The organism is Bacillus sp. 05T22 (assembly GCF_056396765.1).
In genome coordinates, this window is record NZ_JBFTMC010000050.1 from 1 (window position 1) to 42,793 (window position 42,793).

Here is a 42,793-nt window from a genome sequence, read left to right on the forward strand (position 1 = left end):
ATTATGAGCATTCACTAAATAGGTTCCAGATACATAGTTCGGTGTTGCAGCAGCAAATGTAACTTGGTATGCATTGCTGGCTTGTCCATTATTTTCATCAACAAAAATAACTTCCTTTACTTCTGGCTCAGAAATAAACCTGATATCATTGCCGTACTTCGTATAAATATATTGTTTCGCTTCTTCTTGTGATAGATTAATAGACTTCTTTAAATCTTCTTGTTTTAAATTTTGCGCGCTATCTCCTGAAACACTTTTAATAACACCCTTTTTATCTACGTGTGCAGTCAATTGATGCCCATATACTTCTTTTCCTTCATATGTTTGTTGCATACGCACAAGTGTAGTTCCATCATAAGAACCACGCTTTTGAAGAACCTTATAATCTACTCCCGTTTCTCCATTAACTTGTTTTGGAGACAAAGCTTGCTCTGTCTTCTCCTTAAGAGCATCTTTTACTACATTTTCTGGTGCCTTTTGTGATGGTCGTGTAAGTTCACCTGTACGAAACGAATCCTCTTGCATTTGAACTTGTAGTTGATCTGTTTCCTCTGCATGACCTAGTCCATATGGTGTTACAGTTGTTAAAGCTATTCCTGTTGTTAATGCAACTGTAGCTAATGTTTTTTTATTTTTCATGTTTTTCACCTCGTATAATTTTCTGAAATATTAAACTTGTAAAAAGTATACTGTCTATTCTTGTCAAAAAAAAGAGAAAATGCCGAATTTATGTAACATTATGCAAAATTACATAATTTAATGTCGATAATCCGTTATTTAAATTCCATTATTCTAGAAAAAATTAATGTTTATAATGAATGAGATATTCTAAAGGAAAACGGTTGAAGAAGGTAATTCTTTTAGTAGCCGGTTACGTGGGCTAAGAATATATATTCGAGAAGAGAGATTATACTTCATACAGTGTTCTTATCTCTTTTTTACTTTATATGATGGCAGAATGGATTGTGGAGGAAACAAATCAGGAATCGTATTTCAACAGAGTTTATACATGAAGAGATCAAAGTTTTTACTCAAGACATACTAAAAACTGCTCCTATTAATAAACATAGGCTGTGGAGAAAGTCTTCTCCACAGCCTATGTTTATTCCTGAACCGCTTAAAAAAATATTCACTATAGGAGATAGCACTCATAGCCGTTAGGTTAAGAAATTCATTATTCTCTAAAACTAAAAAAATACGCTGAATTCTCAAAAGAACTAACTGTAGAGAAAGAAAATTTTCGTTTTTAGGGTATTTAATTTCGTTAGGTTGATGACGATGGGGTGCTACCTCATTACTTGAAAATCCTCTTGAAACATCTATTATTTACTTTCATAAAACTCTTCTTGTATTCCTTGAATTAAAGGTGATGCTTCCCCAGAATAGAAAATTCGCAAATCATGGAGAGATCTTGTACATCCAACATATAATAATTTTGCATCATGCTTTGTACCTTTATAATGTACTTCATCAACATCGACAAGAAGTACCGCATCAAATTCTAATCCTTTTGCTAAATACACAGGTACAACTGAAATACCACCCTCATATTTACTTTGGTTTGCTTCGATGACGTTAGCAGTGATTCCTGTAGCTGTTAACTTTTCATATATATCACGACATTCATCATCTGTTCTTCCTATAACAGCAATCGTCTTCACATTTTCATTCTGCATATGTTGTAGAGTCTTTACAATTGCAGCAAATTGATTGTCCGTAGAAATAACCTTTACTTTCTCACCACTACGGAAAACAGGGGTTGCGAGTCCTACTGGAATTTCAGCATTTTTAATGACTTCATTTGCAAATTCAATAATTTCTTTTGTAGAACGATAACTCCTCGTCAGTTCATAATAACCGGTTTCTTGAAATACTTCTTTAAAGTCATTCCAGTCTTCAATCCCTTGATAATCATATATTGCTTGCGATAAATCACCTAAAATCGTAAACGAGTTACCCATTGTAATTTCTTTTAGTATATAAATTTGGAATGGTGAAAAATCTTGCGCTTCATCTATAACAACATGGTGGAATTTTTGCCCGATTTCGATACCTGCTAATCGATGGTGAATATGAATAAGAGGTGCTAAATCTTCTACATACACTTCTTTTTTACGACAATTTTTTTCTGTTTCCTGAACAAGTTCTTCAGGCAAAACTTCCAATACTTCTTTTTGCTTCATCATCGAACTATAAAATGATAACGGGCTCATTTTAGGCCAAAATTTCATATAGGCATTTAATCTCTTTGTAGCTTCTTTTTTTAATGCTTTTTTCTCATTTGTTCCTTCAAACTTTTTAAGTTCAATCTCAATCCAGCGCTTTATTCGGCCGACTAATCTTTCTCTACGCTTCTTTAATGGATAGTGCTTATATTCCACTTGCATCCATTTTCTAATTTCTTCTACTGTAATAGATGCTTTATCCCATGCCTCAAAATCTTTTGTTGGCAATAAATTCTTTTCAAATTGAACAATATTTTCTTCAATAAATGACTTRAATTYCAKCGTKCCTTTTAATTTACCKAGCATAACCTTTTTWTCATCGCGATTTATCGAAAAAGCTTCTTTCAACTTTTCGTCAGTATCTTTCAATTTCACCGCATCATCTAATGTATTTAGCGCCCAATCTTGAAATGTTGTTTGCCTAATATTTCCTACACCAAGTTCAGGAAGTACACTAGAAATATAATCTAAAAACAAACTGTTTGGAGCGAATACAATCATTCTCTCTGCCTCTAGCTGCTCGCGATATTCATAAATTAAAAAAGCAAGGCGATGTAAAGCGATTGTTGTTTTTCCGCTTCCTGCAACCCCTTGAATTAATAATGGCATATTTTTCTCTGCACGAATAATATCATTTTGTTCAGATTGTATCGTCGAAACGATATCTTTTAATTTATTATCCTTATTTTCACCTAATCGATATAGAAGAAAATCATCTGCAAGAGATACATCTTCACTTCCTTTTACATATGTATCAACAACACGTTCCAGTTCTCTTTTGCGAATAGCAATGTTCCTTTTTAAATACACATCGCCCTCTACTAAGCCATCTGGTGAATGATAAAAAGCCGGTTCTTCACCACCAGTAAATGAATAAAACATACTAGCAACGGGTGCGCGCCAGTCAATAACAATTGGTTTCATCGTTTCTTCATCAGACACACCTACTTTACCAATATAAATCGGGTTTGGTTCTGGCTGTCCATCCTCCTGAAAATCCAATCGCCCAAAGTATGGTTCTTGCACACCAATACGTAGGTTTTGCCGATTTGACTCCCTCATACTTTCAAGAATTTGCTCTTTAAAATCCTCTCCATAATAAACTGGAATTTTTTCCAGTTTATCTAGTTGTTCATCCATTGTAGATAAAGTTTTTTTCATCCGCTGGAATTCTTCTTCAAATATAGTACTCATAATGCTGATTCCCTCCTGTCCGTTCGAATTTTTCAGTCGAGATACAATTGTATAAAAAATACATTTATAAAGTCAATAGTTCGAGCGGGAATTTTCTAAAATATAAGAATACAAGAAGTAATCCCGCCTTTTTTCACTATTCATTATTTAATTTTTTTCTCTTATACGATAAACATTCGTACAAAAATGTTCATTGATAAAATAGATAAAGGCATAAATAAAACCCCTCTAATTTTCCGAATCATTCCACCTACGGCTGATTTCTAAACCATAATCCATATCATAAACTTCTTTTATAGCTTTAACCTTTTCAAGACTCTCTTGGCTAAATACAGGTTTGTTTTCAAAAGCGTGAAGAACTATTCTTTCAAGAAAAACGCCTAGTGAAATATCATGATACTCTGCCATCGCTTTCAAAACTTTTACTATACACGTATATATCAGAAGAATAAAGAGCCTGAATACTTTCAAAATGGAACCATACTTCCCTTATCGATTCAATTTCGATAACTCGCCCAATCACCAGTAATTATTAGTCTCTGTAACATCCCGTCATTTTGTGCAATATAGACATATGCCCCTATACTTCTATCCCCAAAATAGATGGTCTGTGTAATCCGATCATATAAATCTTTTTCTGGATTACCTGTATATTCTTCAAGTTCATCTAACTTTTTTAAAATCTCATCATCTACTTCATACACTTCTCCATGTACTTTATCCTCTTTTGTACAAATCATTGCAGGATAACCTTCATTTGTATCAAATAGTTTCCCATGAGTCCATGCTTCTTCAGCTATACATGTTGCCCCATGTAAATAATGGGCATTTGCTTGTTGTTTTCTTAAAGTGCCATAAACAAAAACATAGTGCATTTCCCTGTCCCCTTAATACTTCTCTATTTTCTTATTTGTAAATAAGCACGAATCATAAAGTAACTCACTTCATCTGGAAGTTGTTCTTTAATAGATTTTAATCCGCCTTCTGCATGTTGTACTGCTGATTCAATAAGAGATTCGTATTCTGGTGGAACGAAACTTGGCCAATCTACTTCCATTCCTTCTTCATAACAACGAATTAAATGATTTTCAACCGTTTGACGTGATAAGCCTCGTTCTTTGGCAATTGTACTTAACTCAGTTCCCTGTTTATACATTTCATACGTTTCTAAGTGAGAATTTGCTGATGCTTTTCCAGATTTCTTACGTTCCGTAACAACTTCTGTTTTCATCGTTTCAGCGTAATCTGGGTTTTGCTCCATAAAATGAATAACTGCTTGTAAGAAGTGAGAACCATACTTCGCAAGTTTATGCTCCCCAATCCCTTTTACTTGTAGTAACTCATTTTCACTTTGTGGCATTTTCGCACACATATCTTTTAACGTTTGATCAGAGAAAATAACAAACGGTGGTACGCCTTCTCCTTGTGCAATTTCTTTCCGCACTTCACGTAATATCTCAAACAGTGGATGGTCCCCTACAATCTGTCTTGTTTCTACTCTTTCTTTCCGTAACACATTTTCATTTCCGAGTAATACTTCTTTCCCTTTGGCTGTCACTTTTAAGGTTGGATACGTCCCGTGTTCCACCGCAATTAATTCTTCTGAAATTAAAAACTCAATAAACTCACTTACTTCTTTTACGCTACGATTCGATAAAAGACCGTAAGTTGGTAATGTATGAAAATTAAATTCAATTACTTTTTTATTTTTTGATCCCGTTAATACTTGTGCAATCATTTGCTTTCCAAATCGCTGGTTTGTTCGAATCATACACGATAAGACCATTTGCGATTCTCTCGTAACGTCGACGCTCTCACGTTCATCCGTACAATTCCCGCAGCGTCCACAATCTTCTTTCGGCTCTTCTCCAAAGTACTCTAGAATAAATGATTGTAAACATTGTTCTGTATGGCAGTAATCGGTCATATGTTGCAGTTTTTCAAGTTCATTTGAGAAACGTGATTCCCCAGTAGATTGATCAATTAAAAAACGCTGCACTTGTACATCCTGAGAAGAATATAACAAAATACATTCACTATCTAATCCATCACGACCAGCACGTCCTGCTTCTTGATAATAACTTTCCATATTTTTCGGGAGTTGATAATGAATCACATAACGAATATTTGATTTATCTATCCCCATACCAAATGCAGATGTCGCTACCATAACACTCACTTCATCACGTAAAAATCGCTCTTGCTGTTCATTTCGATCATGATCATTCATTCCAGCATGATAACGTGCAACTGAAACGCCTGCTTTATATAAATCTTCATACAACTGATCAACAACTTTTCTTGTCGCTGCATAAATAATTCCAGATTCCTTTTTATTTTGACGAATATAATCCGCTAAATATGCATTTCGGTCCTGTCCTTTGATTACCGAGAACGATAAATTTTCCCGTTCAAACGTTGTCATAATTGTATTCTTTTGATCAATTTCTAGCACACGACAAATATCTTCACGCACTTGCGGTGTTGCAGTCGCAGTTAACGCAAGTACAAGTGGTTTTTCTGGAAGATAGTCCAATATACGATGTATATGTAAATAACTTGGACGGAAATCATGTCCCCACTGCGAAATACAGTGAGCTTCGTCAATTGCGATCATCGGTATCTTCATATCAATTAATTGATCTACAAATTCCATTGAATCAAGACGCTCCGGCGCCACATATAACAACTTATAATGACCTTGTTTCGCTAATTGGATTCGTTGATTTGCTTCTGTAATTGAAATAGAACTATTAATATATGTAGCTGAAATCCCGTTTTGTACTAATGTATCTACTTGATCTTTCATAAGTGAGATCAAAGGTGAGATAACTAATGTCGTCCCCTCAAATACTAGTGCTGGAATTTGATAACAAATTGATTTGCCACCGCCTGTTGGCATAATACAAACTGTATCTTTTCCAGCCAATACATTTTTAATTGTTTCATCCTGCCCTCTACGGAATGACGAGTAGCCAAAATAGGAAGCTAAAAGTTCTTGTGCTTTTGTAAACAAAAAAGATTCACCTGCTTTTCTTAGTCTTTCATCTATTAATATTATATCATTAGTTAAAAGTCACTGTACTCTCTACTTCTTTCCATCCCCTCGCATGCTTACGAATAATTATTAAAAACTCATGTAAAGCTGGAGAAAACCATTTATTTTTATGATATACAAGTTGTGTTGCAAACTTTGCTTCATTTAAAATAACAGCTTGTAGTTTCTTGTCTTTCTGCTCTTGCTGGGCCGTAATAATTGGTAGTAAAGAAATCCCTAATCCACACATGACACATTGTTTTATCGCCTCAATACTCCAAAATTCAAATGTACTTTCATGTTGAATGCCTTGCCTTTGTAAATAATGTTCAAAAAATGCTCGGTAACTGCAACCACGTTCCGTATACAAAAACGTTTCCTCTTGAGAAAATTGGACATCTTGCGAATCTGTTTGTGTCACAGTGTAATCTTTTGGAAAAACAAACGCCATTTGCTCCATGACAAGTTGCTCAATATGTAAATCCTCTTCATGACGCTCAGTGTCTAAGAGGAAAGCAATATCTATATTTCCACTCTTTAAATCATTTCTCAATTCCCGACACGTTGAAGCTTTTAATGTAATTTTTACTTTTGGATACTTCTTTTTATATTCATGAAGAATAGATGGCAAGCGGTAAATTGTTAATGATTCTGGGGCACCAATTACAATTTTTCCAGTAATCTCATTATCCACGCTTGGGATTTGTTTTACTTTCTCAGACAAAGCAATCATTTCATTTGCATAAGGAAGTAAATGCTTTCCTACATCTGTTAACACCATTTTTTTCCCTAATCGATTGAATAAAGGCTGTCCCATTTCTTGTTCAATTGCTTGAATATGCCCTGTTACAGTAGATTGTGCATATCCTAAATAGTCGGCTGCCCGTGTATATCCTCCTAACTCAACAATTGTTTTAAATGTTTTTAAATGCCGAATCTCCATCTCAATCTCTCCATTCTAACATCGCAATTTCCGATTAATAACTTCATATATATCTATTTTACTGATAGATAAACTCGAATTACAATAGAAGAAACACAATTTTTCAAAAGGAGATGTATACATATATGAGAAAGAAAAAATTAGGACCAGTACTGCTCAGCGGTTTAATTATTGGTCCAATTTTAGGGTCTGGGATTATTTTACTTCCTCCACTTATCTACAAAACAACTGGAGATTATGCCATTATCGCTTGGCTACTTATTATGGGGATTGGTTTTCTATTTGCTTCCTTATTTGGTAAGTTAAGCATTCTCTTCCCTAATGAATCTGGGGTTGCACATGCGGTAGATCAAGCTTTTGGACCTTCTATGAAGCAATTAACTTCTATTTTCTTTATCATAGCAGGTTGTCTAGGACCTACAGCTGTTCTTATGACAGCCAGTCAATATATAGCGGCTTTATTTTCAAACTTTAAAGTTCCATTAGAGGGAATTGGTTTTCTTTTAATGAGCCTTTGTGTATTGATTTTATTATTAGATATATCATCTATTGGAAAAATATCATTTGTATTTTCAACAGCTGCAACCGTTCTTTTACTGAGCGGTGGAATTCGTTCTATCCCTCATTTTCGATCGGAACAGCTAGTTCAAACATCTTTTTCTTTTGGAGATTTTGGATATAGTATTTTATTGCTCTTTTGGGCTTTAGTAGGTTGGGAGATTATTGGGAATTACAGTATGGATGTCAAAAATCGAAAAAAAACCATCCCACAAGCAATTACGATAAGCACACTTACTGTAACGGTTGTTTGTCTTGTCGTGGCAGGCGCCACACAATGGATTGTAATTCCTAGTTCACATCAAGAAGACTTACGAATAACAGCCATATTAGCTACTTTATTTGGAGAGTTTGCTGTTCCTCTTATCGCCTTTATTACTACTGTTCTTTGCATGAGTACATATTTATTAGTTGTTGGCGGGGTCTCGCGTCTTATCGCTTCTGAAGCAAAATATATAAAGAAATTATATAAACTTTCCTATCGTACGAAATCGAATGTATCAATCTATTCTTTACTTTTATTAATCGGCATACATACCATTGTATTTATCTGTCTTTATAACGATTGCATTACAGTAGAACAAATCGTAGCCATTGCAAATGCTTTCTTTATCTGTAATGCCATTTGTGGAATCTTTGCAGCATATAAATTATTACCAGGTATCTTTAACAAAATTCTTTCTTTAAGTTTGATTGTCTGTTTTCTTATCATTCTCTCTTTCTCTTCCATCTGGATTTTAATAAGTATTGGAATACTAGTTGGTTTCTATGGGTTACAGTACTTCAAAAACAGACCAAATACTTATGAAAAGGAAATTTCAATACGATAATGAAAAGAAAAGATTCTCATTTAAACTATTTCTCACACAAATTACAGATTCATTCCCATAATATACCTGCATCAAATTAAGGGAGGTTTATTTATGAAACGCAACAATAATCTAATTGTTTTTCGCTCTTCAAATAAACAACTCAAGGTTTCTAATCGTGATGCTTGGAAATATGAATCTCTTTATAAATATCGACCTTTATTCTCGCATAGGAAGATTTTAACATCTCTTTTCAATCTCTTTTTCAAGAATACAAAACATTAATATCTTTCATACAAAGTTTCTCAACACATAACCTATGGACTTCATTCATTACAATTGATAACGTTTAATTAATCTGTTGGATTAAAGCCCCTTCTTACGACCTGCTTCTTACTTGCAGGTCTTTTTTATTCCTTCATTACTCTATGAATTGAACACAAGCATAAAAATTCGACATGTATATGGCTACCGTAAATGTCTGCTTGAAATTTTTTCTCAATACACAAAACCCTTTCCATTTGTTACGATAAAAGTACTCCAGATGGGTTATTGCTCATCAACATTATCTAGTTAAAGGGACCTGCTGCGGGAAGTAGGTCTCTTTGACTTTGTCTGAAAGGTTTCTTATAGCCCCCATACTAGACATTCATTTGGACACATTTACCAGGTTTCTTTCCAAGAAATTCATGTTAAGATTACTTTGTCGAGTTCGACATTCTCGACAATACCCTTATGAATCCCTGCAACTTCCCTTGCAGGGATTCATTTCTTTTATATTCACTTTTATTAACATCTACTTCAACTAAATTCCCTATAATTGACTCAAGAATATTTTTTATCTTCTAGAAATCCCTTAATAATATTTACAGTAATCTTTTACCATTTGCCTTACCACTTTACATTTAACATATATCGATATATTTTATTAATATCTTTTTTATTTGTAGGAGGAAACGTATTGATTAATGCACTAGGTCTCGCTTTTATTCTTTCTAATAAACCTGAAAAGAAGAAAAAAGTTTATCTTAATGATAGATTTGCACTAATAGACATTATTGAATCTAAAGATGTATATGATTCTGAAGGTAACCCACTAGTAGAGCTAACATGTAAATATAGTATTTATTTGGATGAAAAATACTATTGTAAATCTCTCGAAGACTACACTGGACAAGTATTTCCTTTCCTAAGTGCAAAAATTGGAAAAGGTCTTGTCAGAAATTTAAATTATTATTTTTCATATGTTGATGTATACGATAAAAAACCACCAGTTAAAGAGATAAGAAACCTTATGAAGCAAGTAATAAACTATAACGTTTAGTATGTTCTAAATGGAAATTCTCTTAAAAATAGAAGCACCCAATTTGGGTGCTTTCCACTTATATTCTTTTGTTTTGGTTGTTGTACTAAAGACTGACAATATCTACATAACATAATTACCTCTCCTACTAACCCATTCCATGTTCAGCTGTATGCACTCGAAAATTAACATCTTTTACAACAACAAAAAATAGATCGCCCATTAACTCCTCATCTAGCTTTTTTCCTTATAGGTCTATATTTCTAACGATACATAACACCCTTATGTACAATATAAAGTGAAACTTTAATCAGTGAGAGCTTACTACCCGTTAATGCGGGATAAATCGAGTTCTTTTAACTTTTACTGAATCTCGTTATGATTTTCAACCGCCCACTTCAACCTCTGCAGCATATATCCAATCCCTTTACAGCCTTCTAACGGATAGGAAATCATTTCTTCCGGATATAACTTTGTCACTACTTTTTTATGCTTCTTGCCTGCAAGCAGGACAATTTCATCAAAGTCTAGCAAGTCTTTATCAATCATCTGTCTTTTTAATTGTTCTATACTAATAATCTCATTACTTTTCGAATTAAAAGCGAGATCATAGTTTTTTTCTACTATATCAGTTGGCAGTAAAAATCCATGTTTAGCTGATAAAATAACCCAGTGTGAAAAAAATTGCGAAGCATATGCTTGGCATGCTTTTCCGAATGGACTAATGTATACATCCTTTGCTTCTGCTGGTCCCTTATCAGGATACTGATCCCAGATTTTCTTTTTTCCACATGGAATGATGCATAGCCTTTTCATTATTACCTTTTTCCCTCTTTTCTCTTTCGATCCTATATATAATTTGTTTTATTTTTTCATTATTACTTTTAAGACATAGTAATTACTAATGAAATCATAGCATTTTTAATTCACAGATAAAAATACCAGGTTTTTCTTTTCTTCCTACCCAAGTTCCATTTTTCCTAAATGAAACATTAAAATAACAGACCTTAATATCCGAAATTTTATGCTCCTAAAAACAAAAAAAGGACAAGCAGACTATATATCTGTTTGTCCTTTCCCTTTCATCCAAAATTTCTCTTATAGAGTTTGGAACGTTTCTGTTAATACAGGAACGATTTGTTTTTTACGAGATACAACACCTTTTAAAGTTGCTGTATTGTTTTCTAATGTTACGTTGTATGCTTTTTCAACAACTTGTGTCGCTTTACCGATAGCAAGACCAACCGAATCGTTAGTTAAGATATCAGTTACAACGAATAAGAATAGGTCTAAACCTTTTTCTTCTACTACTGCAGAGATTACTTTTTCTAATTCCACTTGGTGTACAAGAACGTCGTTTGTATCAACAGCGTTTACTTGTGCGATTTCAACTTTCGCATCGCCCATTTGGAATTCTTTTGCGTCAAGAGAGATTAATTGCTCCATTGTTTTACCGCTTAAATCCGCACCAGCTTTTAACATTTCTAAGCCGTAGCTTTCCGCGTCAACACCAGCGATTTCCGCTAATTCACGTGCTGCAGCTACGTCTTGTTCTGTGCAAGTTGGAGATTTAAATAGTAAAGAATCTGAGATAATTGCAGATAACATTAAACCTGCAACTTCTTTACGAATTGCAACGCCGTTTTCTTTGTACATTTTGTTTAAGATTGTAGCTGTACAACCAACTGGCTCGCAACGGTAGTATAAAGGATCGCTTGTCTCAAAGTTAGCAATACGGTGATGATCGATAACTTCTAACACACGAACAGATTCGATATCGTTAGCACTTTGTTGACGTTCGTTATGGTCAACTAAAATCACGTTGTCCACTTCGTTTGCTACTGTTTCAACAAAACGCGGTCCTTCTACTTTAAAATGATCTAACGCAAATTGAGTTTCACCGCTGATTTCACCTAAACGTACAGGCTCAGCATTCATTCCTAATTCTTTTTTCAGCTCTGCATAAGCAATTGCAGAACAAATTGCATCTGTGTCTGGGTTTTTATGCCCGAAAACTAGTACTTTTTCCATGATTTCCACCTCTTCATGAAAAGGATATCTTAAAGAAGCAAATATGACAATATTTTAAACACATTTTTTATAAATAAAATAAAGGTTCTGCCCTATTTTACACAAAAAAACATCTTACTTCTCCTATATAAGAGGAAAAAAGTTTGAAATGTGGAATAAAATTATTAAAAGGAGGTTTTCCATTATGCCTATTATAAAACTTGAGAATGGTGTAGATTTATACTACGAAGACCAAGGAAAAGGTACTCCTATTCTTTTTATTCACGGTGTCTGGATGAGCAGCCGTTTTTTTCATAAACAAATCCCTTATTTCAGTGAAAAATATCGCGCGATTTCAATTGACTTACGAAGTCACGGGCGCTCTCCCCATATTGAAACTGGACATACAATTACAAACTATGCCCATGATGTGCATGCTTTTATAGAAAGTTTATCTTTAAAAGATGTTATCTTAGTCGGTTGGTCAATGGGAGCATTTGTTGTATGGGAATATATAAAGCAATTTGGAGAACAAAATATTAAAGGTTCTGTTATTGTTGATGAATTAGCATCAGATTTTAAATGGCCCGATTTCCCTATTGGTGCCTTTGATTTCCCAACACTTATTCATTTCATGAAAGAAATTCAAACAAATCAAGCCCAGTTTCTAAAGGGTTTTATCCCTCTCATGTTTAAAAACCCCCTTTCTGCAGAAGATTCAACTTGGATGCTTGAGGAGGTAACAAAGGTTCCAGCATCTATTGCGAGCGCGATTTTATTCGATCAATCTGTTGTTGATTATCGGAAAGAGTTAAATGCAATTACAAAACCAACTTTACTTTGTTTCGGTAGAGAAGAAAAATTAATTCCAGTTGCTGCGGGCGAACATTTACACGCACATATTAATAACTCTCAACTCGTTATTTTCGAAAACAGCTGTCATTGTCCATTTCTAGAAGAAGCTGACCATTTTAACAATGTGCTACATTCTTTTATTCAATCACTGTCGTAACGTATTTTTCAAAGGACCTAGTTTGTCGAAACTTTAAAACTCATTTTTCAATCAAAACAAAAAGGCCATTTAAAACAATGAATGGCCTTTAAAAATCGAATAACTCCTCTATTACTTACATCATGCAACGCCTGATGTAAGTAATACAGTTCTTTCCCTAAAGGAGTTGTTTTAAATAAGATTTCCTTTTTATTATTTGGAATCGTTTCTGTCGTGATTAATTTTTTAGTAACTACTCCCTAACGCAATGAGCTGTTTTTCGCGTTTTGTTAATACACCTTCCTGGAAACAAGCTTGTGTAAATGCATGATATGTTTCTGCGATTTCTGGAATTTGTTTTGAAAAATTTCCAATGCCTTCTTTGTAATGAAGTAATACATCATTTATAAAACCATGTTGTTGATATTCCGTCATGAAAAGATAGAATTTTCAGTTTTCAAATCTTAAAAATATATAAAGCTAAAATTTCACACTATCATCTACTGGTACTTTTCTTCTAGAAATTTCATTTTTACCTTCTTTACACTTTTCTTCCCAAAATACAACACCTTCAATCCCTACTTTTTTAGGGTCAAATATTGGATCTTTCCCTTCTTTTTTCTGCGTTTCATAATCTTTTAATACTTTTAATGCCGTCTTACTTAACAATACAATCGCTACAAGATTCAGCCATGCCATACTACCTATCCCTAAATCTCCAAGATTCCATAAAAGTGAAGCTGATTCCACACTACCGACGTAAACCATAATTAAAAATCCGAATTTCAAAATCGTTTTTAACCATTTAAATTTCAATTTATGATCCAAGTAAGTAAGTGTAGTTTCGGCAATATAGTAATATGCTAGTAGAGTTGTGAATGCAAAGAAAAAGATTGCGATTGAAATAAATAATGGACCAGAACCTGTCATAACAGTTTCAACTGCTTGTTGTGTGTAAATTGGCCCTGCTTCAACATTCCCCATATTTTTCACAATGGCGCTCTTTCCTTCAGGTATGACATTATACATCCCTGTTATTAAAATCATGAGAGCTGTTGCTGTACATATAACAATTGTATCGATGTAAACCGAAAATGCTTGTACTAATCCTTGTTTAGCAGGATGTGATACTTCAGCAGCTGCAGAGCTATACGTTGCTTCTCCAACACCAGCAACATTTGAAAATACAGCTCGTTTCACTCCCCATGCAATGGCTGCCCCAACAATTCCGCCAAACATTTCATCGATTCCAAATGCACTTGAGAAAATAAGTGCGAACATATTAGGGATTTCCGTTATATTAGCAATTAAAACGATACATGTAACAATTACATAACCAATTGCCATAAACGGCACTAGAGTTTGAGAAACAGCAGCAATTCTCTTTACTCCTCCAAAAATAATCGCTGCCAGCAACACAACTAAAAATACACCAGTCATATATTTACTAATACCAGAAGAATTTTCAAATCCAACCGCAATACTACTTGATTGAATCCCTGGCAATAAAACACCGTATGAAATCGTCACRACAACCGCTACAATGACGGCAAACCATTTTATTTTTAAGCCTTTTTCAATAAAATATGGTGTACCACCTCTATATTCATTGCCTACCTTACTTTTATATACTTGAGCAAGCGTTGACTCAACGAATGCACTAGCTGCCCCTAATAGAGCCATCACCCACATCCAAAACACAGCTCCTGGACCACCAAAAGCAATAGCTGTCGCTACACCAGCAATATTTCCAATTCCGACCCGGCCCGATAACGCTAAACAAAATGCTTGAAATGAAGATATCCCGGTCTCTGAGCTCTTTCCTTCAAATAATAGTTTGATCATCTCTTTAAAATACCGAATTTGTAAAAAACGAGTAGCAATTGTGAAATACACGCCTGCTCCTAACGCAAAAATAACTAATCCTATACTCCATACTTGTCCTACTAACCACTCTACTAACTTTTCCATCCCAATCCCCCTCATAATTGTGTGAAAAAGAGTTATTTATTGCGTGCTTAAAAAATAAAACGGACAACCTCACCGTTCATTCAAGTTGTCCGTTCACTCTTCCTATTTGATCATTATTTTATATTAACCCAAACACTCTTTACTTCCGTGTAGTTATCAAGTGCATACGACCCTAATTCGCGCCCAATTCCGGATTGTTTATATCCGCCAAATGGTGCCGCTGCATTTTCTAAATTATAGTCATTAATCCAAACGGTTCCTGCCTTTAATTTATTTGCGACTTGATGTCCAGTTTTAATATTTTGTGTCCATACACCTGCTGCTAATCCGTAAGAAGAGCTATTTGCTCTTTCAATTACTTCCTCAGTCGAATCAAATGGCATAACTACAACGACTGGTCCAAATATTTCTTCCTTTGCGATTGTCATATCATCTGTAACATTTGTAAAAACTGTGGGCTGCACAAAATAACCTTTTTCAAATGCCCGTTCTCCCCCAGCTACAACTGTTGCTCCTTCAGCCATTCCTTGTTCAATATACTTTAGCACACGCTCTTGTTGTTTTTTAGATACGAGCGGGCCCATTTCTGTATCCTTTTCCATACCGGTACCGAGCTTAACTTTATTCGCCATTTCTACAAGTTCATCTACTACTCTTTCATAATGTTTCCGATGAACGAACACACGAGATCCTGCGCTACAGTTTTGACCATGATTATACATAATGCCTTGGAAGGCACCATTAATAGCTTCAGATAAATCGGCATCTTCTAAAATAATATTTGGTGACTTACCTCCAAGTTCTAGCGTTACATGTTTAATTGTTTCAGCAGATTGACGCATAATATATTTCCCTGTAACTGTCGAACCTGTGAAAGCTACTTTATTAATATCATGATGGTTTACGATTGCTGCTCCTGCTTCTTGTCCGAAACCTGGAACAAAGTTTACAACACCGTTTGGAAACCCCACCTCTTTAAAAAGCTTTGCAGCATATAGTAAAGATAACGGTGTTTGCTCTGCTGGTTTTAATACGATGGTACATCCTGTCGCAAGAGCTGCCCCCATTTTCCAAGCAGCCATAACTAACGGATAATTCCACGGAATAATTTGACCAACAACTCCAATCGGCTCATGGCGTGTATAATTTAAATAATCTTTCGAAATAGGAATTGTTTGCCCTACAATTTTTGTAGCCCAACCAGCATAATACCGGTAATTTTCTACTGTCGCTGGAATATCATCTTCAAGTGCAATGTGATATGGCTTCCCATTATCTAAAGCTTCTAGCTGCGCTAATTCTTCTTTATGTTCTTCAATTAAATCAGCTAATTTATATATAAGGTGTGCCCTTTCAGCGGTAGTCATTTCAGACCAAGGTCCCGTTTCAAAAGCTTCTCTTGCAGCTTTCACTGCTACATCAATATCTTCCTCTTGCGCTTCACTCACAACTGCAAGAACATCCTCTGTAGCTGGATTGTACGTTTCAAACGTTTTCCCGCTAATAGAAGGAACAAACTCACCATTAATAAACAATTTAATTTCTTCATTTAAAAACGCTTTCACTTTTGGTTTTAGCTCAATATTTGTCGTTAACATATATTTCTCTCCTCCTTAGTTACAATTTAAATCTAGTTTAAACAGCTGAATTAGCCGTAATTTGTGATAAAATCTGTTGAAGTTTTTGATCTTCTTCCTGTGTCAATCCTAATCTTGGATAACGAGATGGCCCTCCAGTTTGTCCATGTAACTCCATTGCACGTTTAACAATTTGTACGTATTTCCCTGACCCTTCTAGGAATTCACAAAGAGGCAAAATTGTATCATTAATCTTCCATGCATTTTCGAACTCTCCATTTTGAAAATGCTCATACATTTTTGTAACAAGTCCCGGAACGATATTACCCGCCACAGAGACCCATCCAGTTGCACCAACTAAATAWGATTCCATAACTAAATCTTCRGATCCACARAAGACTTGRAAAGCMCYYTCKCCTTGTCTTACTAAATCTCTCGCTTTWCGAATATCTCCGCTAGATTCTTTAATATGTGTAACATTTTCACATTCTTTTCCTATTCGAAGCATAAGCTCTATACTCATATCAACACCAGAGGTAAACGGGTTATTGTATAACATAATTGGTATATTTACAGCATTTGAGATTTCTTTAAAATGAAAGTAGATTTCTTCTTCTTTCGGTTTACAATAATAAGAGTTAATAATTAATGCACAATCTGCGCCATGAGCTTCTGCATGCTTCGTATATTCAATCGTTTCTTTCGTCGTCTCTGCAGCAGTTCCAACAATTACAGGAATGCGTCCATCAACTTCTTTTAATACCGTTTCCACCATCTTAAATCGTTCTTTTTTTGATAAACTAACAAATTCTCCCGTACTTCCATTAATGATGATGCCGGCAACCTTCTGCTCAATAAAATAGTTTACGTTCTGTTTCACTCCGTTCCAATCAATCTCTTGAAATTCATCCATCGGAGTAATTAATACTGGAAATGCTCCTTTTATACTTCTCATCATATTCTCTCCCTTACATTTCATTTATTTTTTTCACATACTGTATATAACCGTTATTTTAATAAAAAGCCTACTGGAAATGGATCAGTAGGGTCTAATACAAATGTTTGCATACCTGTAATAAACCCTCTGCTTGTGAAAGTAAATGTATATCCGTTCTCTTCCTTATTCACTTTTTGCACCTTCACAAAACTATTAAAAATACTCTCATTCATAAAAGGTTCTTCCGTACGTATATCACCTATAGAAAGGCTACTCATATACGAAACACTTGTTGATGCGAATCCAGGCGAACGCACAATATAATCGTCATCCTGAAATGTAATTGTTTTTATACGATTCTCTTTTATGTGGGAAGAATCTACTAAAACGACTCTTTTTATAAGTGGCTGCTTTGGCATGGACTCAAGTATAGCTTTCCCCCAGTTCTTTAATTCAAAAATGTTTTCAATACAAATTTCCGGAGAACATTCCTCTTTCTGAAACACTGCATATACTTGATCAGCTTGTATGAGAGAGTAGTGTATATTTCCAATAGGACTATGTAGTGGTAGATTCTCTTCGATTGAGTAACACACTTTACTTTCTAGCGATACAGAAACGACTTCATCCTTTTCTACATGTGCACGGACTAAAAACACACCGCATAGCGTTTCAATTTTGTATTGATTTGAATCGTTTTGTTTTAAGTGTCCACTTTCGAGTAACATAGTTACTACCGCGACAATTCCGCCGTAATGAAGAGGAATTGCTCCTTTATGATTAAAAAATAATACGGCTGCATCAACTTCACTATGAATAGAAGGAACGACAACACATCCATTTAAACCTATGAACCCACGTGGTTCATTTAATAAAAGCTGCATTTCCTCTGCTAATTCACCAGAAATTTGTTCATTTAGTTGTTCCAAACTATGATAGTATTTACACGGTACGTCTTTAATTACACGAAACGCTTCACCAGCTACGTGTACATCTACTGTCATATACATTTTTCGAATCTTCATTTCACTTCCTCCGTTTCATGTTCCATCGGCGGAATTAGCAAAAATCCTTCTTTCAGTGGATCCTCTTCATTGTAAAAAAATCTATGCATTCCCATTAGCCAAGCTGAACCAGTGATCTTTGTTACTACAGCTTCAATGTTCTCCACATATGTTGTATCTATTACACTTCCTTTAAATAACGAGCCAACAATACTTTCATGCACAAATTCTTCTTGCATTGCAATTTTTTTATTAGCGTATAATACGGCTAGCTTCGCAGATGTTCCCGTACCACACGGAGAACGATCAATTCCTCCCGGCGGAACAACAACGGTATTTTTCACATGTGCCGTTTCATGGGTAGGATCTGTGTAAAATTCAATATGTGTTACCCCTTTTATAAATGAATATTGCGGATGAATAACTTCAAATTTTTCATTAATCGTATTTCTTATTTGGATCGCTTTATCAATTATTGTAGAAGCATTTTCTGGCACTAACTCTAGACCAAGCGCTTCCCCATCGATAATGGCATAAAAGTTTCCGCCATATGCGATATCAACATCTACATTTCCAATCCCTTCAACATGGACAGAAATACTCTTTAGTAAAAAAGCTGGTATATTACAAAAAGATACTTCTTTTGCTTTACCGTCTTGAACAGAAATATCCACTTCAACAAGACCAGCTGGTGTATCCAATTTCAAAGAAGTTATCGGCTCATATACAGGTATTAAACCTGATTCAATTAAAGCCGTACATACACCGATCGTATCGTGACCACACATCGGTAAATATCCACCTGTCTCTATGTAGATGACACCTATATCCGCTTCTGGATGACACGGATCTGTTAATAACGCCCCAGACATCACATCATGACCGCGCGGTTCATTCATTAACAATTTACGGATCCAGTCATACTCTTTCTTCATATGAAGCATTTTTTCTGCCATTTTCTCTCCTACTAACTTTGGAAGTCCGCTAATTAACGTCCTCGTAGGATTTCCACCTGTATGCGTATCAATGGTCGTAAAGACTCTTTGTGACCTCATCCGTTTAACACCCTTTCTGTAAAACGATTCAAACGAAGCGGTTCAATCGGAATTGATGTTTCTCTTTCGTTTAAGAGCTCTTCAATAACTTTCCCTGTAACTGCTGCGAGACTAATTCCATCCCCTTCATGTCCTGCAGCGATATAATAGTTTGGAATATGTTCTACTCGTGAAATGATCGGCAAATGATCTTCTGTCCATGGACGCAGGCCAGCGTAAGAACGAATAACCATCATATCTGCCATTTTGGGATAAAAACGAATCGCTCGATTCGCAATACATTTAATTACTTCGTTGTTTATCCTCGTATGAAATCCTACAAATTCTCTACTACTACCAATTAAAAAATTTTGACTTTCTGTTGGTTCAAACACGAGAGCTACACCATATTTTTCAGTCAAAGCATCGACTTTCCGTTTCCCACCAAACTTAGAAATTAAATAACCAAATTCCATTACTTTGCGAGAGCCTACATGTTGTTGCCTTGAAGCTACGATAATATGCCCTTTTCTTGGCTCAATCGGTATAGATAGGTCCAACATTTCTCCAATTTTAGGGGCCCATACTCCCGCTGCGTTCACAATTTGCTTTGCAGTAAACGTTCCATTTGTCGTTTCTACAATAAAGGAACCATCTATGGCTTTCCTCATTTCTTTTACTTCTGTATGCTTAAAAGATTTCGCCCCAAATTTTTCCGCTTCTGCAAGAAGTGAAAAAGCAAGGAGATACGGATTTACAGTCGAATCTGTTGCACATTCTAAACCACCTAATAAATCATCAGCGAAAAACGGTGATTCTTCTCTTATGTCTTGTCTATCAAGCATCCGAAACGGTAAGCCAGCTTCTTTTTGACGATTCACCCATTTTTGAGCTGCCTCCATTTCCTCCTCTGACTCACAGACAAGAATACTTCCTGGCGCTCGGTATTCAAACGAATGTTCCAATTCTTCACTTAATTCCGTTACTAATTTTTGACTTACTAGCGACATCTGACTATCAAATCCTGGGTCTTTATCAATGGCTAAAATGTTGCCGTCACACCGTGAAGACGTGCCACTGACAAATTCCCCCTTGTCAATGATTGTTACGTCTCTTCCATATTTTGAAGTGTAATAAGCAATAGAACAGCCAATAATTCCACCGCCTAGTATTAAAACGTCACAGTGTCTCATGCAGCCCCTCCTTTCTTTCAAATCTCTCATCCTCTATTTATGCAATTGGTATGCCAACTCAAAATATATTTATTTTCATATGTAAGAAAAATAGATGTAAAAATATTTTGAATTTAACAGAAATAAGTGTATTATTTTTTTATCAGTGTCTAAAATTTTTCACACTACAGGAGGATAATATGGCATTTTCATTCCCATCAATAAAAGAACTTATAAAATATTTTTCAACAAATCATACATTCGACATAAGTCACATCAAACAAAAAAATGGCGAATTTTATTACCTTACTGCACATACGAAAGAATTACTTTGTGCAACTTTATATGAAGAAGACTCCTTTTCTAATTTAATCAAAGCATTTTCTAATCATTTTGCAGTCGTTATTCTCAATAAAACACAAGATCCAACACACTGTATAACTGTTACCCAAATGGTCCCTTTTCTCTATAATTCTTACAATCAATTACAGGCATTTTACAATACCGTTCTTCAAACGACAGATTCTTCAGTTACTGTTATCGACGATAATGAACGTGTTCGTACATGGACAGATGGAGCCGAAAAAATATTTTCAGTAAAACATGGAGACATTATCGGACAATCTATTACTCATTTTTTTGATTATAAAGATCTAGAAATTTTACAATCATTACATAAAGGAAAACGTATAGTAGCTCAGTATCATCAACCTCGCTCCGATCTATTTGTATTAATTAATTCAAATCCTGTTTATTGCGACAACAAAATTATCGGTGCAGTCGTTTCTGAAACGGATGTTACAAATCAGGTTGTACTAAATGAAAAGTTATTTAATATGTCACATGAAGTGCACCGCTTAGAACAAGAAGTAGCAAAATATAAAGACACATCCGATCCCTTTCATTCCATGAAAGGAAAGAGTGCTGTCATACAGAGAACGATCCAATTGGCTAGGAAAGTTTGCTCTGTTAAATCGACCGTTTTAATACTAGGAGAAAGCGGTGTCGGAAAAGAAGTATTTGCGAAAGCGATTCATGAAGCAAGTGAGAAAGAAAATGCCCCTTTCATTTCGATTAACTGTGGTGCAATTCCAGAAGCATTATTTGAAAGTGAATTATTCGGCTATGAGCGCGGAGCTTTTTCTGGAGCGAATAGTAAAGGAAAGAAAGGCAAAATAGAACTTGCACAAGGTGGCACTTTATTTCTCGATGAAATAGGCGAAATGCCACTCGATATGCAAGTTAAGCTTTTGCGTGTACTGCAGGAACGAAAATATTATCGTGTCGGTGGAGAAAAAGAAATTAATATTGATTTTCGTGTTATTGCAGCTACAAATCGCGATTTACAAGAAGAGATGGAAAAAGGAACATTTCGTGAAGATTTATATTATCGCTTAAATGTAGTTAGCTTACACATTCCACCATTACGTGAAAGACGAGAAGACATTATAGAATTAACCTATTCTTTTTTAAACGACTTTTCAATAAATTACAAAAGGCCAATTCATGATTTCCCCCCAGAAATTATGCACGAACTCCTTCATTACGATTGGCCGGGGAATATTCGCGAGCTGCGCAACGTTATAGAAAGACTCGTCGTATTTGCAACGGACGGCATTATAAAGCAAGAATATTTACCCTTTCATACAAACAATACTCCAGAGGAAATAGTATCTCATTATCCATTAGTCAGTAACAACAACACGATTTTTTCCTTACAAGAAGAGATGGATCAACACGAGAAAAAAGTGATCGAAAGAGCTTTACGAATTTTAAATGGTAATAAATTAGAATGTGCGAAACAACTTGGTGTAACAAGAGCTACTTTATACAACCGCTTAAAAAGACTCGGGTTACAATAAAACCTCCCCTCCTCTATATTGGCATACCTTTTGCATTATAATTTTTGTAAACCGAACTAGAGGAGGAATATACATGTCTAATAAAGAGAATTTAATTATTTGTCGTTGTGAAGAAGTTACATACGGACAACTTCAATCGACAATTGCTACATATAATTGCTCGGCTCGGGAGCTAAAACTAAGAACACGTGCTGGGATGGGCTTTTGCGGGGGGCGTACATGTAGAACGACAATAGATCGAATGATAGAAAGTGCAAATCCTGGAACATCACCTCATGAGATTCCATTAAAATATCAACCACCAATACGCGCAGTAACTTTTGGAGCGGTAGGTGAAAAGCAATGAATAGAATTTTACATCACCCTATTTTAGGAAACTTAGACGATAGGAAACGTATTTCATTTCAATTTAATGGTAAAGAATACGAAGCATATGAAAATGAAACGATTGCTGCTGCCCTTCTTGCAAATGGAATTAGAACGTTACGCGTTCACGAAGATAGTGGTACACCTAGAGGAATTTACTGCAACATTGGACATTGTTCTGAATGCCGCGTAACAGTTAATAATCAAATGAACGTCCGGGCGTGCTTAACTGTTGTAGAAAACGAAATGGTTGTTGAAAGTGGTAAACAGCATCCAAATATTATTAGAAAGATGGTGGAAAAGCGATGATGGATGTAATTGTAATTGGCGCGGGACCAGCAGGATTAGCTGGTGCAATTGCTTGCGCTAGTTCTGGACTTAACGTACTTGTTATTGATGAATTTATGAAGCCTGGCGGACGATTGTTAGGACAATTACATCAAGAACCAACTGGAGAATGGTGGAACGGAATAAAGGAATCAGAACGCCTTCATCAAAAAGCGAAAGCACTCTCAGTTCATATTCGATGTGGTGTGTCAGTATACAATTTAGAAAAAGACGAAAACATTTGGTATGTACATACAAGCATAGGTACAATTGAAGCCCCCTTTGTACTACTTGCTACCGGGGCTGCTGAATACTCTATCCCACTTCCTGGCTGGACTCTTCCAGGAGTCATGTCAATTGGCGCTGCTCAAGTTATGACAAATGTTCATAGAGTCCAAGTTGGGGAAAAAGGAATTATTATCGGAGCCAATATTTTATCATTTGCAATTTTAAATGAATTACAACTAGCTGGTATTACTGTTGATCATATCGTACTCCCTCAAAAGAGTGACCTTAGCCAAAAAGCTGGTGAACCAGAGGAAGTTTTAAAGTCACTATTAAATGCTGCTCACCTTGCCCCATCAGCTTTACTACGCATCGGAAGTCGCTTTATGAAACATGATTGGATTCGAAAAGCTGGTTTAACCTTTTATCCGAATAACGGTATAAAAATAAATGGTACACCACTCCACCTTTGCAAAGCTGCAATTGAAATTATCGGAACGGATAAAGTGGAGGGCGTTCGTGTTGCTAACATTGATTCGAAAGGAAATATTATAAAAGGATCAGAAGAAATATATGAAGCAGACTTTGTTTGTATCGCAGGAGGATTATATCCACTTGCAGAGCTCGCTGCCGTAGCAGGATGCCCATTCCATTACATTCCTGAACTGGGTGGACATGTCCCATTCCATTCAGAGACAATGGAAACCCCTCTTCACGGATTATTTGTAGCTGGAAATATTACTGGAATTGAAAGTGGAAAAATTGCTATGGCGCAAGGAACTGTTGCCGGTCTTTCAATTGTTAAGCATGCTTGTACAGAATTAAACTCAGTCGGACAACAATTACAGCAAGCTATCCAAAATGTCCAGGCTGTCCGCGAACAAGCTGCAATTCAATTTAACCCAATGGTTACCGCTGGTAGACGTAAAATGAATGAACTTTGGAGTCATTTTTGTTTAAATCAGGATGATCAAAATCCGCCTCAAGAAATTGTATAATTCATTGCCTAGAGAATAGTGCCCAGCTTAGCTGGGCACACAAATGAAGAAGCAAAGGTATTCACCCTCACTTAACTACTAGGTTCATTATTTCATTAAAAATGTGCATACTAAAAGGAGCTGTTGAAATTAATCTCAACAGCTCCTTTTGACTACTCATCCGAGTTATTTAAATTCGCCAATGCGAAAATACCTTCTTCATCATCTAACTCAAGCTGCAATCTTGCCGCAAACGGATTGACATTATATTCCCTATCAAGCCATAAGCGAAGTGCTTCAATTAAGTTTGCTTGAATTAAAATTTGCCTACGACCATTTACTTCTACTTCAGCAGAAAAACCATAGTCATCATCATACATTAGTTCAACTAAAACTGCTTCTGGGCCAACTTGTCGCTTTTCTGCGATATACACACATAGTGCGTTTATCAGCTCTTGTTCAGAAATTTTCATCGTTTCCATACTGCTTCTTCTGCCTGTTTCTTACGTTGATTTTTGAAATATTTAAATGCTCGAATCGCTAACATTACGATACCAGCCATTACTAGCATATTTACCATGAACGCTAATACAGAACCAAGTGCTCCCATGTTTGCAAATAAGCTTCCCATTAGTAGACCACCAAGACCACCTAGTAATAAACCTTTCATAAAGCTCCCTTTATTACTCTTTGGTGCTGTGTTTGATGCTTTTGTTTTTGTATCAGGGTTTGTTTTCTGTGCATTCACATTAGAATCTTTTTTGTTTAAATCAACTTTTGATTTTTGTCCTGAACTTGGTGTAAATGATTTTTGACCTGACTTGTAACTTTTCGCTGCCGCATGATCTACGAAAACAAAGCTGCTAGCCCCAAAAACAACCATTAATGCAGTCATTACTGTAACGATTTTTTTCAACATATTATATCCATTCTCCTTTTACTATAGATATATGTGAAATCTATCTTTCTTTGAAATAAGAATGATAGATTTTTTTTAAAGTTAAACAAAAAGTTCTTATGAACCTATTATATGAACTTTTTCTATAATAAGCAAGTATTATTTATTTAACTTTATTAACAATTTATAAAATGACAGGAAAAATAATAAAAAACAGAATTGACTTTACAAGCAACAAAACATATTATAAGTTCATAAGAACTTTTATAATTTTGGAGGTGAAAAGATGGAAACATTTCATCTCACACGAAACGAAATGGCAATGCTCCTTCTTTCTCTTAGAGGATGGAATGCAAAAAAGCCTCTCGTTATTTTACAAGAAGCTTGGGCAAAGTCACATAAAAAAGATATTGAATGTGGACAAAGTGTTACAGCTTTTATTACAACCGCTCTTTCGCCTATTTTTGAAAAGCTCATTAAAATTGAAGATACAGATATTGGCTTTTCTTTAAATGAGATCGTTGCGCTTGGTAATCAAATTGAAAATACCAGTTTTTCTGTAACAGCTATGCAAAACTGGGTAAAACGAGATATAAAAGAAATGATTGGTTCACCACAAAAAGGAAAAAAATATTCTATCGAACAAGCAGCTTTATTATTCATTGTTGAAGATTTAAAAACAGCACTTGATTTTGAATCCATTCGTAAGCTGTTAAGACTCATCGTAAATGATCCAGCAGATCGAAGTGATGATTTAATCAATCCTGTTCATTTATACGTCGCTTATTCTTCTTTATTTGAGGAATTGAATCAAGGTGGTTGTTTACAATTAAACGCGACTGATACCATTCGTACAATTGAAAATATTGTAAAAGAAAAAGCAGATAAAATCGCAAGTCAGTTTGATCAAATCAACAATGAGCAACGAGAAGCCATTCGCAATGCGATTATTATCGCAACGCTCTCTGTACATACCGCATATGTACAAATGTTAGCGAAACGCTATGTTTCTGCAACATTATTTTTACAAAATTTAGATGTAAAGCCATAAAAAAGAGGAGCGCAAAGCGCTCCTCTTTTTTAGAACTTTTGTATTACAAATAATACACACACTCTCTCCGCAATAAATAAACTACATCTTGAATATACTTTGAAGTCTTTAAAATATCATCAAAATACTAGTTTCTATTCATAAAAATATTAAGATTCTTATTCTCAGTTAAAATTCCAAATACGCATCTTTCTTTATAGGTCACAAAATCTTCTTTCATCTCTCCTTCCCACTTTAAATTTTGAAAGGGAAGAAGAGATAATTGTACTAATTCTTCCCTTTCAACAATTTTCAAAGTAGTAAAATACTGTATTTCATCTAATATTACTTCATTAATTAAGCAAAGAAAATCTCCCACTGTTCGCTCTTCTTCTCTCTTTTTAAAAAAACTTTGTAATACTAGGGCTATGAACTGAAGTTTTTTCTTCTTTTATCTACTAAATATCTACTAAAAAAACGGTTCACTTACAAGATGAGAAATTTCTAATATACTTTTCATTCTATCTCCATCAAACTTTCACACGGCTCTAATTTCTACGCTTTACTATAAGTAATACAAACACAAAGGAGATGGTGAAGCTAAAATAAAATTTCAAAATTGTACGTTATGACCGTTATGCGAATCTCATTTTTCCAGTTATGAAAGAAACACAAATATATGGCAGGAGGTGAGAATGTGAAGAAACAAAAAAAGAAGCGTACAAAATTTCGTTGGCTTATATGGGTAAGTATTATTGCTTTCTCCCTTTTGGCAGTATTTTTAGGAACCCACGGATTGCAGATGGAAAGATGGCATCATGCAAAACGTGAGGCCTTTGCTGAGGAATATAGGGGACAAGCTTCTTACCTTAAAGATGAAAGACATCATCTCAAACAAGAGAATTTGGAAAACGAGAAGCCTTTTCAACATTATGAAAAGCATCATAAAGAAAAATTTGATGGGATTTCCCTTATTCTTTTCACAATTGAGTTAAGCTTCATTCTTTTAGGATGGTTTATCCTCAAAAAGACAGAAGGTCAAATAATAAGAAAATGGATTGGTATCCTTCTTATTATCATTGGTATATTACCACTGATCCCTCTTTTCGTTGTCGTGGTATTTCCAATTTGGCTTTATAAAAAAAGAAAACAAAACTCACCCCATTCTACAACTGACTATACAGTAGACAGCTATATAGAAAACCCGGTAAGTATGTTAAAACAATACATACGAGAAACGGAGCAACAAGTGGTAAAAGCACAACAAGCTTTATCTCAGCAGCTATTTCTAGAAAAAAAATATGAATCTCTTATTACAGAAACAGAGGCTGTTATTGCAAAAAGATTTCGTCAGGCTGAGCTTGCGGTGTCTCGCAATGAAGATGATATGGCACAATTAGCACTTCAAGAAAAAATTGCACATGAGAAAAAACTAGAAATGTATCATGAACAGTACAATGTAGTAAAACAACAAACTTCAATCCTATATGAGCAAATTGATAAACTACAAAAAGAATACCAAGAATTACAATATAAAGAACTCATACTTGCTTCCAGGTTACATGTAGCACGTACAATGAAAGAAAACAATGAAGCTCTTGCATCTTTTCATACAGAAAATGCAGTGAAAGGCTTCGCAAGAGTAGAAAGTTATATTCAAAAAATAGAAGCTGAGGCCTCAGCAAGTAACTACTTTAATCAAATAAAGCCTATTTCTTATACAGACGATACAGAGATTGAACTAAAAGAAGCAGTACAAAAAGAATTAGAAAAATTAAAAGTAAGGAAGTAAAGACTATTCGCTCGTTTCATTTTTTGGGACGAGCGAATAATTATTTATGAAATTAATCTTTTAAAATAAAATTCCACACCTATTCTTTCATAATTTCCCGTATACTAAAAATGCAAGGAATATTTTTTCTCTTACTCTAAAAAAATCTCATATAGAAGGTGCAACATGTTAGGTAGTTTTATTCATTCCGTATTATCATTTTTAGAAGGCCTTGGTTATTGGGGCATTATGCTTGGACTCATGATTGAGATTATCCCAAGCGAAATCGTTCTCGCCTATGCAGGTTATTTAGTATTCTCAGGAAACATCTCATTTATAGGCGCCATTGTATTTGGTACGATTGGTGGTGTTATCGCACAAATCTTTATTTATTGGATTGGGCGTTACGGAGGAAGACCTGTACTAGAGCGTTATGGCAAGTACATTTTCATTCATAAAAAACAAATCGATTCTGCAGAAGCATGGTTTAATCGTTATGGAACCGGTGTTATTTTCACAGCACGCTTCATTCCAGTCGTTCGTCATGCCATTTCAATCCCTGCCGGCATTACAAAAATGTCACCTATCCGATTTATTACCCTTACAGCGCTTGCGATTATCCCGTGGTCAATCATCTTTATCTATTTAGGTGAAAAGCTAGGAGAAAATTGGGGCAATATCAATGAAGTTGCTGGGCCATATGTAACATCGTTTGCAATTGGCGGAGTAATACTAATTGTTTTGTATTTCACTTTAAAAATATGGCTAAAGAAACGAAGAAAACTTGTTTAAATGAATCACTTAAGATAGTGACTTAAAAAAACACCATCAATTGAATTGATGGTGTTTTTGAATCTTTATACTTTTATAATTGAATCTGGTTACTTTTTAAAAAATCAACAATTTCTTCTTTATGCTTTACATCATGTTGAATAAGAATCCAAAAGTAATCATTTAACTTCATATTTTCTTTTCCCAATTGATAATAAGTATTAAAAAACAGGAGCAGCTTAAAAAGCCGTTCCTGTTTTTGGTTTAATCTTAAAATTTATTTCCCTGCATGAAATTGTTGTAATGCTTCATCCACATATACCCAGCCTTTCCATCCTAAATGAATGGTATCTTTTAGAAAGTATTTGTCATATTCATGACTAGTAAAATCTACAACTGGAAATCCTTCTTTCTCAACCTGTTCCCGAACTTTCTTATAATAAACATCACGGCGTTCTTTTGGGAATCCTGCGTAATCATACCAAGGTCCATTTACAGGAACAGAAATAAAAAGCGGCTTCACTTTCTTTTGCTTAAAAATATCTAAAACAATTTGTAAATCTTCATATTCTGGCGATTCATCATAAGATTCGTTTGCCTTATATCCCTTGAATCCATGTAATTTCTTTTGAAATTTGTTTTTGTAGTAATATGGATTTTCAATTCCGAATGTATTTGATGTAGACTCCACTTTCCCAACTTGTTCAGCATGCCTTCTTGCTTCTTCCCAAGAAAGTGAACGTAATTCCATATTTCTTTGTTCTTTTTTTGGCTTTATATTGAATATAGATTTCACCAAATCTTTATGATCCGCAATGTTTCGGTTTATATAGGCAACTGGCTTAAATGCTCCTGCTTTTATCTTATGAGTTGTATCATTATATACAATACCTTCTAATGAGGTTTTTAATATATAATCGTTACGGACAACATTAAAATCTAGCAACCGCTTCGCAATTTTCTTTTTCATTTCAGGTTTTATTTGATCATTAAAAATAAAATGATATGTTTGCTGTTTAGAAAAGTTACTACTAAAGTTACCTTCATTTACCCCCTGCTTGGTAAACCATTGTGGTGAAAGAATAAATACTACTTTTTTTCCTTCTAATTGATCCATTGTGGAAGTCACATTTAAAATATGAGCAAGACTCTGCGTTCCGCCAGTTCCTATTAGAAACGGTGTAAATCCTTCGGGTTTTACTTTAAAATAGTTAGACGGATGATATGCATCCATTCGGGAAAATTCAGATGAACCGTACATCGGTAAATACTTCGAATTCTCTAACATTTTTTGTTGTAAAAAAACACCTTGTAATTTTTCTTTTTGTAATGAAGTCGCCGCATCTTCTACCTTTTCATTACTAATAAGTGAAACTAGATATTTAGATGGAATAAGCAATATAACGATAAAGATTATACATGCTAAAATGATTGGGCCAAAAGCATGTTTCATCTTCATTTGTTGACCCACCTTATTATAGAACCACTTACAATCATTCTCTTATTACCTCGATATTGCATGTCTACTAATAATTCTAACCCTTGCTTACAACACGTCATCATTCTTTCTCTTCTCCTTTATTCCGTAAAAATGCTCCATTCTATTCATCTATCATTTACATGTATTTCCTCCTCTTATCACAACTTATGTACGCATTCATTATAAGAAATGTTTCCAAGTAAACATTTTAATTATACAAGATTTTCTATTTCTTTCACACTCTAAATTCAGTAATGATTTTATCTTTCGACAAGTTAAACTTGTATACAAATCTATACGATATTTACAAACTATCTGGATAGTTTATATGAATATTCAAATTTTCATCGAAACAAATTCTTATACTCATAATATGATAATTGATGTCCATCAAAATCCACATCATGTGTGTATTTAAATCCAGCCTTTTCTAAAACATTTTTTGACTTCTCATTGGCAATTCTAATTCTTGCAGTTAATTTTTTGACTTTCAAATCATGAAAAGCATATTGGATCGATGCATGTGCTGCCTCTGTAGCATATCCATTTCCCCAAAACTTCGGATCGAGAAGATACATGATTTCTAAATCTTCTGTTCCATCAATATACCTTAAACCACAGTGTCCCATCATTTCTCTCGTGATAGGATTGAATATAAGCCATACACCAAAATTATGTTCATTCCAATGCGCTATGAGTTTTCCAATATATTGTTCAGTTTCTTCTCGTGACATCCCTCTAGATATAGCAAGCCACTTACCTACCTCATTGTTTTTTACAATTTGATAGAAAGCATCCACATCTTCTAAACTAGGTTTTCTCATATAGAGTCTTTTCGTATTCATTGATTTTACATTCACATTAATAGACATATCCTTTTCCCCCTTCAATAAAATCTTAATTTTCATCCTGGTAAATTATAGCATGAATTTTCTCTCTTTTATTAATTTCAAGAATGAAACATTGTTATATACAAAAACAGACTGTTCTCTAAGCACAGTCTGTTTTTTTTATACTTCATTTTATTTTTTCACATCTGCCCATTTCAAACTAGTCGCGGGTCCAAATTGATGTACATATAAATCTTTAACATATGGTTTTTGTAAATAAGATAATCCGCGCTGGAACACCGGTGCAATTACCGCATCATCCAATAGCATTTTCTCTGCATCTTGCATCGCTTTCCAACGTGCCTTTTCGTCATTTCCTAATTCCATTTTTGTCTTTTTAATTAATGCATCATATTCTGCATTTGCATAGCCAGTATTATTGACACCACTTTCTGAAATAAAGACCTCTAAGTAAGTCATTGGATCTGGATAATCCGGTAACCAACGTGATAATGACATTTCATATTCTTTCTTTTTCTCTAACGCTAGTTTTTGAGAATGTGGTTGTAGTTTCACTTTTATCGTCAATCCTGGTAAATTTTTCTCTAGTTGTTCTTTAATATATTCCCCTACTTTTTTAAAGTTTTCTAAATCATAGTTTAACATTTCTAACGTAACTTCATTCGTTCCTGTTTCTTGCTTGGCCTTTTCCCAATATTCCTTTGCCTTGTTCACATTCGTTTTATTAAACTCTGTCGTTGTTTCCCTGAAATCTTTTTTATCTGGCCCTTTTAAAAAGCCATTTGGAACATAGTAGTTTGCAGGTACTGATCCATCGTTTAAAAATGAAGTCGCAAGTCCCTTTTTATCAAAAGCCATGCTAAGTGCGAGGCGGGCATTTTTGTTTTTTAGAATTGGTACATTTTCATTAAATCGGAAGAAATACATAACCGAATCTGTATATTGTTTCAATTCTTTATCATTTTTATATTTATCAACAAATTCTGTTGAAATAACAGCACGATCAACTTTATCTGTTTGATATAGATTTACTACGGTCGAAATTTCTTTAACAATTTGGTAATTTACTTCATCTAATTTCACTTCTTTTTTATCCCAATATTGATTGTTTTTCTTCATTGTAAAACTTGCTTCATGCTTCCATTCTGATAATGTAAATGGTCCATTATATAGAGTTTTATTTGCTTCTAAACCATATTTATCTCCTTGTTCTTTCGCATACTTCTCATTAATTGGATAAAAGGATGGTAAACAAAGTAATTTTGTAAAATAAGGGACAGGATGTTCTAACTCTACAGTAAACGTTTTATCATCTTGAGCTTTTACTCCTAATTCATCCAATCCAATTTGTTTCTTATTTATCTTTTCTGCATTTTTCACATCATACATGATATATGCATATTCAGAGCCCGTTTCTGGATTAACAAGTTGCTTCCAAGCATATACAAAATCATGTGCTGTTACAGGATCACCGTTAGACCATTTCGCATCACGCAAATGAAATGTATATGTTTTCCCATCTTTACTAATCTCATGCTTTTGAGCAATTCCAGGAATGACCTCATCGTTTTTTGAAAGTCTAACTAATCCTTCCATTACATTATTTAATACATTAAATGAAACAGCGTCTGTTACTTTTAAGGAATTTAATGATGGAATTTCTCCTGTTTCTGTTAACTGCAATACTTTCTTCTCTTCTTTTGGTTTTGTAGTGGTCTTTTCTTTTCCACAACCAGCTAAAAACGAAGAAAGAAGTAACGTACTAACCAATGAAAAGCGAATAACCTTTTTCACTTTAAAACCCCCTTTTTAAATCCCTATTAATCTTTCATCTTAAGGTAAATAGCGACGTGCACCTGCATATTCTTCAATGTAACCAGGTGTATCTACTGGTATAATTTCAACTGTTTTCGCTGCATTTGGAGAATGTATCATTTTCCCATCTCCAATATACATTCCTACGTGGTGAACACTTCCTTTTCCTTGATTGTAAGCAAAAAACAGCAAATCACCTTTTTGCAAGTTTTCTCTTTCAACAGCAATACCTGCTTTTGATTGTGGACCGGAATCACGCGGGATTGTAATACCATGAGATTTGTAAATTGTATGTGTAAAACCAGAACAATCAAAGCCAAAACCACTTGTTCCAGCCCATATATACGGCAATCCTAAAAATAACTTCCCAGTATTCACTAAATCGTCGCCTGTTGGAACAGGAATGTCATTTTGCGATTTATAAACCGTTCCATCATTTTTCCGTAACCATGCTTTTTGTCCGTTTGGTAATAATACACGAAACGACATATTATCTTCACTTATTAGTGGTAAGCGTGTGTTATAACTAACCTCTAAAGATTTATATTTATCAGATGGATTAATATATAAAATAGCTGTCGGTTTTGTAATAAGAACAAATGGTTGTTCCTTTTTCTCTGCAAATTCTTGATTATAGGTTAGCTGTTTTACCGGGACCCATCCTGGATATCCCGCTTCATTTCTTGGCGTTGGCTGACCATGAACAACTACTTTTGCCCACTCACCTTGCCGATCAATAATTGTTACTTCTTGCCCCAATAAAGCTTGTGTTTCTAATTTATTTGTACTTGTTAACCAAAGCTTTTCATCGAGCGTCATCGATTTCGTCCATTTCCATAGATTAACAGGATTCATCGCACTTGGTTCATCAATTGGACGAAGCAAATTTGGCCCAGTCCATAATGTTGCTGCTGCCACATCTACATACGCTTGATTACTTTTTACCTCTTCAGCATTCACAACAGAAATAGATGAAAATACTAACAAACAACTAAAAAGCACAGTAATGCGTTTCCTCATAAACACATCCTCCTTTTTATTCATATTTTTCCCTGCTCAAACAAAACGTGACCTCAAAAACAACTCTTCTGCTGAAACTTTATTCTATATTCACTGCGTGATGCAGGTTTACCCTTAGTCCGTTATATGTGATTCCGCTTGGCTCTTCCATTAACCATAAAGGAGCATCAAGATCAAAGTAGTGAATATTTGGATGAGCGGCTGCTACATGTGCAATTGCCGCCACAGAAAGCGATGATTCCATCATGCTACCAACCATGCACTTTACACCGGCAGCGCCAGCAATATCGGCAATCTTCCATGCTTCCCGTATCCCGCCACATTTCATTAATTTAATATTTAATAAATCAGCGTACTGTCCTTGAACAAGCTTTAAAGCGTCTTGCGCCGAGAAAACACTTTCATCAGCCATGATTGGTGTTTGCACATGATCTTTTACATATTTCATTCCTTCCCAATCTTTCGCATGAACGGGCTGTTCTACAAATTCTATATTTAAATTTCTATTTTCCATTTCTCGAATAATCGATACAGCTTCTTTTGGACTCCATCCTTGATTTGCATCTAATCGCAAAGTTACATCCTCCTGCACAACATTTTTGATCGCTTCAATACGTTCTAAATCCAATTCTGTTGATTTACCAACTTTAACTTTTAATGTGTTAAAGCCTTTTTCTACATGATTTTTTGCTTCTTTCGCCATTAATAAAGGTTCATCAACACTTACTGTAATGTCTGTTTGAATCTCTTTCTTTCCACCTAATAACGCATATAATGGAATATTATGAAACTGACAATATACATCATATAAAGCCATATCAACCGCTGCCTTCGCACTCGTATTTCCTATACAGCTCATTTGAACCTGTAACAACAACGTTTGAAATTGCTGCAATTCTTTCCCGACTAACACAGAGCGAATTGGTCCTAAAATAGCTTCTTCCATTCCACTTGCAAAATCCCCAGTAATAACCGGAGTCGCAGCCCCAGCCCCTTTTCCTACAATCCCTTCATCTGTGTGAATAAAAACATCAATACTCTCAATCTCGGTTACAGTGCGCAAAGCTGTTTTAAATGGTGTATGAAGCTTGATATAGCGACGTTTTACTGTTAGATCCATGATTTTCATTTCATTCATCCTTTCTGTCCAATAAAAAAATCCAGCCATAAGAATGAATCTTATGGCTGGATTTTGTCTATGAATGTGTAGACAAAGCAGCGATTTGATTATATTTTTTTTGTGCATCTTTTAATGCTACAAGTAATGCTTTTTGAGACGATCCGAAATAACGATTGTTAATTTCTTCTACTAATTGTGGATCATTCATATTTCTATGTAGAAATAAATGTTTTACAAATTGGCTCGTTAATGAAATTGTTGCTGAACAATCTGTATCCACAATTTTCCCTGTATCTTTTTCAACAACAAATGCAACAAAGTAGCTTTTAAATTTTTCTGTAATTGGATTGTTTTGAGGTGCTTTTGCGTCCCCTACGATATAAATCGTATTAGAAGCGTACACATAAATCTTCCTTTCTTATACAAGGATAACGGTTTTCTTAACAGGCGAATAAGCTGTAGACTCATCGTTAATTAAGAAATGTATTCGCTTACTGTATATTATATACAATTTACAGAATTTTAACAATATTTATTTCAGTAAATATTGTACAATTAAATGTCCAATCTCTGAAAATATATAATTCGTATGATTTACACATTCAACATTTGAACTTAAAACAGCTACATATACCATGTGGTTATTTATGTTCAATCGTGCAACATCATGTGTAACAGTTTGCAGTTCTCCTGTTTTGTTTGCTATGGAAAGTCCTTCTATCCCCTCTAACTTCCCACATAATTTATGGGTAAATTGCTGCATTTGAAGTGGGTTATAAAATTGTTCTTCGTTTTCATAATGCTTTAGTAGAGTTACAATATCTTCAGCTGTTGCGAAATTATCTTTTCCCGTTTCTTTAGATGTTTGCATCATATATCGTTGTAGTTTCGTTCCATTTAGCTGCAGTGAATCAATATGTTTTTGAATATCATTTATTTTCAACTTATTTATAAGCCAATTTGTCGCAGTGTTATCAGAAACTGTAATCATCAATGTAATGAGGTCTTGTATCGTTACATTTGGTGTATGTAATGCAGCAACAATGCCACTTCCTCCAGTCTTTTCGAGGGATGAAATAGGAATTAATTCATATGGATTTAAGGTTCCATCCTTTATGTTTTCTATAGCACACGAAAGAATAGGTAACTTAATAAGGCTAGCTGATGGATGCACCAATTGTTCATTGTACCGATACATAATTCCCCCTTGTATCATGACACTTACATCTCCGTTTATACTTTCAATCCGTTTCTCTAATTCATATATAAAGTCTGCTTTTTTCATATTACCCTCTCCTTTTTTGAGAATTATATCATCTCTAAAGATTCTCAGTTATGACATATCTTTTTATAAAATAAGAAAGTATTACTGCCTACAAAGAACGAATAAAAATATTTAATATATAAAAAAACAGTTAGCTATTTGCTAACTGTTACAGATGTTTTCCTTTCATTACTGTATATCTACTTAGGTAGTACAAATATAGTTTCATTCGGCTTAGAGAATTGATACTTTTTCCTCGCAAACTTTAAAATTTCTTCTTCATTATCTGTCAAATTTTCAACTTCACTCTCTAAATAACGCGAATCTTTTTCTAAAGAAAGTAATTGCTTTTGCTGGTTTTTAATCGTATCTCGCTTTTCTACAATCATTTCTTGTTGCTTAGTAAGGATATATTGAACATAAAAAGTTGCTGAAAAAATAAAAATAAAAGCTAAAATAAACCGACGCAATTTTCTCTTATTCATAACTCGGTATTCATTAGACTGTGTTTGTTGTGGTGTATTAGGAACATTTACTTTCTTGAGTTTCCTCATTTTTTAAATCCCCCTAACCCATTTTATTTCACTACCACAGGTATACTCTCTTACTAACCTAAATTCTCTTCTCGTAAAATAAGCTCCTCCATAAAAAAATCTCATAAATTAACCAATTAGAGATAGCTTTCGACGGCATATCTATATTTCAGATTAAATATTTATTTTTTGTGCTCTAAAATAGTGTTTTATGTTTTTAATTCACTCTTAACAAACGTATCTCTCAAACACATTCGCTTTTTCACTGAATAGTTTATTAGGAATTGCTTTAATTAAGGAGGTAAACAAATGAAATATCGCACATTAGGAAAAACCGGTTTAATCGTTTCTGAAATTGGATTTGGCGCTTGGGCAATTGGTGGCGATGAATGGGGTCCTGTAAATGACAAACATTCTATCACAGCAATGAAAAAGGCAATAGAATGCGGCGTGAATTTTATTGATACCGCTGATGTATATGGGTTAGGCCATAGTGAAAAATTAGTGGCCCAAGCAATAAAAGAACATCGAAATGATATCGTCCTTTCCACAAAGGGAGGTTTAATTGGTCATCACTATGATCCTGATGGAGAACCTGTCTACGATACAGTAGAAAAGGTAATTGCAGTATTCGAAACCAGCTTACTTCGCCTGCAAACAGATTATATTGATGTTTACTTTTGTCATATTTGGTGGGACAAAAAAGAAGAAACCGAAGCGTTCCTTCGCGCATTTGAAATTTTAAAGCGAGATGGAAAAGTAAGAGCGGTTGGTGTTTCTACACATGATTTACAATATATTAAGAACTTTAATAAAGACGGTGAAATTGATGTTGTACAACTTGACTACAGCATACTTAACCGGGCACCTGAAAATGATATTTTACCTTACTTACAAGAGCAAAACTTAGGGGCTGTTATTCGTGGGCCATTAAAAATGGGGATATTAACTGGAAAGTTTACAGAGCAAACAACATTTCCTGAGGGCGATTTACGACAAGATTGGCCAAAAGAAACATGGTTTCAAGATGATTTACGAAAGGTTGAGCAATTGAGATACCTTTCAAACCCTAAACGAACTTTGGGACAATTGGCCCTCCGTTATGTACTCTCACACCCTGCTGTATCTGTTGCTATTCCTGGGGCAAAAACAGCTAATCAAGCAGCAGAAAATACTGCTGCTTCTGTACGCCCACTTCTATTAGAAGAAGAATTAACATATATACGAGACTTCTAAAAAAAGATTGGTAGCATTGAATTGCTGCCAATCTTTTTTGTTACTCTATTATTCTCATATTTTATATGTATTTTTTATTTCGATTTCCCTTATACAAGGTATAGAAGATGCTGATGTCCCTTCTCTAATGCGATATCATATGCTGTTTTACCATCATTTTTTTTAATACTTTTATCTGCTCCATTTTGAATAAGTAATGTTACAATTTTTTCATCGCCTAATAAAGCTGCTTCATGAAGTCCTGTCCAACCACCACTTTGTACAGCATTAACATCCGATCCTTGCTTAATTAAAAATGTAGCGAGTTCAATTTTCTTGTTTGCAATTGCTGCTTGAAGCGGTGTATTTTCATTTTGATTCTTCGCTTTTACATGTAAATTGGCACCATTTTTCAGAAGAAGATTTGCAATTTCTTTATGACCAAAATAAGCAGCCAAATGAAGCAGTGTCCAGCCATCTTCAGTATAAGAATGCACAAGGTTTTGATCTTTATTTATTAATTCTACTACCTTCTCCTGTTCTCCATTCATTACAGCATTTGTAATTACTACAATTGGATTCATTGTTATCCCCCTTTTACATAAACTCATTTCATTTTCTAACTATGAAATAATTCTATTAAGCATGTGAAATTCCTTTTTAATCCACTTAAGTTTACATAATAATATTATAAATATTAACCTAATTTTCATTACTTACTTTGTTACAAATAAAAAAATAATTCATTTTTATAATGGACTGTTTTGGATTTAATCAAAAATATATTTTTGTATCTTTCTATAAAATACCACATTTATATAGAAATAAAAAATCTCCGTACCGCAGTGACTTTATTACATTTTATTTTTATTTTTCTATTTCGAATATCTTTTTGAAAATACAAAAATGATTAATTAGTTTTAATATAAAAACAATCATTATTAGGCACCTATTCAAATTGTATTTTTCAAATAAAATACGAAAATGATTTTTATATTTCATTCGAAAAATGATTTTTATATTCTTTTATAGATACAATAACTTTCAAATTAACCTATAGCAATTTTGCCTTCTACCCTTCCCTGTATCTTTTAATACATATGATTTTACTACGAGTTCAGTTAATGAATCCGTTAATGTTTTATATGATAAATTAGATAGTGCTAACAGATCATTTGTATATAGAATTCTATGTTTTTCTAATAGTAATAATACTAATCGTTCAGATGGCTTTAATGTTTCGTCACTTTCTAGTATAAAATCTACATCTTTCATAGGATATACATTCTCCTTATTTTAAAAATCACAATTACCCATTATTAATACGAAAATATTATATAATAAATCTGTTGTTATTTCAAAATAACATAATACTTATACTAGAATGTAGGGTATTCTTCTAGTTAGAAATACTCTCTTCGCTTCTTTCATTCCCTTTCTAACATCCTTTCGGCAATTTGATGTTAGAATCCATCCCCTTTTTTCAGTACAAAAAAAGCCTCCACATTCGGAGGCTTCCTTCTATTTTACAATTGGCAGTGTTAACTCACTTAACTTTACTGTAAGTTTCGTCCCTGCTTTTGGACGAATCGTATAGTCATAGTCACTTGCAATTAATACTACTCCGATTTGATGGCCGGCTTGGAATACATAATCATCTGGCTGCATGTCCCATGTAAATGTGTAATCTTTTCCTGGTATAATTGGCGTTGACTGTTCTTTTCCATTCAAGTTTTGTGGATCCATCCATCCTCTAGTCACAATTTCTGGTTCCGCACCGCCATAATCAACAAGTAATGCGGTTAAATTTAAAACTGGACGATCAATACTCCCCTTAAATGAAATTTTTGGTGTACCACTTATTCTCATTTCTTTTTCGAGCTTAGACATTACATATACTAACCGATTTGGTGATTCTAATTCTGGATTTGTTAGTAATTGATTCGATTTAATTTTTGCATCATCTAACAATGAAGACACTTGTTGTACCGCACCCATTCGAAGCGGTAAATCTACTGCTTTATTACTTAAAAGCATACGTATTTTAGACGGAGCTGCTGCAGGGTCTGGCCAATTTTTTAATTTTTGCCACGTTTTATTTTCTCGCTGTACATCTACCATCGGTTCATTCATAATTCCATTTTCAATTCCGTATAACCAATAATCAAACCATTTATTTTGTGTTTGCTGCCAGTTATTACTAGATGTTCCCCCATGCCCTCCTTGATGTAACCACATTTTACGTGGCACATTATTTTCTCCTAAAGCTTCCCACCATTGTGAAAACTGTTTTGTCTTTACATTCCAATCATTTAAACCATGTACAACAAATACACTTGCCTTTACATTTTTTGCATCCTTCACGTAGTTACGCTTGTCCCAAAAATCATTATAATCTCCTGTTTTTCGGTCCTGCCCATCGGTAAGCTCTTTAATGATTTTTTGACAAACTTCAGGATTTTTTCTCGTTAATACTGCTTCGGCCATATTATCTGTATCTTCACCTTGATAACCACCTGGTGCAACAACTGCCCCATTTGCACGGTAATAATCATACCAACTGCTAATCGCGGCAATAGGAATAATTGTTTTTAACCCTTCAACTCCTGTTGTTGCAACAGCGTTCGGCAATGTGCCATTATATGAAGCACCTGTCATCCCCACATTTCCTGTAGACCAATCCGCCTTTATTTCCTTACCATCTTCTGTAAATGCTTTTGTTCTTCCATTTACCCAATCAATGACAGATTTTGTACCAAGGATTTCTTGTTCATCACCAGTTGTTGGACATCCATCTGATTTTCCAGTACCAATGCTTTCCCCTAAAATAACGGCATATCCACGAGGAACATAGTAATTTCCGTATGAACCGAGATTAGCTGGTCCTGCATAAGGTTTGCCTCCAGTAGGATGTAATTCTTCATCTACATTATAAACTGGTACGTCTTTTATTCCCGAACGGTAAGGACTCATTTCATAAATAACGGGAACTTTCACACCTAGTTCTGTTTTCGGTCGCATTACTTTTATTGATACACGATCTTTTTTACCATCTCGGTCACTATCAATCTCTGTTTCTACAAATAAATTTTCTACAATTGCCTCATCAAGTGAATAAATTGGTTTCGTCATTCCATTTTCTAACTCAATCTTTGTCGATTGAGCTAACGTTTCTGGTACTTTCCCATTTAGCGGTAAAGTAAATTTCTTTGAGTTCTCTTCTTTCTGCTCTGCATGTACCGTAATACTAGATATGCCAGATGTAAGTGTTAGAGAAAACATTGCTGAAAGCGCAATTACAAACTGTTTTTTCCTCAAATTCCTTCCCCCTTTATATTCTTCTACCACTTCTTTCACTATACAACAAAATAACAGAAAATTCAGTCTATAAAGAGGTGAAAACTTGAGAAATTTGTAATATTTTAATCTTTCTTATATAGCTTATAAGATTTCTCTAACCCAACATTATATTTCGTATTATTATTTGTCCAATCTTCTCCTAAATTTCCAGGCCATCCCGATGTATTGGCAACATATTTTAAAAGAGCTAATTCTGTTAATCCTTTGTTTACTCCACGTTTATAGGAACTCACCATATGTGAGATTGCTATTGTCGCATTCGTTTTCGCATCTGTTAAATTTTCTTCTGATAGTTGCGCAGGTGCTAATCCACCTCGGTGTAACTGAAATAATCCAAAAGATGTTCCGTTATCACCTACTACTTTTCGGTTAAATTTCGTTTCATGATTAGCAATTGTAAGTGGAATCCATTCTGGTATACCGTACTGCTTCGAGATTTCAGTAATTATTAATTTATTATTTTCAATTTCCTTTTGTTTTTCATATTTCATATAAGCTGCATAACATAAAAGCGTTAAAGTACAAATTACTACTATATATTTTAATAATTGTTTCATAGATTCATCTCCTATATCGGTTATGTTTAATTCTGTATACTTTTAATATAAAATGTTCATGTGACATCTATTTGACAGAATAAAATTTTTAAAAATAAAAAGGGCTTACGAAAGTTATCTGAATTGTCCCCCTAATCGTGGACACTCAAAAAAATGGCTCCGGTACAATATAGGCCACTGAAAAAGTCCACTTCATAAGAAAAAGGAGTTCATCACCTACTATATACAGGTAATGGACTCCTTTTTCTTTTCATCATATTGATAAAATGCGTGTTATTTTTTCAAAGCAAACACTTTTTCAGTGCCTTCGTACAATACCGGAACCATTTTTTAAGTGCTTAATTTCTAAAGGTCTTTTTATAGGGTGCAGTTCATTTTTTGATTGGTTTTTCTGTAATTACAGACTTTTTTATCAGTGTTTAAAATGTGTTATAAACTTGTTCACAGGTTGCGGCTGTTGGTTGAAAAAAACAGTGCTTTTTATAACGTCCTACAAAGGGCTGATTATACCATTGTTGAGGACAATCGCCTGGTGGCCTAAAATACCATAAACTAAATTTCCCAGGCCAGTACCTCTCTCCATTGA

General features: G+C 34.5%; 38 protein-coding genes and 4 pseudogenes. 11 read left to right on the plus strand and 31 right to left on the minus strand.

What is annotated here, in order from left to right; genetic code table 11:
* From AC1DIT_RS15770 to AC1DIT_RS15795, 6 genes and pseudogenes are all read right to left on the minus strand, one after another.
* A pseudogene (locus AC1DIT_RS15770) lies at window positions 1-639 on the minus strand (M4 family metallopeptidase); the annotation flags it as partial.
* Between the two features lie 683 nt (window positions 640-1,322).
* Window positions 1,323-3,419 (minus strand): HelD family protein, encoded by a 2,097-nt coding sequence (locus AC1DIT_RS15775; protein ID WP_476998278.1) that lies wholly within the window; start codon window positions 3,417-3,419, stop codon window positions 1,323-1,325.
* Between the two features lie 228 nt (window positions 3,420-3,647).
* A pseudogene (locus AC1DIT_RS15780) lies at window positions 3,648-3,848 on the minus strand (hypothetical protein); the annotation flags it as partial.
* 68 nt (window positions 3,849-3,916) lie between these two features.
* Entirely contained in the window at window positions 3,917-4,294 is a 378-nt protein-coding gene (locus AC1DIT_RS15785) for a gamma-glutamylcyclotransferase family protein (protein WP_016115107.1), read from the minus strand.
* 23 nt (window positions 4,295-4,317) lie between these two features.
* On the minus strand, window positions 4,318-6,435 hold the full coding sequence (gene recQ, locus AC1DIT_RS15790; protein ID WP_016132915.1) for a DNA helicase RecQ: 2,118 nt from the start codon (window positions 6,433-6,435) through the stop codon (window positions 4,318-4,320).
* Between the two features lie 49 nt (window positions 6,436-6,484).
* A complete protein-coding gene (locus AC1DIT_RS15795) occupies window positions 6,485-7,399 on the minus strand; it encodes a LysR family transcriptional regulator (RefSeq protein ID WP_016115109.1) in 915 nt (304 codons plus the stop codon).
* A gap of 125 nt (window positions 7,400-7,524) precedes the next feature.
* Here AC1DIT_RS15795 and AC1DIT_RS15800 point away from each other — a divergent pair, with 125 nt between their 5' ends.
* Both AC1DIT_RS15800 and AC1DIT_RS15805 read left to right on the plus strand, forming a co-directional pair.
* Complete coding sequence (locus tag AC1DIT_RS15800) at window positions 7,525-8,787, plus strand: APC family permease (protein WP_016132916.1); 1,263 nt, start codon at window positions 7,525-7,527, stop codon at window positions 8,785-8,787.
* Between the two features lie 940 nt (window positions 8,788-9,727).
* Window positions 9,728-10,090, plus strand: coding sequence for a hypothetical protein (locus AC1DIT_RS15805; protein WP_016115111.1), 363 nt, complete (start codon window positions 9,728-9,730; stop codon window positions 10,088-10,090).
* 342 nt (window positions 10,091-10,432) lie between these two features.
* On the opposite strand, the gene AC1DIT_RS15810 is transcribed toward AC1DIT_RS15805, so the two are convergent.
* Together AC1DIT_RS15810 and ppaC are read right to left on the minus strand one after the other, a co-directional pair.
* Entirely contained in the window at window positions 10,433-10,885 is a 453-nt protein-coding gene (locus tag AC1DIT_RS15810; RefSeq protein WP_016115112.1) for a DUF6884 domain-containing protein, read from the minus strand.
* Window positions 10,886-11,167: 282 nt separating this feature from the next.
* Complete coding sequence (gene ppaC / locus AC1DIT_RS15815) at window positions 11,168-12,100, minus strand: manganese-dependent inorganic pyrophosphatase (RefSeq protein WP_016132917.1); 933 nt, start codon at window positions 12,098-12,100, stop codon at window positions 11,168-11,170.
* 184 nt (window positions 12,101-12,284) lie between these two features.
* On the opposite strand from ppaC, the gene AC1DIT_RS15820 reads away from it, so the two are divergent.
* Window positions 12,285-13,091 (plus strand): alpha/beta fold hydrolase, encoded by an 807-nt coding sequence (locus tag AC1DIT_RS15820; protein ID WP_016132918.1) that lies wholly within the window; start codon window positions 12,285-12,287, stop codon window positions 13,089-13,091.
* Window positions 13,092-13,322: 231 nt separating this feature from the next.
* Here AC1DIT_RS15820 and AC1DIT_RS15825 read toward each other — a convergent pair.
* The 7 genes and pseudogenes from AC1DIT_RS15825 to AC1DIT_RS15855 all read right to left on the minus strand — a co-directional run.
* Window positions 13,323-13,505 (minus strand): annotated as a pseudogene (locus AC1DIT_RS15825) (carboxymuconolactone decarboxylase family protein); the annotation flags it as partial.
* Window positions 13,506-13,550: 45 nt separating this feature from the next.
* Entirely contained in the window at window positions 13,551-15,041 is a 1,491-nt protein-coding gene (locus tag AC1DIT_RS15830) for an alanine/glycine:cation symporter family protein (protein WP_016132920.1), read from the minus strand.
* A gap of 113 nt (window positions 15,042-15,154) precedes the next feature.
* On the minus strand, window positions 15,155-16,639 hold the full coding sequence (locus AC1DIT_RS15835; RefSeq protein ID WP_016132921.1) for an aldehyde dehydrogenase family protein: 1,485 nt from the start codon (window positions 16,637-16,639) through the stop codon (window positions 15,155-15,157).
* A gap of 37 nt (window positions 16,640-16,676) precedes the next feature.
* Window positions 16,677-17,573, minus strand: coding sequence for a 4-hydroxy-tetrahydrodipicolinate synthase (gene dapA, locus AC1DIT_RS15840; RefSeq protein WP_476998279.1), 897 nt, complete (start codon window positions 17,571-17,573; stop codon window positions 16,677-16,679).
* 53 nt (window positions 17,574-17,626) lie between these two features.
* Window positions 17,627-18,580, minus strand: a complete 954-nt coding sequence (locus tag AC1DIT_RS15845; protein WP_016132923.1) for a proline racemase family protein — start codon at window positions 18,578-18,580, stop codon at window positions 17,627-17,629.
* A complete protein-coding gene (locus AC1DIT_RS15850; protein WP_016132924.1) occupies window positions 18,577-19,614 on the minus strand; it encodes a proline racemase family protein in 1,038 nt (345 codons plus the stop codon). Before AC1DIT_RS15850 ends, AC1DIT_RS15845 begins: the two co-directional genes overlap by 4 nt.
* Window positions 19,611-20,786 carry an NAD(P)/FAD-dependent oxidoreductase gene (locus tag AC1DIT_RS15855; RefSeq protein WP_016115120.1) on the minus strand — a complete coding sequence of 392 codons (1,176 nt, stop codon included), beginning with the start codon at window positions 20,784-20,786 and terminating at the stop codon, window positions 19,611-19,613. The genes AC1DIT_RS15850 and AC1DIT_RS15855 overlap by 4 nt, the downstream gene beginning before the upstream one ends.
* A gap of 179 nt (window positions 20,787-20,965) precedes the next feature.
* Here AC1DIT_RS15855 and AC1DIT_RS15860 point away from each other — a divergent pair, with 179 nt between their 5' ends.
* From AC1DIT_RS15860 to AC1DIT_RS15875, 4 genes are all read left to right on the plus strand, one after another.
* Entirely contained in the window at window positions 20,966-22,627 is a 1,662-nt protein-coding gene (locus tag AC1DIT_RS15860) for a sigma-54 interaction domain-containing protein (protein WP_016115121.1), read from the plus strand.
* A gap of 73 nt (window positions 22,628-22,700) precedes the next feature.
* Window positions 22,701-22,973: a (2Fe-2S)-binding protein gene (locus tag AC1DIT_RS15865; protein WP_016115122.1), complete on the plus strand. Its 273-nt coding sequence runs from the start codon at window positions 22,701-22,703 to the stop codon at window positions 22,971-22,973.
* A complete protein-coding gene (locus tag AC1DIT_RS15870; protein WP_016115123.1) occupies window positions 22,970-23,302 on the plus strand; it encodes a (2Fe-2S)-binding protein in 333 nt (110 codons plus the stop codon). The genes AC1DIT_RS15865 and AC1DIT_RS15870 overlap by 4 nt, the downstream gene beginning before the upstream one ends.
* Window positions 23,299-24,543, plus strand: a complete 1,245-nt coding sequence (locus AC1DIT_RS15875) for an NAD(P)/FAD-dependent oxidoreductase (RefSeq protein WP_016115124.1) — start codon at window positions 23,299-23,301, stop codon at window positions 24,541-24,543. The genes AC1DIT_RS15870 and AC1DIT_RS15875 overlap by 4 nt, the downstream gene beginning before the upstream one ends.
* 152 nt (window positions 24,544-24,695) lie before the next feature.
* On the opposite strand, the gene AC1DIT_RS15880 is transcribed toward AC1DIT_RS15875, so the two are convergent.
* Together AC1DIT_RS15880 and AC1DIT_RS15885 are read right to left on the minus strand one after the other, a co-directional pair.
* Complete coding sequence (locus AC1DIT_RS15880) at window positions 24,696-25,004, minus strand: YxcD family protein (RefSeq protein ID WP_033671234.1); 309 nt, start codon at window positions 25,002-25,004, stop codon at window positions 24,696-24,698.
* Window positions 24,992-25,441 (minus strand): hypothetical protein, encoded by a 450-nt coding sequence (locus AC1DIT_RS15885; RefSeq protein WP_003198066.1) that lies wholly within the window; start codon window positions 25,439-25,441, stop codon window positions 24,992-24,994. The genes AC1DIT_RS15880 and AC1DIT_RS15885 overlap by 13 nt, the downstream gene beginning before the upstream one ends.
* Window positions 25,442-25,706: 265 nt before the next feature.
* Here AC1DIT_RS15885 and AC1DIT_RS15890 point away from each other — a divergent pair, with 265 nt between their 5' ends.
* A complete protein-coding gene (locus AC1DIT_RS15890) occupies window positions 25,707-26,471 on the plus strand; it encodes a DUF1836 domain-containing protein (protein ID WP_006095061.1) in 765 nt (254 codons plus the stop codon).
* 127 nt (window positions 26,472-26,598) lie between these two features.
* On the opposite strand, the gene AC1DIT_RS15895 is transcribed toward AC1DIT_RS15890, so the two are convergent.
* Window positions 26,599-26,829: a hypothetical protein gene (locus tag AC1DIT_RS15895; protein WP_016115126.1), complete on the minus strand. Its 231-nt coding sequence runs from the start codon at window positions 26,827-26,829 to the stop codon at window positions 26,599-26,601.
* A 747-nt stretch (window positions 26,830-27,576) separates the two neighbouring features.
* Between AC1DIT_RS15895 and AC1DIT_RS15900 the strand changes: the two genes are divergently transcribed.
* Together AC1DIT_RS15900 and uptA are read left to right on the plus strand one after the other, a co-directional pair.
* Window positions 27,577-28,242: a PspA/IM30 family protein gene (locus AC1DIT_RS15900; RefSeq protein ID WP_476998280.1), complete on the plus strand. Its 666-nt coding sequence runs from the start codon at window positions 27,577-27,579 to the stop codon at window positions 28,240-28,242.
* Between the two features lie 165 nt (window positions 28,243-28,407).
* Entirely contained in the window at window positions 28,408-29,013 is a 606-nt protein-coding gene (gene uptA, locus AC1DIT_RS15905) for an undecaprenyl phosphate transporter UptA (protein WP_016115129.1), read from the plus strand.
* A 256-nt stretch (window positions 29,014-29,269) separates the two neighbouring features.
* On the opposite strand, the gene dltD is transcribed toward uptA, so the two are convergent.
* The 8 genes from dltD to AC1DIT_RS15945 all read right to left on the minus strand — a co-directional run bounded on the left by dltD (window position 29,270) and on the right by AC1DIT_RS15945 (window position 37,096).
* On the minus strand, window positions 29,270-30,451 hold the full coding sequence (dltD, locus tag AC1DIT_RS15910; protein WP_016115131.1) for a D-alanyl-lipoteichoic acid biosynthesis protein DltD: 1,182 nt from the start codon (window positions 30,449-30,451) through the stop codon (window positions 29,270-29,272).
* A gap of 365 nt (window positions 30,452-30,816) precedes the next feature.
* Window positions 30,817-31,344, minus strand: coding sequence for a GNAT family N-acetyltransferase (locus AC1DIT_RS15915; protein WP_016115133.1), 528 nt, complete (start codon window positions 31,342-31,344; stop codon window positions 30,817-30,819).
* Window positions 31,345-31,494: 150 nt separating this feature from the next.
* The gene (locus AC1DIT_RS15920; RefSeq protein WP_016131483.1) at window positions 31,495-33,117 is read right to left on the minus strand and encodes a peptide ABC transporter substrate-binding protein; all 1,623 of its coding nucleotides are present in this window, start codon (window positions 33,115-33,117) and stop codon (window positions 31,495-31,497) included.
* 39 nt (window positions 33,118-33,156) lie between these two features.
* Window positions 33,157-34,158 carry a C40 family peptidase gene (locus AC1DIT_RS15925; RefSeq protein ID WP_016115135.1) on the minus strand — a complete coding sequence of 334 codons (1,002 nt, stop codon included), beginning with the start codon at window positions 34,156-34,158 and terminating at the stop codon, window positions 33,157-33,159.
* A 79-nt stretch (window positions 34,159-34,237) separates the two neighbouring features.
* A complete protein-coding gene (locus tag AC1DIT_RS15930) occupies window positions 34,238-35,287 on the minus strand; it encodes a dipeptide epimerase (RefSeq protein WP_016115136.1) in 1,050 nt (349 codons plus the stop codon).
* A gap of 67 nt (window positions 35,288-35,354) precedes the next feature.
* Window positions 35,355-35,681 carry a DUF3870 domain-containing protein gene (locus tag AC1DIT_RS15935; protein ID WP_016115137.1) on the minus strand — a complete coding sequence of 109 codons (327 nt, stop codon included), beginning with the start codon at window positions 35,679-35,681 and terminating at the stop codon, window positions 35,355-35,357.
* A gap of 129 nt (window positions 35,682-35,810) precedes the next feature.
* On the minus strand, window positions 35,811-36,563 hold the full coding sequence (locus tag AC1DIT_RS15940; RefSeq protein WP_016115138.1) for a serine hydrolase: 753 nt from the start codon (window positions 36,561-36,563) through the stop codon (window positions 35,811-35,813).
* 179 nt (window positions 36,564-36,742) lie between these two features.
* Entirely contained in the window at window positions 36,743-37,096 is a 354-nt protein-coding gene (locus tag AC1DIT_RS15945) for an FtsB family cell division protein (RefSeq protein ID WP_016115139.1), read from the minus strand.
* Window positions 37,097-37,384: 288 nt separating this feature from the next.
* Here AC1DIT_RS15945 and AC1DIT_RS15950 point away from each other — a divergent pair, with 288 nt between their 5' ends.
* Window positions 37,385-38,311 carry an aldo/keto reductase gene (locus tag AC1DIT_RS15950; protein WP_016115140.1) on the plus strand — a complete coding sequence of 309 codons (927 nt, stop codon included), beginning with the start codon at window positions 37,385-37,387 and terminating at the stop codon, window positions 38,309-38,311.
* A gap of 89 nt (window positions 38,312-38,400) precedes the next feature.
* Here AC1DIT_RS15950 and AC1DIT_RS15955 read toward each other — a convergent pair whose 3' ends face one another.
* The 5 genes and pseudogenes from AC1DIT_RS15955 to AC1DIT_RS15975 form a co-directional block, all read right to left on the minus strand.
* A complete protein-coding gene (locus AC1DIT_RS15955) occupies window positions 38,401-38,874 on the minus strand; it encodes an ankyrin repeat domain-containing protein (RefSeq protein WP_016115141.1) in 474 nt (157 codons plus the stop codon).
* 460 nt (window positions 38,875-39,334) lie between these two features.
* Window positions 39,335-39,565 (minus strand): hypothetical protein, encoded by a 231-nt coding sequence (locus AC1DIT_RS15960; RefSeq protein WP_016115142.1) that lies wholly within the window; start codon window positions 39,563-39,565, stop codon window positions 39,335-39,337.
* 246 nt (window positions 39,566-39,811) lie between these two features.
* The gene (locus tag AC1DIT_RS15965) at window positions 39,812-41,608 is read right to left on the minus strand and encodes a Xaa-Pro dipeptidyl-peptidase (protein WP_016115143.1); all 1,797 of its coding nucleotides are present in this window, start codon (window positions 41,606-41,608) and stop codon (window positions 39,812-39,814) included.
* Between the two features lie 104 nt (window positions 41,609-41,712).
* Window positions 41,713-42,207, minus strand: coding sequence for a transglycosylase SLT domain-containing protein (locus tag AC1DIT_RS15970; RefSeq protein ID WP_016115144.1), 495 nt, complete (start codon window positions 42,205-42,207; stop codon window positions 41,713-41,715).
* Between the two features lie 419 nt (window positions 42,208-42,626).
* Window positions 42,627-42,793: pseudogene (locus tag AC1DIT_RS15975) on the minus strand (cell wall hydrolase); the annotation flags it as partial.

Excerpts from the sequence above, each read along its gene's own strand:
- AC1DIT_RS15795 (WP_016115109.1), bottom strand. The coding sequence starts at position 7,399 with ATGGAGATTCGGCATTTAAAAACATTTAAAACAATTGTTGAGTTAGGA.
- AC1DIT_RS15800 (WP_016132916.1), top strand. The coding sequence starts at position 7,525 with ATGAGAAAGAAAAAATTAGGACCAGTACTGCTCAGCGGTTTAATTATT.
- AC1DIT_RS15785 (WP_016115107.1), bottom strand. The coding sequence starts at position 4,294 with ATGCACTATGTTTTTGTTTATGGCACTTTAAGAAAACAACAAGCAAAT.
- AC1DIT_RS15845 (WP_016132923.1), bottom strand. The coding sequence starts at position 18,580 with ATGAAGATTCGAAAAATGTATATGACAGTAGATGTACACGTAGCTGGT.
- AC1DIT_RS15870 (WP_016115123.1), top strand. The coding sequence starts at position 22,970 with ATGAATAGAATTTTACATCACCCTATTTTAGGAAACTTAGACGATAGG.
- AC1DIT_RS15945 (WP_016115139.1), bottom strand. The coding sequence starts at position 37,096 with ATGAGGAAACTCAAGAAAGTAAATGTTCCTAATACACCACAACAAACA.
- AC1DIT_RS15960 (WP_016115142.1), bottom strand. The coding sequence starts at position 39,565 with ATGAAAGATGTAGATTTTATACTAGAAAGTGACGAAACATTAAAGCCA.
- AC1DIT_RS15820 (WP_016132918.1), top strand. The coding sequence starts at position 12,285 with ATGCCTATTATAAAACTTGAGAATGGTGTAGATTTATACTACGAAGAC.
- AC1DIT_RS15835 (WP_016132921.1), bottom strand. The coding sequence starts at position 16,639 with ATGTTAACGACAAATATTGAGCTAAAACCAAAAGTGAAAGCGTTTTTA.
- AC1DIT_RS15885 (WP_003198066.1), bottom strand. The coding sequence starts at position 25,441 with ATGTTGAAAAAAATCGTTACAGTAATGACTGCATTAATGGTTGTTTTT.
- AC1DIT_RS15930 (WP_016115136.1), bottom strand. The coding sequence starts at position 35,287 with ATGAAAATCATGGATCTAACAGTAAAACGTCGCTATATCAAGCTTCAT.
- AC1DIT_RS15810 (WP_016115112.1), bottom strand. The coding sequence starts at position 10,885 with ATGAAAAGGCTATGCATCATTCCATGTGGAAAAAAGAAAATCTGGGAT.
- uptA (WP_016115129.1), top strand. The coding sequence starts at position 28,408 with ATGTTAGGTAGTTTTATTCATTCCGTATTATCATTTTTAGAAGGCCTT.
- AC1DIT_RS15915 (WP_016115133.1), bottom strand. The coding sequence starts at position 31,344 with ATGTCTATTAATGTGAATGTAAAATCAATGAATACGAAAAGACTCTAT.
- AC1DIT_RS15925 (WP_016115135.1), bottom strand. The coding sequence starts at position 34,158 with ATGAGGAAACGCATTACTGTGCTTTTTAGTTGTTTGTTAGTATTTTCA.
- AC1DIT_RS15850 (WP_016132924.1), bottom strand. The coding sequence starts at position 19,614 with ATGAGGTCACAAAGAGTCTTTACGACCATTGATACGCATACAGGTGGA.
- AC1DIT_RS15855 (WP_016115120.1), bottom strand. The coding sequence starts at position 20,786 with ATGAGACACTGTGACGTTTTAATACTAGGCGGTGGAATTATTGGCTGT.
- AC1DIT_RS15875 (WP_016115124.1), top strand. The coding sequence starts at position 23,299 with ATGATGGATGTAATTGTAATTGGCGCGGGACCAGCAGGATTAGCTGGT.
- AC1DIT_RS15860 (WP_016115121.1), top strand. The coding sequence starts at position 20,966 with ATGGCATTTTCATTCCCATCAATAAAAGAACTTATAAAATATTTTTCA.
- AC1DIT_RS15950 (WP_016115140.1), top strand. The coding sequence starts at position 37,385 with ATGAAATATCGCACATTAGGAAAAACCGGTTTAATCGTTTCTGAAATT.
- AC1DIT_RS15890 (WP_006095061.1), top strand. The coding sequence starts at position 25,707 with ATGGAAACATTTCATCTCACACGAAACGAAATGGCAATGCTCCTTCTT.
- AC1DIT_RS15865 (WP_016115122.1), top strand. The coding sequence starts at position 22,701 with ATGTCTAATAAAGAGAATTTAATTATTTGTCGTTGTGAAGAAGTTACA.
- ppaC (WP_016132917.1), bottom strand. The coding sequence starts at position 12,100 with ATGGAAAAAGTACTAGTTTTCGGGCATAAAAACCCAGACACAGATGCA.
- AC1DIT_RS15880 (WP_033671234.1), bottom strand. The coding sequence starts at position 25,004 with ATGGAAACGATGAAAATTTCTGAACAAGAGCTGATAAACGCACTATGT.
- AC1DIT_RS15940 (WP_016115138.1), bottom strand. The coding sequence starts at position 36,563 with ATGAAAAAAGCAGACTTTATATATGAATTAGAGAAACGGATTGAAAGT.
- AC1DIT_RS15970 (WP_016115144.1), bottom strand. The coding sequence starts at position 42,207 with ATGAAACAATTATTAAAATATATAGTAGTAATTTGTACTTTAACGCTT.
- AC1DIT_RS15955 (WP_016115141.1), bottom strand. The coding sequence starts at position 38,874 with ATGAATCCAATTGTAGTAATTACAAATGCTGTAATGAATGGAGAACAG.
- dltD (WP_016115131.1), bottom strand. The coding sequence starts at position 30,451 with ATGAAGATGAAACATGCTTTTGGCCCAATCATTTTAGCATGTATAATC.